50 protein-coding genes, 1 other RNA gene and 1 pseudogene (1 of these 52 running past the window's edge) are annotated in these 57,671 nt (G+C 31.9%); 33 read left to right on the plus strand and 19 right to left on the minus strand.

Annotated features, from left to right (window positions below; all coding sequences use genetic code 11):
- Positions 1-205: pseudogene (locus tag EM932_RS20960) on the plus strand (hypothetical protein); the annotation flags it as partial.
- 249 nt (positions 206-454) lie between these two features.
- On the opposite strand, the gene EM932_RS16595 reads toward EM932_RS20960, so the two are convergent.
- The 6 genes from EM932_RS16595 to EM932_RS16620 form a co-directional block, all read right to left on the minus strand.
- On the minus strand, positions 455-1,468 hold the full coding sequence (locus EM932_RS16595; RefSeq protein WP_135878328.1) for a hypothetical protein: 1,014 nt from the start codon (positions 1,466-1,468) through the stop codon (positions 455-457).
- 390 nt (positions 1,469-1,858) lie between these two features.
- A complete protein-coding gene (locus EM932_RS16600; RefSeq protein ID WP_135878329.1) occupies positions 1,859-2,878 on the minus strand; it encodes a hypothetical protein in 1,020 nt (339 codons plus the stop codon).
- 88 nt (positions 2,879-2,966) lie between these two features.
- Positions 2,967-5,492 carry a TonB-dependent receptor gene (locus tag EM932_RS16605; protein ID WP_211344306.1) on the minus strand — a complete coding sequence of 842 codons (2,526 nt, stop codon included), beginning with the start codon at positions 5,490-5,492 and terminating at the stop codon, positions 2,967-2,969.
- Positions 5,493-6,422: a FecR family protein gene (locus EM932_RS16610; protein WP_170179830.1), complete on the minus strand. Its 930-nt coding sequence runs from the start codon at positions 6,420-6,422 to the stop codon at positions 5,493-5,495.
- 48 nt (positions 6,423-6,470) lie between these two features.
- Positions 6,471-7,007: an RNA polymerase sigma factor gene (locus tag EM932_RS16615; RefSeq protein ID WP_135878332.1), complete on the minus strand. Its 537-nt coding sequence runs from the start codon at positions 7,005-7,007 to the stop codon at positions 6,471-6,473.
- Positions 7,008-7,172: 165 nt separating this feature from the next.
- On the minus strand, positions 7,173-8,723 hold the full coding sequence (locus EM932_RS16620) for an NAD(P)H-hydrate dehydratase (protein WP_135878333.1): 1,551 nt from the start codon (positions 8,721-8,723) through the stop codon (positions 7,173-7,175).
- A 397-nt stretch (positions 8,724-9,120) separates the two neighbouring features.
- On the opposite strand from EM932_RS16620, the gene thrA reads away from it, so the two are divergent.
- The 5 genes from thrA (at position 9,121) to EM932_RS16645 (ending at position 16,059) form a co-directional block, all read left to right on the plus strand.
- Positions 9,121-11,565 carry a bifunctional aspartate kinase/homoserine dehydrogenase I gene (gene thrA, locus EM932_RS16625; protein ID WP_135878334.1) on the plus strand — a complete coding sequence of 815 codons (2,445 nt, stop codon included), beginning with the start codon at positions 9,121-9,123 and terminating at the stop codon, positions 11,563-11,565.
- Positions 11,566-11,652: 87 nt separating this feature from the next.
- Complete coding sequence (locus EM932_RS16630; RefSeq protein ID WP_135878335.1) at positions 11,653-12,576, plus strand: homoserine kinase; 924 nt, start codon at positions 11,653-11,655, stop codon at positions 12,574-12,576.
- An 81-nt stretch (positions 12,577-12,657) separates the two neighbouring features.
- Positions 12,658-13,014 carry a four helix bundle protein gene (locus tag EM932_RS16635; protein ID WP_135878336.1) on the plus strand — a complete coding sequence of 119 codons (357 nt, stop codon included), beginning with the start codon at positions 12,658-12,660 and terminating at the stop codon, positions 13,012-13,014.
- A 54-nt stretch (positions 13,015-13,068) separates the two neighbouring features.
- On the plus strand, positions 13,069-14,361 hold the full coding sequence (thrC, locus tag EM932_RS16640; protein ID WP_135878337.1) for a threonine synthase: 1,293 nt from the start codon (positions 13,069-13,071) through the stop codon (positions 14,359-14,361).
- A 297-nt stretch (positions 14,362-14,658) separates the two neighbouring features.
- The gene (locus tag EM932_RS16645) at positions 14,659-16,059 is read left to right on the plus strand and encodes a Gfo/Idh/MocA family protein (protein ID WP_135878338.1); all 1,401 of its coding nucleotides are present in this window, start codon (positions 14,659-14,661) and stop codon (positions 16,057-16,059) included.
- Positions 16,060-16,173: 114 nt separating this feature from the next.
- Here the strand turns inward: EM932_RS16645 and EM932_RS16650 are convergent, their stop codons facing one another.
- Positions 16,174-16,530, minus strand: coding sequence for a DUF983 domain-containing protein (locus EM932_RS16650; RefSeq protein ID WP_135878339.1), 357 nt, complete (start codon positions 16,528-16,530; stop codon positions 16,174-16,176).
- Positions 16,531-16,632: 102 nt separating this feature from the next.
- On the opposite strand from EM932_RS16650, the gene EM932_RS16655 reads away from it, so the two are divergent.
- The 16 genes from EM932_RS16655 (at position 16,633) to EM932_RS16725 (ending at position 28,395) form a co-directional block, all read left to right on the plus strand.
- On the plus strand, positions 16,633-17,508 hold the full coding sequence (locus EM932_RS16655) for an AraC family transcriptional regulator (protein ID WP_135878340.1): 876 nt from the start codon (positions 16,633-16,635) through the stop codon (positions 17,506-17,508).
- Between the two features lie 360 nt (positions 17,509-17,868).
- Entirely contained in the window at positions 17,869-18,309 is a 441-nt protein-coding gene (locus EM932_RS16660; protein ID WP_135878341.1) for a thioredoxin family protein, read from the plus strand.
- 25 nt (positions 18,310-18,334) lie between these two features.
- Entirely contained in the window at positions 18,335-19,291 is a 957-nt protein-coding gene (locus EM932_RS16665; RefSeq protein WP_135878389.1) for an FAD:protein FMN transferase, read from the plus strand.
- Positions 19,288-19,500, plus strand: a complete 213-nt coding sequence (locus EM932_RS16670; protein ID WP_135878342.1) for a DUF4266 domain-containing protein — start codon at positions 19,288-19,290, stop codon at positions 19,498-19,500. The genes EM932_RS16665 and EM932_RS16670 overlap by 4 nt, the downstream gene beginning before the upstream one ends.
- A 25-nt stretch (positions 19,501-19,525) precedes the next feature.
- Positions 19,526-20,848, plus strand: coding sequence for a DUF3570 domain-containing protein (locus tag EM932_RS16675; RefSeq protein WP_135878343.1), 1,323 nt, complete (start codon positions 19,526-19,528; stop codon positions 20,846-20,848).
- A gap of 114 nt (positions 20,849-20,962) precedes the next feature.
- Positions 20,963-21,268 carry an ArsR/SmtB family transcription factor gene (locus tag EM932_RS16680; protein ID WP_135878344.1) on the plus strand — a complete coding sequence of 102 codons (306 nt, stop codon included), beginning with the start codon at positions 20,963-20,965 and terminating at the stop codon, positions 21,266-21,268.
- A gap of 51 nt (positions 21,269-21,319) precedes the next feature.
- A complete protein-coding gene (locus EM932_RS16685) occupies positions 21,320-21,556 on the plus strand; it encodes a thioredoxin family protein (RefSeq protein WP_135878345.1) in 237 nt (78 codons plus the stop codon).
- A gap of 14 nt (positions 21,557-21,570) precedes the next feature.
- Complete coding sequence (locus tag EM932_RS20965) at positions 21,571-21,735, plus strand: hypothetical protein (protein ID WP_170179831.1); 165 nt, start codon at positions 21,571-21,573, stop codon at positions 21,733-21,735.
- A complete protein-coding gene (locus EM932_RS16690; RefSeq protein WP_135878346.1) occupies positions 21,728-22,705 on the plus strand; it encodes a permease in 978 nt (325 codons plus the stop codon). The genes EM932_RS20965 and EM932_RS16690 overlap by 8 nt, the downstream gene beginning before the upstream one ends.
- A gap of 18 nt (positions 22,706-22,723) precedes the next feature.
- Positions 22,724-23,161 (plus strand): nitrophenyl compound nitroreductase subunit ArsF family protein, encoded by a 438-nt coding sequence (locus tag EM932_RS16695; RefSeq protein WP_135878347.1) that lies wholly within the window; start codon positions 22,724-22,726, stop codon positions 23,159-23,161.
- The gene (locus EM932_RS16700; RefSeq protein WP_135878348.1) at positions 23,162-23,872 is read left to right on the plus strand and encodes an aromatic aminobenezylarsenical efflux permease ArsG family transporter; all 711 of its coding nucleotides are present in this window, start codon (positions 23,162-23,164) and stop codon (positions 23,870-23,872) included.
- A gap of 386 nt (positions 23,873-24,258) precedes the next feature.
- Entirely contained in the window at positions 24,259-25,341 is a 1,083-nt protein-coding gene (gene gcvT / locus EM932_RS16705) for a glycine cleavage system aminomethyltransferase GcvT (RefSeq protein WP_135878349.1), read from the plus strand.
- Between the two features lie 20 nt (positions 25,342-25,361).
- Positions 25,362-26,204: a sugar nucleotide-binding protein gene (locus EM932_RS16710; protein WP_135878350.1), complete on the plus strand. Its 843-nt coding sequence runs from the start codon at positions 25,362-25,364 to the stop codon at positions 26,202-26,204.
- Positions 26,205-26,264: 60 nt separating this feature from the next.
- Complete coding sequence (locus EM932_RS16715; RefSeq protein ID WP_135878351.1) at positions 26,265-26,558, plus strand: 4a-hydroxytetrahydrobiopterin dehydratase; 294 nt, start codon at positions 26,265-26,267, stop codon at positions 26,556-26,558.
- A 99-nt stretch (positions 26,559-26,657) separates the two neighbouring features.
- Positions 26,658-27,377, plus strand: coding sequence for a YebC/PmpR family DNA-binding transcriptional regulator (locus tag EM932_RS16720; protein WP_135878352.1), 720 nt, complete (start codon positions 26,658-26,660; stop codon positions 27,375-27,377).
- 25 nt (positions 27,378-27,402) lie between these two features.
- Positions 27,403-28,395 carry a Gfo/Idh/MocA family protein gene (locus tag EM932_RS16725; protein WP_135878353.1) on the plus strand — a complete coding sequence of 331 codons (993 nt, stop codon included), beginning with the start codon at positions 27,403-27,405 and terminating at the stop codon, positions 28,393-28,395.
- A gap of 531 nt (positions 28,396-28,926) precedes the next feature.
- Here the strand turns inward: EM932_RS16725 and EM932_RS16730 are convergent.
- Positions 28,927-29,655, minus strand: coding sequence for an NYN domain-containing protein (locus tag EM932_RS16730; protein ID WP_135878354.1), 729 nt, complete (start codon positions 29,653-29,655; stop codon positions 28,927-28,929).
- Between the two features lie 134 nt (positions 29,656-29,789).
- On the opposite strand from EM932_RS16730, the gene EM932_RS16735 reads away from it, so the two are divergent.
- On the plus strand, positions 29,790-32,384 hold the full coding sequence (locus EM932_RS16735; RefSeq protein ID WP_246041122.1) for a zinc-dependent metalloprotease: 2,595 nt from the start codon (positions 29,790-29,792) through the stop codon (positions 32,382-32,384).
- 225 nt (positions 32,385-32,609) lie between these two features.
- Here EM932_RS16735 and EM932_RS16740 read toward each other — a convergent pair whose 3' ends face one another.
- The 6 genes from EM932_RS16740 to EM932_RS16765 all read right to left on the minus strand — a co-directional run bounded on the left by EM932_RS16740 (position 32,610) and on the right by EM932_RS16765 (position 38,049).
- The gene (locus EM932_RS16740) at positions 32,610-33,158 is read right to left on the minus strand and encodes a 1-acyl-sn-glycerol-3-phosphate acyltransferase (protein ID WP_135878355.1); all 549 of its coding nucleotides are present in this window, start codon (positions 33,156-33,158) and stop codon (positions 32,610-32,612) included.
- 1 nt (position 33,159) lies between these two features.
- Positions 33,160-34,242 carry an iron-containing alcohol dehydrogenase family protein gene (locus EM932_RS16745; protein WP_135878356.1) on the minus strand — a complete coding sequence of 361 codons (1,083 nt, stop codon included), beginning with the start codon at positions 34,240-34,242 and terminating at the stop codon, positions 33,160-33,162.
- A gap of 48 nt (positions 34,243-34,290) precedes the next feature.
- Positions 34,291-34,908 (minus strand): CatA-like O-acetyltransferase, encoded by a 618-nt coding sequence (locus EM932_RS16750; RefSeq protein ID WP_135878357.1) that lies wholly within the window; start codon positions 34,906-34,908, stop codon positions 34,291-34,293.
- Positions 34,909-35,613 carry an HAD family hydrolase gene (locus tag EM932_RS16755; protein WP_135878358.1) on the minus strand — a complete coding sequence of 235 codons (705 nt, stop codon included), beginning with the start codon at positions 35,611-35,613 and terminating at the stop codon, positions 34,909-34,911.
- A 44-nt stretch (positions 35,614-35,657) separates the two neighbouring features.
- Positions 35,658-36,386 (minus strand): 3-deoxy-manno-octulosonate cytidylyltransferase, encoded by a 729-nt coding sequence (gene kdsB, locus EM932_RS16760; protein ID WP_135878359.1) that lies wholly within the window; start codon positions 36,384-36,386, stop codon positions 35,658-35,660.
- A 235-nt stretch (positions 36,387-36,621) separates the two neighbouring features.
- Positions 36,622-38,049 carry an ATP-dependent DNA helicase gene (locus EM932_RS16765; RefSeq protein WP_135878360.1) on the minus strand — a complete coding sequence of 476 codons (1,428 nt, stop codon included), beginning with the start codon at positions 38,047-38,049 and terminating at the stop codon, positions 36,622-36,624.
- Positions 38,050-38,169: 120 nt separating this feature from the next.
- On the opposite strand from EM932_RS16765, the gene EM932_RS16770 reads away from it, so the two are divergent.
- The 5 genes from EM932_RS16770 (at position 38,170) to EM932_RS16790 (ending at position 41,707) form a co-directional block, all read left to right on the plus strand.
- Positions 38,170-38,907 (plus strand): hypothetical protein, encoded by a 738-nt coding sequence (locus tag EM932_RS16770; protein WP_211344307.1) that lies wholly within the window; start codon positions 38,170-38,172, stop codon positions 38,905-38,907.
- Complete coding sequence (locus EM932_RS16775; protein WP_135878361.1) at positions 38,891-39,712, plus strand: DUF3822 family protein; 822 nt, start codon at positions 38,891-38,893, stop codon at positions 39,710-39,712. The genes EM932_RS16770 and EM932_RS16775 overlap by 17 nt, the downstream gene beginning before the upstream one ends.
- Positions 39,712-40,251 (plus strand): 16S rRNA (guanine(966)-N(2))-methyltransferase RsmD, encoded by a 540-nt coding sequence (gene rsmD, locus EM932_RS16780; protein WP_135878362.1) that lies wholly within the window; start codon positions 39,712-39,714, stop codon positions 40,249-40,251. The genes EM932_RS16775 and rsmD overlap by 1 nt, the downstream gene beginning before the upstream one ends.
- A 166-nt stretch (positions 40,252-40,417) precedes the next feature.
- Entirely contained in the window at positions 40,418-40,930 is a 513-nt protein-coding gene (locus tag EM932_RS16785; protein ID WP_135878363.1) for a nuclear transport factor 2 family protein, read from the plus strand.
- A 30-nt stretch (positions 40,931-40,960) separates the two neighbouring features.
- Positions 40,961-41,707, plus strand: a complete 747-nt coding sequence (locus EM932_RS16790; RefSeq protein ID WP_135878364.1) for a hypothetical protein — start codon at positions 40,961-40,963, stop codon at positions 41,705-41,707.
- A gap of 71 nt (positions 41,708-41,778) precedes the next feature.
- Here the strand turns inward: EM932_RS16790 and rnpB are convergent.
- Positions 41,779-42,129, minus strand: an RNA gene (gene rnpB / locus EM932_RS16795) — RNase P RNA component class A.
- 227 nt (positions 42,130-42,356) lie between these two features.
- On the opposite strand from rnpB, the gene dnaX reads away from it, so the two are divergent.
- Genes dnaX through miaE form a run of 3 tightly spaced genes read left to right on the plus strand, consistent with a single transcriptional unit; the run spans position 42,357 to position 45,254 of the window.
- Positions 42,357-44,090: a DNA polymerase III subunit gamma/tau gene (dnaX, locus tag EM932_RS16800; protein WP_135878365.1), complete on the plus strand. Its 1,734-nt coding sequence runs from the start codon at positions 42,357-42,359 to the stop codon at positions 44,088-44,090.
- A 10-nt stretch (positions 44,091-44,100) separates the two neighbouring features.
- Positions 44,101-44,670, plus strand: coding sequence for a hypothetical protein (locus tag EM932_RS16805; RefSeq protein ID WP_135878366.1), 570 nt, complete (start codon positions 44,101-44,103; stop codon positions 44,668-44,670).
- A 2-nt stretch (positions 44,671-44,672) separates the two neighbouring features.
- The gene (miaE, locus tag EM932_RS16810) at positions 44,673-45,254 is read left to right on the plus strand and encodes a tRNA-(ms[2]io[6]A)-hydroxylase (protein ID WP_135878367.1); all 582 of its coding nucleotides are present in this window, start codon (positions 44,673-44,675) and stop codon (positions 45,252-45,254) included.
- Here the strand turns inward: miaE and EM932_RS16815 are convergent.
- From EM932_RS16815 to EM932_RS16830, 4 genes are all read right to left on the minus strand, one after another.
- The gene (locus EM932_RS16815) at positions 45,251-45,778 is read right to left on the minus strand and encodes a porin family protein (RefSeq protein WP_135878368.1); all 528 of its coding nucleotides are present in this window, start codon (positions 45,776-45,778) and stop codon (positions 45,251-45,253) included. The two genes, miaE and EM932_RS16815, sit on opposite strands and share 4 nt — an antisense overlap.
- A gap of 101 nt (positions 45,779-45,879) precedes the next feature.
- On the minus strand, positions 45,880-46,785 hold the full coding sequence (locus EM932_RS16820) for a Ppx/GppA phosphatase family protein (RefSeq protein WP_135878369.1): 906 nt from the start codon (positions 46,783-46,785) through the stop codon (positions 45,880-45,882).
- A gap of 1 nt (position 46,786) precedes the next feature.
- Positions 46,787-48,853 carry a polyphosphate kinase 1 gene (gene ppk1, locus EM932_RS16825; protein ID WP_135878370.1) on the minus strand — a complete coding sequence of 689 codons (2,067 nt, stop codon included), beginning with the start codon at positions 48,851-48,853 and terminating at the stop codon, positions 46,787-46,789.
- A 178-nt stretch (positions 48,854-49,031) separates the two neighbouring features.
- The gene (locus EM932_RS16830) at positions 49,032-49,517 is read right to left on the minus strand and encodes a SixA phosphatase family protein (RefSeq protein ID WP_135878371.1); all 486 of its coding nucleotides are present in this window, start codon (positions 49,515-49,517) and stop codon (positions 49,032-49,034) included.
- 545 nt (positions 49,518-50,062) lie between these two features.
- On the opposite strand from EM932_RS16830, the gene EM932_RS16835 reads away from it, so the two are divergent.
- Together EM932_RS16835 and EM932_RS16840 are read left to right on the plus strand one after the other, a co-directional pair.
- Positions 50,063-50,530 (plus strand): hypothetical protein, encoded by a 468-nt coding sequence (locus EM932_RS16835; RefSeq protein ID WP_135878372.1) that lies wholly within the window; start codon positions 50,063-50,065, stop codon positions 50,528-50,530.
- Between the two features lie 79 nt (positions 50,531-50,609).
- On the plus strand, positions 50,610-57,671 hold the 5' portion of the coding sequence (locus EM932_RS16840; RefSeq protein WP_211344308.1) for a gliding motility-associated C-terminal domain-containing protein. 21 nt of this gene lie beyond the right edge of the window; 7,062 of the gene's 7,083 nt are visible here — the first part of the coding sequence; it begins with the start codon at positions 50,610-50,612; the stop codon falls past the right edge of the window.

Here is a 57,671-nt window from a genome sequence, read left to right on the forward strand (position 1 = left end):
ATTACAAGGAAAAAGTATTAAACTTCAAAACCACCATAAGCCCCAACGAACAAAGTGGGCAGCTTGGGTTGTTGGACGGATCGGTGGATGGAAAGGCTATGACTCACAAGGACCGCCTGGCGTGATTGCTTTAAAACGAGGTTTGGATAGATTATCATATATAATAGAAGGAACTAAACTCATAAAAGATGTGGGTACACCGTAGCTGCCAGAAGGCAGGGAACCTCATCATGATGAGATGTCTCGAAAGTTTATCTTGAGTACTTCGACTACGCTCAGCATAAACTAAAGTCGAAAGGCTCATGCTTCGCTCTGTCGACATGACAAACACTTATATTTCAAATAATTAACTTGGTTCTTTAGAATATTATTTACTTAAGAAACTCACGTTAATTAGGATTTTAACTTAAAGAATTTTTAAGTTCTTTATTGAATTTGTTATAACCTTATTACTTTACCATTCATCATTCTTACAATAATCTGCTGAGTTAGTCAAAGTATCTTCAAGTTCTTTATTAGACGTTACTATAATTTCATCACCATTTAAGGTAATTAAAGTAAGCGGGTAGTCAATTGTTAAGTAATGATTATCTACAGGATTAAAGGTTTGAAATAATTCGCTATCACTAGTTACTGTAACAGGTATAATCTCTTCTGTTTGAATATTAACTTTATTAAAAACAAATGGATATTTAAAATTGATACAATCATTAAGCTGCTCAGGCCTATCTAAAATACAGTCATCAAAATAATTAACCATTTGGTTTTTCCCAATTGCACGAGAACTTGTTCCTTGTGGTGAAGTAAACGTAACATAGTTAGCTCTAAGGTTATCAAGGCTAAACTGAGAATTATTAACTTTATTATACAATAATAAGGCCTCTTCTACTGCGTTGATGCCTTTATTAAGTGATATAATAAATGACGTGCTATTTATCAATCCATCAATATAATACTTTACAGTTCCTGAGCAATTGTAATTAATATCAGATACTTTTACAGGTTCAATCTCTGGAGAGGCTTTTGTATCTCCTTCAAAACTACAATCTTTAAAATATTTAGTAATATCTTTTCTGTTTAAATATATGTCACCAAAAAAGGTAGAAGGTGCTATATATAATATAGAAAAGTCATCTTTTGTAAATCGTATTTCAGTGTCAATATAAGCTTGTTCAAGTACCTCCGACATTAATTCGTCGTTCCATGATAATGTATTAAAATTAACGTCTCCATAATAGTCTCCTTTGCTATTTAATAAACCTCCTGCGACTAAAACATTCTCACAATCAAAATTAATGAGATTATAATCATTTTTATATAATGCATTTAAACTTATGTACGAAGCTAAATTTGGTGAAATTTTGACTTCATCTGATATGGTTTGAGTTGTCTCGTCATTAGACGAACAAGATTGTATAGTTCCTAAAAGAAATGTTACTATAAATAATGTTTTAAAAATGTGTTTCATACTATTAATCATATTTTTTGGGTTTTGTTATTATGAAAACGATTGTAGATCATAAAACCCTCCTCTTTATTAAAATAATTCTGCGGATAGCCCAATAAATACAGGTTCTCCAAGACTTGCTGTGCCTAGGCTCATTGAATTATTTGTGTTAAAAAGCAAAAGAGGCTGTCTGAAAAGTGGTTAATCTTGTCATTCAGAGCAACGCGAAAAATCTTATTTCACTCATAATCAGAGCCATATATTTTAAAGAGATTCTTCATTCCATTCAGAATGACACTTTTTAGACAGCCTCTTTTAAATAAATAACAATAAGTAATCAAGGTAATATTTTTACAATAATCGGGATTTTGATTTAAAGAATTTTTAGTTTTTTATTACAATTTTATTACCTTACCAGTCGTCATTAGTACAATAATCTGCTGAGTTAGTCAAAGCCTTTTCAAGATCTTTATTAGATGTTACTACAATCTCATCTCCATTTAAGGTAATTAAAGTAAGCGGGTAGTTAAACGTTACGTTTTCAAACTGACCAAAGAAATCCTGATTTAATTCACTGTCGTTATTTATAGTTATAGGAACAATTTCATCTGTTTGAAGGTTAATCTTATTCATTACGAATGGATATTTAAAATTTATACAATCATTATCATTAATATCCCTGTCTAACATACAATCTTCAAAATAATTCATTATTTCTTCCTTTCCTATAGCACGAGAATCAGTACCTTCTGGCGATGTAAAATTAACCTGAGAAACTTTAAGTTCTTCTATACTATATGTTGAATTATTAGCTAAATTATATGCTGACAAAGCCTCTTGCACTGCATCAACACCACCGTTAAGAGGTATAGCATCTTCAGTTATATAAACATCTGGGAAAAAATTTTGTCCTATAAAATACTTCGCATTTCCTGAACAATTATAGTTAATTTCAGATACTGTAACAGGCTCTGGATGGAAGAAAGTCGTATTCCCTTCAAAACTACAATCTTCAAAATAGTCAATTACATTATCTCTTGTATTTAAAATACCTGGTCCATTAGTTCCAAAATCAGCTATAATTTCGATATGAAAATCATCTTTAGTAAATCGTATTTGAGTTTCAGAGAAAATGCCTTTCAAAGCATCCAACATTAATTCATCGTTCCAGAAAGATGTATTAAAAGTATGCTCTGCTGCATCTCCCTGACTATTTATAAAATCACCAGCAATAAGTACATTTTCACAATCAAAATTAATGAGACTATAATCATTCCTTGAAGTTGTAGTTTTAATTATTTTAGTTACTAAATCCGATGAAATTCTATCTTCTCGCGATATTGTTTCGATAGTTGTTTCTTCTGACGAACAAGATTGTAAAACCCCTAAAAGGCATACTACAATAAATAATATTTTAAAAAAATGGCTCATACTATTAACTATATTTTAAGGGTCTATTACTACGAAAATGATTGTAAATAATAAAAACCTATATATTATTTTAAATTACCATACTCCCTTAAAAATCAATATTTAATGATACATTAGGAGTAAATTCTAATCCGTATTTATTTAAAACCTCTATGTTTTCTCTGTCTTCAGTTAAGGTATAATAGCGGTTTAGAATATTTTTCCTGTTTGCTATATTAATTAAACCTATTGTTAATTTATAATCTATCTTTTTTGAAATATCAAAATGATAACTTAAAGAAGTATCAAACCTTAAATAATCTTCTAACCGTTCTGTATTTGGCTCATTATAATTAATGGCATTAAACTCACCCTCTATAATTGGTAAGTCTTTGTTTATCGAAGTATAAGGCTTCCCAGAGCTATACTCCATACCAAAAGACAAATTAAATGATTTATGCTTAATATTTACTCCAGAAATGAGACTATGCCTAATATCATTATTATTATAAAAACGAGATGGATTAAGATCTTTAAACTTATATTTATTTGTACTATAATTATAACTTACCCAAGTATTAAAAAAATGGTTTTTATAATTATAATGAAACATATAGCCTTTAACGTCATACGATCCAAAAAGGTTATCAAACTGATTAAGGTTTTGAAAACCCTGATTATTAGTAGTAATGCCTTCTACAATTTTAGAATAAATACTAGCATTTAGCATATGTTTTCGTTTCTTAAAACCAAAAGACAATTCTAATTGCTTACTTTTTTGTAAAGGGGCAATAGTATTATTTGCAAGAAACCATCGTCGTTTTTCGATTCCTAGAAAATTATTTTCCAGATTAATAACCTGAGAAATATTTTGTGTTTTTCTCTCTCCTCTAACCTGAATATCTACCTCTGGTATTGGCATATAAGTTATATGAAACCGAGGTTCAAACTGAAATGATTTTAAAAATTCATAATAGACATTTCTTAAATTCCATCCTGTTTTTATTTTTTTCTTAGTGTAATTTAGCGTTCCAAACACGCCATAAATATTACTTTGTTGATTTTTATAGCTTTTAAAAAACTCATTAAAATTATTAATTCTATTCGTTACAGTTAAATGCTCCTGACAAATTCCAGCTTCATATATAAATCCTTTATTTTTTGGCGTTGAACTGTATTTTAAAGTCGTTTCATAATTTCTAACTCTATTACTTTGAAAACTTGAAATATCTCTAGACAACAAAAAATTGCCACCTTGCAGACTGTAGTTAGAATAATTAATAATAGTTTCTAGTTGAGATTTATTAGAAAAAATATGTCGCCAATTAAATCCTAAAGCGGCATTTTCCTGTTTCAACTTACTCTCTTTTCTGGTATTGTTTAACGCAATAGTTTCTTCATAAGATAAATTATTTGCTAAAAGCAATACGTTTAGCCCGATAGAGTTAGATTTATTTACTGCTAACTTATATTGCAATTGTGAATCATGAAAGTCGAAGGTGTTTTTAGTTTCTATAACATTATTATTTGAAACATTAAGCGATGATTCAGAAATGTTTGAAGATTGAAAAGCCTTTTTGGCATAATTCAAATACGTTGGTGAATCCCAAACGTCTGTCAACGATTTTCTTGTTGAGAGCAATAATTCTGATTTTTCATTGATAGGTATCTTAACATAACCATCTGCACTTAAAAAATTAACCCCTATCCCACCTGTTATTTTTTTTGAAAACTTTTTTTCATGCTCCAAACTAATAACACTGCTTGTGCTATTTCCATATTCTGCAGGCGTTGCATTATCATATAAGGTAATTGTAGAAAGCAAATTTTCATTAAATGCAGAAATTAACCCAAAAAAATGACTGTTTTGGTAGATTTTAATATCGTTCCACACAAATAAATTCTGGTCTTGAGTACTTCCTTTAACAATTAAATCTGAAATTGACTCACTATTACTGCTAACTTGAGGTAGGTTTTCCAAATTTTTAATAACATCATGTGATGTTAATCCAGCCAATGTTCCAACTTCTTTAGTTTTAATGAAAAAAGTGCCGTCTGTATGCTTGTAGGTTCCTGTAGAAAAGAAAGGGTAAATAAAAAATGCTTCTAAGCCCTGAATTTGCTTAGTCATATATATTTTATTAGTTTTTAATTTGCTAATATCTATATTTTTTTTACCATAAATAAGATGTGAGATTTGCATTGTTTTAGGGATAGCATCATTAAAAAATACTTGCCCTTCTTTACTAGTAACCCAAGTTTTATTATTATTTACATCTGTTATTAGCACATGTTCTAAAGGAGTCTTATCTTCACTGTCATAAAAATACAGCACATCTTTTTTTATTGGTTTAACTACTATTTTATTTTGTGTAGCAATGGTAAAAGAAAGCATAAAATTTCTTTCTAAATACCTTAAATGTGCCTTTAAAGATGTGTTTTCATTATAAAAACAATTGGTACATATCTTGTTTTTAAGTAATGAAGATTCATAGTTAAAAGACACTTTAAAAAATACTTCAATTTTTTTTAGATGCGTTTCAAGTAAAATAGTGTTTTTTTGAGCAAAACAGAATGTTGAAAAAAACAAGCATATCATGAATACACTTATTCGAGGCATTTTTTTTGGGGTCATCTACTTTTTATTCAAATAAATACTTTTTCCTTTTTTAACATACTTTAAATCCAATGATTCACATAAAATGTTTAAAACAGTTTCCAGCGCATCATCATAATGATAACTTCCAGTATATTTTAAGTCTTTATTTAAATTATTATTCATATTAAATTCTACATCGTATTGAATACTTATATCTGAAACGACATCATTTATTGATGTGTTTTCGAAAACTGACATCTTTTCTATCCAATGAGGTTTTGCAGCAACACTAGTAGTTGTCTGTATATGTTTATCTAGCGCTTTCGAATTAAAAAAATTATTTGCTGATAAGATAGTCTCTTTTCCATTATACATAACAGATACTCTACCTTCATAACAATAAACTTCAAAAGAGGTATGACGTTGTTTTACATTAAACTTAGTTCCTAAAACCGTCACAGTTCCTTGTGGTGTTTTAACTGTAAATGTTTCTCCTTTAGCAACTTCAAAATAGGCTTCTCCTTTTAAATCTATTGCTCTTGATTTTTCCCACTTCTTATTATAGGCTATGTCTGATTTTGCATTTAACCAAACTTTAGAAGCATCGGGAAGTGAAATTTGCGTAAATTCTCCAGCAAGTGTATGATGTTCGAGATTGTTTTTAATATTAAACAAAACCACTGAAACAAATAGCACTACTGTCGCTGCTACATACATAGGCAACCATTTTTTCTGCCATGGTATAACACGCTTTTTATTAACTGAAGGTTTCAAACGAGCATGATCTAGTTTTTCTAAAGCACCATCCTTATCATAATCTACAGACTTAACATTTTCAAAAAGCTCTATAATGTCTTTGTATTCTGAATAGGTTTCAGATGACTCTATAAAAGCTTCTTTTTCTTCTTCTGAAGAAAACTCAAAATTTAAAAACTTCTTTATATTATTAGGTTTATTTTCTTCCATAACAATGGTCATTAAATATGTAACGTTTCAAATTAAAAAAAACCTCTTTTAAAAACGTTTTTTATTAATTTGCAACTCGTTTTGTAGAAACTCTAAAGCATTAAAAATTCTTTTTTCTACAGATTTTACAGAAACATCCATTATTTCTGCAATCTCTTTATATTTCTTTTTATCTATTCTATTTAGCAAAAAAGGAACCCTATACTTTTCTGGCATAGAATCAAGAACTCCATTTAGTTTTTGATGAAACTCTTTTTCCTCAAAAATATATTCTGGTGTTTGCTTTTCAGTAGTGTTAATAATATTTTTTTTATAGTTCTGTGCATGACCAATACTTCTAAAACTATCGATTATTTTATTTCTAGAAATTGTATATAAATAGGCTCTTACATTTTTTAAAGGCACATTTTTACAATTTTGCCATAATGTTAAAAAGGCTTCCTGTATGATATCTTCTGCTAATTGCTTATCTCCGTAATGATACACTAAGTAGTTAAAAACTTCTTTGGAATGCTTCCTAAAAGCGATATTATAATTACGTTCTTCACAAATAGAATCTTTAGATGAGTAATCATCACAATTCATTAATCTTAAATATTTTCAGGGTTCAAAATTTAATAGTAATTTACTATTAAACGTTTTAAATTAGAAAAACCCTCAATTTTTATACGTTTTTTTATTTGTGAAGTACAGTTTAAAAAAAGAACAGCTTAAACCCCTTAAGAATAGGGACACTAAGCTGTTTTTAAATTACTCTTGTTTTTGTTCTTCTGCTTCTGCTGGTTGCTCAGGCTGCTTAAACAAATCAATAAAAGCCTCGCCTAGATAGTCAATAACATGGCTAGCAATTAAACTTTGATAACCAAAGTTTTCAACGGCAATATCTGCTGATCTTCCATGTAAATACGTTCCAAATATTGTAGCTTCTAACGGGGTGTAACCTTGCGAAATCAATCCAGTAATAATTCCAGTTAATACATCACCGCTTCCTGCTGTAGATAATCCGGGATTTCCTGTCGTGTTTACATAAAGCTTATTATCAAACACGGTAATGGTATTGGCTCCTTTTATAATAACTATGCATGTATGTTTTTTCGAAAATGCTTTTACTTTTTTTAATTTATCAAAATCATCTTTCCAGGTTCCAATTAAACGCTCCAATTCTTTTGGGTGAGGTGTTAAAATGGTTTGTTCTGGCAGTAATTTTAATAAAGCCTTCTTTTTTGATAACATATTGATTCCATCTGCATCAATAACCAAAGGCGCCTTGTTTTTCTTCAAAAAAGCTTCAAAAGCATTTATAGTTTTTGGGTTAGTTCCTACTCCTATTCCAAAACCTACAACTGTAGGTTCTATATCAAATTTAATGTCTGTGATTATTTCTTCATCAGTATCTGTTATAACCATGGCTTCTGAGAAAGATGCCTGCAAAGGTATATATCCACATTTTGGAGTATATGTAGTAATTAAACCAGCCCCAGCAGATAAAGCAGCTTTACTAGCTAATGCCACAGCTCCTATTTTACCATAACTTCCTCCAATTATAAGACTATGACCAAATTGCCCTTTATGTGAAAATTTTTCTCTTGGTTTATAAAGAGGTAGTACTTCATGTTTTCCTATTAATTCTGCCTCTGTATTTGTAGTTAATAAAAACTCTTGATCAAGACCAATATCTAAGACTTCCCATTGTACAGTATGTTTGGCAGTTTCTGGTAAAAAGAAAACCAATTTAGGCGAAGCGAAACTTAGCGTATAACCAGCCCAAACGGCACGATCCTCGTCCTCTAAAACCTTATCTGTACTTAATCCTGAAGGAATATCAATAGATAAAGTAAATGCTTTTGTACTTCTAAAATGCATAAACAATGCCTTAACCCAATCGTCTACAGGTCTGTTTAATCCAATACCAAAAACAGCATCAACAATAATATCATCTGGATTAATTTCAGGAAAATCCTCAGTACAGCTTAAAAGTGTAGGCCAATCTTTAGTAACATTTTTAATTCTGTCATAATTAATTAAAAAATCCTTTGATCGTTTATCACTACAATTAATAATATAGGTTTTAACATTATAACCATCTAGAATTAGATGTCTGGCAAGCACCAATCCATCACCTCCATTATTTCCAATACCACAAAATATATGAATAGGCACTTGTGCCCCCTGCATACGCATATGTATCCAGTTAAATATTTGCATCCCTGCACGCTCCATCAAATCTGTTGATGATATTTTTTGACGTTCTGAAGTTAGCTTATCTCCTTCGTAAATCTGTTCTTTAGAAAATAGTTTCATTTACTCTTTTTTATTAATGATCTCTTGATTACTTTTTATATTTAAGTAAAAAGCCCAGATGAGTTCAATTATTAATTTTTCAACTCTCTATTACTTTCGTCGTTTTTATTTTAAGAAAATAGCTTCTATATAAGAATACTACAAATAAAGCAACTTTTGTTTTTTTATTAGGCTAAAAGTAATACTTTTGAGCAGTATTATATGAATATAATGAATCATTTAAACCAAAATATAGATATATATTTCTCTTCTCTAATAGAAGAGACTACTATTTTTGGTACAACTACAATTATTACAACCCTTTGGGGTTGCTAACTATATATTCTTCAGGCTATCATTGTAATTTTTACAATTACAACATCAAAATATTTTTTCAATTATCAATTCATTAAAAAAAATGAAAGTTTTAAAATTTGGGGGAACTTCAGTAGGTTCTGCAAAAAACATAAATAATGTCATAGACATTTTAACTAGGTATTCACAAAAAGATTCCATTATATGCGTTGTATCTGCCGTTGGTGGTATTACAGATAAGCTGCTTTTAGCTGGTAAGCAGGCTCAAAATAAAGACACTAGTTTTAAAGACACCTTTAATATTATAAAAGATATTCATTTAAATATTTTAAATGAATTAAATCCACATAATGCTAGTTCAATTATAACATATACAGAAACCAGATTAGAAGAATTAAAAAATTTACTGGATGGTATCTATCTAATAAATGAGTTATCTCCAAAAACATCGGATAAACTGGTGAGTTTTGGAGAATTGTTATCATCCTATATAATTTCTGAAACTATGAAAAATCGTAGTTTATCTGCAGATCGTAAGAATTCTCAGGAATTAATCACAACAAATTCAAATTTCACAAAGGCAGAAGTTGAATATAGTCTTACTAATAAAAATATAGTAGATTATTTTAAAGCAGCAATACAGAAAATTACTATTCTTCCTGGGTTTGTATCAAAATCTATCGCAGGAGAACAAACAACTTTGGGGCGTGGTGGTTCAGACTTTACTGCAGCTATTATTGCTGCTGCATTAAAAGTAGAACAATTAGAGATTTGGACAGACGTTAGTGGCATGTATACTACCAACCCAAAATTGGTAAAACAAGCCTACCCTATCGAAAAAATCTCATATCAGGAGGCTATGGAATTATCACACTTTGGTGCTAAAGTTTTATATCCACCAACAGTGCAACCTGTCTTAGATCTAGAAATCCCAATTCATATAAAAAATACATTAGAACCAAATGCTGTTGGAACTATTATTTCTAATGAGAAAACAAATGCTGTATCACCTGTAAAAGGAATCAGTAATATTGGAAATATTGCGTTATTAACTCTAGAAGGTAGTGGTATGGTTGGTATTCCTGGTTTTTCTAAAAGGTTATTTGAAACCTTATCTCAGGAAAAAATTAATATCATCTTAATTACTCAAGCATCGTCTGAGCATTCTATTTGTTTAGGTATTGAAGAAAAAGATGCTGAAATGGCTAAACAAGCTATTGATGCTGCTTTTGAAAACGAAATTGCTTTAAATAAAATAAACCCAATAATAGTTGAAACTAATCTTTCTATTGTTGCGCTTGTTGGCGACAACATGAAAAATCATCAAGGCATTAGTGGCAAAATGTTCAGTACTTTAGGTAAAAACAATATTAACATCCGTGCTATTGCACAAGGAGCATCCGAGAAGAATATTTCAGCCGTAATATCAGAAAACGATGTAAAAAAGGCTTTAAATACCTTGCACGAGCAATTCTTTGAAATTGAAACGAAACAACTAAATGTATTTATTACAGGCGTTGGAAATGTTGGAGAAAAGTTAGTAGATCAAATACAGCAACAAAACGACTATTTAAAGGAAAATTTAAAAATCAATATACGCATTGCCGGATTATCAAACTCCAGAACAATGATTTTTAATGATGCTGGTATAGACTTGAAAAACTGGAAAGATAAACTCGCTTCTGGAGAAAAAGCTACTTTAGAAGGCTTTTTTGAAAAAACAAAGTCTCTTAATTTACGTAATAGCATCTTTGTTGATGTGACAGCAAATAAAGACGTTGCAAATTTATATGCCGACTATTTACGCCAAAGTATTGGTGTTGTAGCTTGTAATAAAATTGCATGCTCTAGCGATTATGAAAATTACAGTTTATTAAAACGACTATCCCTTAAATATAGTGCACCATATTTATTTGAAACCAATGTAGGTGCTGGTCTGCCCGTTATTGACACACTAAATAATTTAATTGCTTCTGGTGATAAAATCACATCCATTCAAGCTGTTTTATCTGGAAGTTTAAATTTTGTATTCAATAATTTTAATGATACAACTAAATTTTATGATGTTGTTAAACAAGCGGCTGCAGAAGGCTATACAGAGCCAGACCCAAGAATAGATTTAAGTGGTGTTGATGTGGCTAGAAAAATATTGATTTTAGCTCGAGAAAGTGGTATGGAAATGAATTTGGAAGATATTTCGAATACACCTTTCTTATCGGAATCAGGGTTGAAAAGCGGTTCAGTCGATGATTTTTATAAAACATTAATTGACGATGAAACACATTATCAAAGTTTATACGCTTCCGCGAAAGCGAAAAACTGTCAATTAAAATATGTGGCACAATTAAACAATGGTAAAGCAAATGTTGGTTTACAAGAAATACCAAAAGGTCATCCTTTTTACAATCTACAAGGTAAGGATAATATTGTGATGTTTTACACACAACGTTACCCAGAACAGCCTATGATTATTAAAGGTGCTGGTGCTGGTGCAGAGGTAACAGCTTCAGGGTTATTTGCCGATATTATTAGAATTGGGAATAATTAAAAAAAGACAAGAGAATAAAGAAAAGAGAATAATGACTTAGTAGTTGAAGTCTATTTTCTTTTCTCTATTTTCTTTTTTCTATAAATTATGAAAAACGAAATAAAAATATTTTCGCCTGCAACAGTTGCCAATGTAGCCTGTGGATTTGATGTGCTAGGGTTCTGCTTAGACAGTATTGGCGATGAGATGGTCATTAGAAAAATTGATAAAAAAGGGATTTATATCACCAAAATTGAAGGGTTTGATTTACCATTTGAAACTGAGTTAAATGTTGCCGGTGTTTCTGCTTTAGCTATGTATGAAGCGGTAAAACCAGAATGCGGTTTTGAAATTGAAATTTACAAAAACATAAAACCTGGGAGCGGTATTGGTAGTAGTGCTGCTAGTGCTGTTGGTAGCGTTTTTGGAATGAATGAACTTTTAGGAAGACCTTATAACAAAACCGAATTAACGCAATTTGCCATTAAAGGAGAAGCTTTAGCCAGCAAATGTGAGCATGCAGACAACCTTGCTCCTGCCATTTTTGGAGGCTTTACATTGGTGAAAAGTATTTCCCCTTTAGAGATTCTGGAAATTCCTTCCCCAGAAGATTTATATGCAACAATTATTCATCCGCAGATAGAAGTAAAAACGTCTGAAGCTAGAGCAATTCTTCCTAAAGAAGTGCCTCTGCAAGACGCTATTAGCCAATGGGCAAATTTTGGAAGTTTAATTCATGGCCTACATACAAGTGATTATAATGTAATACAAAAATCGCTGCACGATGTTATTGTAGAGCCTTATAGAAGTCAATTAATCCCTTATTATAAAGAAGTAAAAGAAGCTTCGCTAGATCATGGGGCTTTGGGTGCTGGAATATCAGGTTCTGGCCCTTCTATTTTTACATTAAGTAAAGGATTAGAAAACGCTAAAAGTGTAAAAGACGCTATGAATAAAGTGTACTCAGAAACGGGAATAACATTTGAAATTCATGTAACAAAAATTAATACGGAGGGAATAAAGATTTATTGACTGAAGACTGAAGACTGAAGACTGAAGACTGAAGACTGAAGACTGAAGACTGAAGACTGAAATTTAATATATTTTAATTATATGAATAAATTCAAATTTGAAAAGCTAATTATTTGGCAAAAGGCAATGGATTTTGGAGAAGATATCGATAAAATTACTAATAGTTTTCCAGACAAAGAAAAGTTTAACTTATCATCTCAAATAAGAAGAGCAGCAGATTCAATAGCATTAAATATTTCTGAAGAATCTATCGGTCAGTCTAACCCAGAACAAAAAAAATTTATTGGTTACTCCATTCGTTCTTTAGCAGAAGTTGTTACCTGCCTCTTTAAAGCCAAAAGTAGAAAATACATTTCTGAAAATGATTTTACAGGTTTTTACAATGATGCTTTTGGCCTAATGAACATGATGCACGCATTTAGAAAAAATATTAACTAAAACTCCCACAAACTGAATTCGGTCTTCCGTCTTCCGTCTGTGGTCTATTAAAAAATGAATTACTACTCACTAAACAAACAAGCACCTAACACCTCTTTTAAAGACGCTGTAATAAAAGGATTAGCACCAGATAAAGGACTCTATTTTCCTGAAAGTATTACGCCTTTAAGTGGTGACTTCTATAAAAATATAGATCAATTATCACATTCGGAGATTGCATTTCAGGCAATTAAACAATTTGTAGATCCAGAAATTCCAGAAGACGTTTTAAAAACAATTATTGAAGAAACATTATCTTTTAAGTTTCCTGTGGTTCAATTAAATGATAATATCTCAACTTTAGAATTATTTCATGGTCCAACCATGGCATTTAAAGATGTAGGTGCACGCTTTATGGCGCGTTGTTTAGGCTATTTTAATAAAGATAACAATAATGAGGTTACTGTTCTAGTAGCTACTTCTGGAGATACAGGTGGCGCCGTAGCTAATGGTTTTTTAGGTGTTAAAGGCGTCAATGTGGTTATACTCTACCCTAGCGGAAAAGTAAGTGATATTCAAGAAAAACAGTTAACTACTCTCGGTCAAAACATCACAGCTTTAGAAATCAACGGTACATTTGATGATTGCCAAGCTATGGTAAAAAGGGCGTTTTTAGATGAAACTTTAACTAGTAACATGCAGTTAACTTCTGCCAACTCAATAAACGTAGCACGTTGGTTACCGCAGTTATTTTATTTTATGTTTGCATACAAGCAATTACATAAAAAATTCGATGATATCGTATTTTCTGTACCAAGTGGAAACTTCGGAAATGTTTGTGCTGGCATGATGGCGCAGCAACTAGGCCTACCAATTAATCATTTTATTGCATCAAATAACGTAAACAATGTGGTTACTGAATATTTAAAAACACAGCTATACACTCCTAAACCATCAGTACAGACTATAAGTAATGCTATGGATGTAGGAGATCCTAGTAACTTTATTCGTATTCAAGAAATCTATAAAAACAAATTTGAGACCTTAAAGGACAACATATCTTCTTTTAGTTTTTCTGATGATGATACCAGAGAAGCTATGAAAGAAATCTATACGCAATATAACTATGTAACAGATCCACATGGTGCTGTTGGTTATTTAGGGTCTAAAGCCTATTTAAAAGAGAATCCCGGTGCACACTGTGTGTTTTTAGAAACGGCACATCCTACCAAGTTTTTAGATGTAGTTGAAGCCGTTATAAAAGAGGAACAACCATTACCAGAACAAATTCAATCGGTTATGGGCAAAGAAAAAGTTGCTATAGAAATTTCTACTTACGACGATTTAAAAGCTTTTTTATTGAAATAAAACAACCTTTATTTCTTTAATGCCACGGTCTTATCGTGGCATTTTTTGTTTGTTACACGTCATTTGAGTTTATAAAAAATTTAATCTAGCTTCGTTTTAAAGTTGTATTTAATTATTAAGGTTATTTCAAATGAGAATTGGTATTAATTAAATAGCCTATAATCTTTATTGATTTTATAGAAAAAAATAACTAATTTGGTTTACTTTACTGAATTAGTTTAGACGAAGCTGCCCTATTTTCTATTAAATGGTATAAATATTTTTGAAAAAAATGCATCATTATAATTGATTAGTTTTATGAAAAAAAAGTTAGATAGGAGAAAAGCAATTAAAAATATGATATTAGGAGCTGGAGCGATCCCTCTTCTATCAAATTCAGCATATGGTTTTAGAGATACCTATGATGCTAAAAATACAATTGCTGCTAAAAACTACGGAAACAGTGATATTAAAAAACCTATAACAGCAATAACTTTAGGTGCTGGGTCTAGAGGGAATGTTTATGGAAATTATGGTGCTCAATTTTCAAACGAATTAGATATTGTTGGAGTTGCAGAACCTATTCCAATTAGAAATGAACGTTATGCAATGAAACACAATATTCCTGATGAAAACAGATTCGTAACATGGGAACATGTATTTCAGAAACCAAAATTTGCTGATGCCGTAATAATCACCACTCCAGATGATTTACACTACGCTCCTTGCATGAAAGCTCTGGAAATGGGATATGATGTGCTTTTAGAGAAACCAATAGCTCCAACCGAACAAGAATGCAGAAATATTCTTGCATTAGCAAAAAAGACAAATAGAATCGTAGCAGTGTGCCATGTACTACGCTATGCGCCTTATTTTATTAAGCTTAAAGAAATGATTGATTCTGGTACAGTAGGAGAACTTATCAGCATTCAACATTTAGAACCTATACAGCATATACATATGTCTCATTCATATGTTAGAGGGAACTGGCACAATTCGAAAAAAACGACACCAATTATACTTGCAAAATCTTGCCATGATTTAGATATTCTCAGATGGATGATCGGTAAAAAGTGTAAAAGTATTTCTGCCTTTGGCAGTGTGAAATGGTTTAAAGAATCTAACGCTCCCGTGGGAAGCACAAATAGATGCACTGATGGCTGTGCTGTAGAATCTATATGTCCGTATTCAGCCTTAAAAATTTATCATAGAGATCGTGATTATACTTATGTATTTGATTTTCCTGAGGATGAATCCACACATAGTGACTTTATTTTAGAGCAGTTAAAAACCACGAACTATGGTCGTTGTGTATATAAAATGGAAAATGATCAACCAGACCATTATGTTGCTTCTATGGAATTTGAAAACGATATTACTGTTAATTTTTCTATGGAAGCATTTACTTCATATCACGGAAGAAGGACTCGAATTATGGGCTCTCATGGTGATATTGTAGGAGATATGAATCAATTTATTCATACAGATTTTTTAAGTAATAAAGTTACCAAGTGGGATGTTAGTGTTGAAAATGTAGATAATTACAGTGGTCATGGCGGTGGAGACTGGGCTCTTGTATCCGACTGGATTAAAGCAGTAAAAGCACAAGATTCAAGTTTATTAACCTCTACAATTGATGCCTCAATAGAGAGTCATATTATGGGGTTTATGGCAGAAAAAAGTAGAGAAACGAAACAGACAGTATCTATCAATTTATAACGTAAATCAAAATACACACTTTTACTATCAATATATTAAGCCTTATTTTCTATTTTCACAAAATATTGTATTAAGGTATATTTTAATACGATCAAAAAGAATATAGAGATTGTATTAAGCTTCAGCCTTTTTATAAAATAGATAAATCCAAATGGTTCTCGATAATCTAAAGTTTATGGTGCTGAACAAAATAGCAGATATTATAATTCCAAAAAAGGACGCTAAAAGGGATAAACCAAGAAAGAAATAAGAAATTATAAAAACGCCTATAAATTCCGCTACGGCTATAGCATAACTTACAAACATAGCGCCAAAGAAAAAACCAGGTTCTCTTTCAAATTTAAAGTTACAAGTTTTACACCTATCATTTATTTTTGGAATTCTAAACAACAACAAATTGCCATTTGAACTAAAAATGTCATTTTTTTTACATTGGGGACATTTACCTTTTAAAATTGAAATTGGTTTCATTTTTTACAATTGAGAATTATTCTGCAAATTTACTGTGGCACCTAAAAATAGAGTTCATAAATAATGCGCCATTTTTTGTACTTTTAAGACATAATCAACATTATGAAATCTATTCCAATTTTAAACATTCAGCAATTTGAGCAAGATGTACCCATGTCTGACTTCTACAGTAACGACCTAAAAAGTCATTTGGAAAGGAATAAAGGTTTTTTCAATAAGCCGCATAGGCATGATTTTTTTCTATGTGTTTTATTCTCCAAAGGGTCTGGTATTCATGAAATAGATTTTAACACCTACACTGTAAAGCCTGGCAGCGTGTATTTTTTAAGACCAGGCCAAACACATTATTGGAAATTTGATACCAATCCAGAAGGATACATTTTTTTTCATACTCAGAACTTCTATGAACTTCATTTTTCAAAAAGTAAACTAGAACAATTCCCTTATTATTATTCATACAAAAATATACCTACACTCCATTTAAATTCAAATGAAATTGTATATTTAGAATCAACATTTAAGAACATTAACAACGAGTATTACAAAAGCTTAACCTATAAAAAACAAAAAATAGCAAGTCTTATAAACACCGTTTATATAGATTTAGCAAGACTCTACAATATATTTGAACCCATAAAAGATATAACATCAGCTACATACATAGAAACATTAAGGCATTTAGAAAAGATCGTTGATACATATTACAAAACAGAAAAATCGGCTACATTTTATGCTAATGAACTAAATATTACTTCCAAACATTTGAATAGAATTGTAAAAGCTACATTAGGAAAAACGACCACCGATTTAATCACAGAACGGGTCATCCTTGAATCTAAACGTTTAATTGTTCATTCTAAAAACTCTTTATCTACTATTTCAGAAATATTAGGATACCAAGATTATGCATATTTCTCTAAAGTATTTAAGCAAAAAACAAATAGTACGCCTTTAGATTTTAAAAAAAGTTATCAATAATGTTTTATTGTAATACTTTTTCTCTCATATAAAGTACAATGTGTATTAGACCTAATACTAAATAAAACATATAGGCGTTAAATGTTAGATAATGTAACGTCGGTTCGATTTAATTTTTTTATGAAAAACAATATTAAATCAATGATTTTCAAGTGTTTGTCATTTCGACAGAGCGAAGCATGAGCGAGGAAAAATCTCATAATGATGGGATTCCTCCTCAATAGCTACGCTATATACGTTCAAGTAAAATATATTTTACTCTCCGTAGCGTTCGGAATGACATAGTTTCTTTATTAAAACAATTAAACAACTGATTGTTAAGTTTTAATATATTGAGCTCACGTTAATGTAAATACATAAATGAAAACAGGCATATTAACATTAATAGTTGTATTTATAACTTTAAATACAATATTCGCACAAGATTGGCAGACAAATTTTGAAAAGGCGAAAGACATTGCAACCAAAGAAAATAAACCTATTGTATTGGTTTTTCAAGGTTCCGATTGGTGTGCGCCTTGCATTAAATTAGACCGAGAAATTTGGAGTACAGATGCATTTAAAAGCTATGCAAAAAATAATTATGTCATGTTGCAGGCCGATTTTCCAAGGAAAAAGAAACATGCTTTAACAGAACTTCAAACCAAAGCAAATACTAAATTAGCAGAAACTTATAATAAAAATGGTATTTTCCCATTTGTTGTTGTTTTAGATAATCATGGCAAAGTATTAGGCCAAACAAGTTATAAAAAGACTACACCTACTAGTTATATTGAAGAATTAAATAGTTTTATTAAATAAATTGAAACAATTATTACCTGCATTTATGCTGTTATTTACAATAGTAAGTATAGCACAACAGCCATTCAAACGAACACTTAAATTAATGGGGAGTCGTTTTGATATTACTGTAGTTGCCAAAGATTCTATTGAGGCAAATACGCATATTGATACAGCTATAGCAGAAATTGACAGAATAGAAAAATTAATTTCTTCATGGGACAAAAACTCTCAGACATACAAAATAAATAAATATGCAGGCATTAAGCCAGTTAAAGTAGATACAGAGCTTTTTAATTTGATAGAGAGAGCCATAGAGATTTCAAAATTAACAGATGGTGCTTTTGATATTAGTTATGCTTCAATGGACAGGATTTGGAAATTTGATGGCAGTATGACTAAAATGCCTTCTAAGGAAGATATTAAGGCTTCGGTAGTTAAAGTAGGAATTAATAATATTATTTTAGACAAGTTCAATAGTACCGTATTTCTCAAAATTAAAGGAATGAAGATTGGTTTTGGAGCCATTGGAAAAGGATATGCTGCAGATAAAGCAAAAGATTTACTAATCTCAAAAGGAGTCCCTTCAGGTATCATTAATGCTTCGGGAGATATGAATACTTGGGGCAGGCAACCAAACGGTAATATGTGGAAAGTCGCTATAACGAACCCACTTAATAAAAATAAAGTATTTGCCTTGTTACCAATAACAAATGGTGCGGTTGTAACTTCCGGAAACTATGAGAAATTCGTCTCTTTTAATGGTAAGAGATATAGTCATATAATTGATCCACGAACAGGATATCCTTCAAGTGGTATTATAAGCGTTACTGTTTTCGCACCTAAAGCAGAACTAGCAGATGCGCTCGCCACTTCTGTATTTGTAATGGGTATAGAGACAGGGTTAGACCGCATTAATCAATTGCCAAAAATAGAATGTATAATTATTGATGATAAGGGAAATATCTTAAAATCAAATAATATAGAAATAGAAAAATTATGATAAAGAGGTTTATACTTGTAATATTTGTTGTTTGCTTTTTAAGCAGCTGTGTTGTCGTAAAAGAGTATGAAAAGGTAAATATTAATGATCCTGATATGGCTCTAACCGATATGAAATGCGATCGTAATATAACTACAATGCATTCTTATAGAGAAGCTGCTGTGGGTGCAAACGGAGGAAAAACCGGAGGAGGCTGTGGCTGTAATTAATTTAAACATCGGATCACAAAAATTTATGAATATATTAAAACTCCTTTTATCAACTAGTATTTTACTGGTACCTTTTATAAGTATTGCTCAGCAAGATCAAGACTCAAATAAAGCCTATAAAAAGCGTGTACTCGAAACTACAGAAGTTGATTTTTTGACTAGTTATTATAGTCAGGATGGTGATAATGCCGCTGTTAGTGGTGGTATTGGTACTGAAGAATTAACAGATATTACAGGAACATTTGTGGTTTCCATTCCCATGAACGATGATGATATCTTAACTATAGATACTGGAATATCTGCATACACATCTGCGTCTTCTAGCAATGTAGATCCTTTTGATGATGGACCAGCAGATCCCTTTCAAGCATCATCGGGTGCATCTAGCAGTGATTTATGGGCAAATCTTACCGGAAGTTATAGTCATAGTTCTGATGATCGTAATGACATTTGGTCCGCAAAAGTTTCTATATCTACAGAGTATGACTATTTTTCTATTGGATTCGGAGGTTCGTACACCAAACTATTCAATGAGAAAAACACTGAATTAAGCATAAACACCAACGTATTTATCGATACTTGGAATGCCATCTACCCTACCGAATTAAGACCATTCACCAATGGCGGGAACGGTTTAAACGATAACCTCTTTACAAATAATACAATTACAGGAAATTCAAATTACAATCCAATTTTTAGTAAATTTGATAATGAGGGACGTCAAACATATGCTCTGGGATTTAGTTTTTCACAAATCTTACATAAAAACATACAAAGTTCATTAGCTCTAGATTTAGTTCAACAACAAGGCTTATTATCTACCCCTTTTCAAAGAGTGTATTTTGCAGATATAGCAGATTCATTTATAAATAACTTTCAGCTTGCTGATGCTATAGAACAATTACCAGATAATAGATTCAAAATTGCCATTGGAGGCAGACTAAACTGGTATTTAAACGAAACTTTTACACTAAGAACATTTTACCGGTACTATTTTGATGATTGGGGGATCACTTCTCATACGGCAAGTATTGAAGTTCCAATAAAGATAACAGATAAGTTTACTTTATACCCTTCTTATCGCTTTTATAATCAAACAGCAGCAGATTATTTTGCCCCATATGAAATGGCATTATCATCTAATGAATTCTACACGTCCGATTATGATTTATCTGAATATTCAGCAAATCAGTTAGGTTTTGGAATTTCTTATACTGATATTTTTACCAAAGCACATATTTGGAAATTAGGATTGAAAAGTATTGATTTAAAATTTTATCAATATGACAGAGATACCAATTTTAATTCTAATATAATTACTGCTGGATTTAAGTTTATAATGGATTAATTAGCGAAAAAGACAAGAGAAATAAGCAGTTTCATCTCATTGACAAAAAATAGAAAAATGTAACATTAGTTGCATTTCATTTTAAAAACCTATCGTATATTTGCGATAAACATTATGAAAAGAAGTTTAGAACATATAGAATATAAGGAAGATACCGAAGCTTTGGCGAAATTTGCTAAAGCTTTGGCACATCCTACACGAATTGCCATTTTAAAATATCTTGAAAATCAATCGTGTTGTTTCACTGGGGATTTGGTTGATGTATTACCCATATCTCAATCAACAGTATCTCAACATTTAAAAGAATTAAAAAATGCAGGTTTGATACAAGGAGAATTAAAACCACCCAAAATAAAATACTGTATTAATCAAGATAATTGGAAAACTGCAAAAACGTTATTTCAGCAATTTTTTGATTGATATTTTTTTAATAATCAAATCGTTTATTGGCGATAAACAAATATAAATATTATGACCAAAATAATTAAAATTTTAGGGACAGGTTGTCCTAAGTGTCAATCAATGACAAGGATTGTTCAAGATGTAGTTTCAGAAAACAATATCGATGCTACAATTGAAAAAGTCGAGGACATCATAGAAATTATGAAGTTCAACGTAATGACCACACCAGTTTTAGTAATAGATGACGCGATTACAATAAAGGGCAGAGTCCCTTCAAAAGATGAAGTATTGGCGTTTTTAAACTAATACAAAAGCCTACTATGAATTATCATATCAAAGCTTTATCCATTTCAAATCAAGATGCAGTTGTTCACTTAAAGCAATCAAATACAGATTTTGGCACAGCTTCAAAGACTGTTGAAACTTTGAAAAATCCTGCCCTTTGTTTCATTTCGGGTACTATTAACACGATTAAAAATGTTTGATTGGGTACAAAACATAGCAGATTGGTTGGTCTATGATGTTCTTAATTTAAACAAAAAACAGCATTTAGCAGAAGCCTTAAACTTCTTTATTTATGACACCACAAAGATTCTAATCCTACTTTTTGTTGTCATCTTTTTTATGGGAATCGTTAATAGTTACTTTCCCATAGATAAAGTAAAAAATTATCTATCAAGAAATAAATTATACGGATTGGAATACCTTATGGCAAGTCTTTTTGGTGTAGTAACACCCTTTTGTTCTTGTTCATCAGTTCCTTTGTTTATTGGTTTTGTAAGAGGTGGAATTCCTTTAGGTGTCACCTTCTCTTTTTTGATTACTTCACCTTTGGTCAATGAAGTTGCAATTGGACTTTTTGCCGGCTTATTTGGTTTCAAAACTACAATCATTTATGTGGTAAGTGGTATATTATTAGGTACAATATCAGGTATCATACTTCAAAATCTAAAATTAGAATGCTATCTAACACCTTGGGTAAAAGAGGTATTAGCAAACGCCCAAAGAGAACAAGATATATTTCAGGCAGAAAATCAAACCTTTAAGCAACGTTTATCAATTATTTGGACAGAAACCCTAAAAATCCTTAAAGGCATCATTCCTTATGTTTTAGTAGGCATCGCAATTGGCGGATTAATGCATGGATATATTCCAGAAGGTTTTTTTGAAAAATATATGGACAAGGACAATCTTTTTGCTGTTCCTATTGCAACCATTTTGGCTATTCCTATGTACTCGAACGCATCAGGCATACTTCCAGTAGTTCAGGTATTGGTAGCTAAAGGGATTCCGTTAGGAACTGCAATCGCCTTTATGATGGGAGTTGTTGGTTTATCGTTACCAGAAGCTATGCTCTTAAAAAAAGTAATGACTTTAAAACTCATTGCCATATTTTTTGCTGTCGTTACACTTTGCATCATCATTTCAGGATATTTATTTAACATCATATTATAAACCAAAAATCAATAAAAAATGAAACCAGTTAAATTTTTCACAGTTTTAGTTATAAGTCTAATACTGACAGCTTGTAATAGTCAAGATAAAAACAAAGCAACTTCTTTAGATAAATCCATTTCAAAAATTGAAATTCTGGATTTTCACTCAACACACAGATGTATGACGTGCAATGCAATTGAAGCAAATACAAAATACACATTGAACACTTATTTTGCAACGGAATTGAAAGAAGATAAAATTACGCTTCAGGTTATCAATGTAGATGAAAAGGAAAACGAGAAAATTGCTGAAAAATTTGAGGCATCTGGAACATCCCTATTCTTGAATGTGATAAAAAACGGAAAGGAAACCCAAATAAATTTAACTGATTTTGCCTTTATGGAGGGGAATGACCAAGAAGCCTTTTCAAAAGAACTGAAATCTAAAATAGACACGGAATTAAAAACACTCTAAATGGATTTTTTGCAGTCGCTTTTAGAGAATTATGAAATCCCAATATTATCGGCATTTATACTCGGATTAATGACAGCCATTAGTCCGTGTCCTTTGGCGACCAACATAACTGCAACAGCTTTTATTTCTAAAAATATTTCCAGTAAACGGAAAGTGTTTTTAAGCGGATTGCTTTACTCTTTAGGAAGAGGGTTCAGCTATACCTCAATAGGTTTGGTGTTATATCTTGGTGCAAGTAAATTCCACATTGCTCGATTTTTCAATCAGAATGGAGAGAAATATTTAGGACCTTTATTGATAGTTATAGGCTTAATAATGCTAAATGTAATTAAGCTTAATTTTTTAGGCAAATCGAATTTTCAAGAAAAACTTTCCGCAAAATTTAAAGATAAAGGGCTGCTAGGTTCCTTTTTGATAGGAGTAATTTTTGCTTTGGCATTTTGCCCATATAGTGGAGCATTATTTTTTGGTATGTTAATACCAATGACTATTGCATCAGCAAACGGTCTTTATTTACCTATTGTTTTTGCATTCGGAACAGGGTTACCTGTAATTCTTTTCACCTATTTATTGGCATTTACCACAGGAAAAGTAGGCGTTTTCTACAACAGAATTACCAAAATCGAAAAAGTAATGCGAACTGTTGCTGCTGTCACTTTTATTATGACTGGATTATACTATGTTTTCATTTTCACGGGAATATTGGAATAGCGATTTAGGTGCCAACCTGAACCGTTTTTATCTTGAGTTAAGTATCTTGCTTACTGAAAAGTTAGTACACAAAATTCGCTACTTTATTACATATACAAAACCGGTTCAGACTGTTTCAAAACCTTAGCTGTTAAGTTCTAAACTGAAAATTTAGAGTTTATTTGCAAGACCGTTACCTACTATAACCATATTTAAGGACAAGACCTTTTGAAAAAAATAAAGCCCAATAAAAATTAAAAATTTCTTCATTTTAAAAGCTATAGTTACGAATAACGCATTTAAGCACTAACAAAATGTCAATACTTTACATTTTTAACAAAAATTTGATAATAAAAATCAAGTAAAATTTATGTAGTTTTGCTCGACAATATTTCAATCACTATAAAATGAAAAACACTGCATTAACATTAACTCACGAAGCACTTGGAGCTAAAATGGTCCCTTTTGCAGGCTATAATATGCCTGTACAATACGAAGGTGTGAATATAGAGCATGAAACGGTAAGACAAGCTGTTGGCGTGTTTGATGTATCGCATATGGGTGAGTTTTTAATTGAAGGAGAACATGCATTGGATTTAATACAAAAGGTATCTAGTAATGATGCCTCTAAATTAACCATAGGCAAAGCACAATACAGCTGTTTACCAAATGATAATGGTGGAATTGTAGACGATTTAATCATTTATAAAATAAAAGAAGACGCGTATCTATTGGTTGTTAACGCAAGTAATATTGAAAAGGACTGGAACTGGATTCAGTCTAAAAATGATACTGGTGCTACCATGCGCAATTTAAGTGAAGACTATTCGTTACTTGCCATTCAAGGTCCAAAAGCCATAGAAGCCATGCAATCAATTACCAGTCATGATTTATCCGCAATAAAATTCTACAATTTCGTAGTTGGAGATTTTGCGGGGATAGAACATGTCATTATATCAGCCACAGGATACACAGGAAGTGGCGGTTTTGAAATTTACTGTAAGAATAGTGAAGTAAAACAAATTTGGGACAAAGTATTCGAAGCCGGTGCAGATTACGGTATCAAACCTATAGGGTTAGCCGCTCGTGATACCTTACGTTTAGAAATGGGTTATTGCCTTTACGGAAATGATATCGACGATACCACCTCTCCTATTGAAGCTGGTTTAGGTTGGATAACAAAATTCACAAAAGAGTTTACTAATTCTGAAGCTTTAAAAGCAGAAAAAGAACGAGGTGCTGAACGTAAATTAATTGCTTTCGAATTAGATAAACGTGGTATTCCAAGACAAGGCTATGATATTGTTGATGGTAATGGAAATAAAATAGGTCATGTAACTTCGGGCACCATGTCTCCATCGCTAGGCAAAGGTATTGGCTTAGGTTATGTACCAACCGTTTTTACAGATGTTAATAGTAAAATTAACATTCAGATACGTAAAAATGCTGTTCCCGCAACTGTAATCAAACTACCGTTTTATAAAAGCTAAAAGAAAAGCATGTTCTATAAATGAAGAGGCAGGAGAAAGAAAGCAAACATAGAATTTTAATATTAGGAGCCAGTGGTTTTTTAGGTGGTGCCATATATAAAGAACTCTGCTCCTATTTTAAAACATTTGGAACCTACAATACTTCAAATAAACAGTATGAAAAAAACAAACATCTTTTTCAATATAATATTGAAGAAGAAGATGTTTATGAAATATTAGAAATAGTTAAGCCTACCATTATTATTTCGGCACTTCGCGGTGACTTTTCTGCACAATTAGTAGCACATCAACATCTGGCAGAATATGTGTTTACAAATAAAATAAAACTCATTTTTATATCCTCGGCGAATGTTTTTGATGCCTATAGTAAATACCCAAGTTACGAGACCGATAAAACCTTAAGCAATAGCATTTATGGACATTTCAAAATTAAAATTGAAAACATGCTATTACGTATGCCCAAAAAACAAGTAGCTATTTTAAGATTGCCAATGGTTTTTGGAGCACAATCTCCCAGAATATTGGAAATACAAGAACATATAAAAGAAAAAGAACCTATAGAAGTATTTCCAAACCTAATCATGAATGTAACGAACGATTTAAAAGTAACACAACAAATTCATTATATTATCAATAGAAATAAGTCTGGTATTTTTCATTTGGGAAGTAGTGATTTAGTGCATCATGACGATTTTATAAAAGAAACCGTTGATGCCTTCGAATTGAATAACAAAAAAGTAACTTATAAAAATGTTTATACGACTAACGACAATAGATATTTAGCCGTACTACCAAAGTATAACCTATTACCAAAACATTTACAACTTGTAAGTCAACAAATCCTATCAGAATTAAAATTATAATTGATTTTAATCTCTGAAATCTTTAAATTAGTAAAATTACATGGACATAAACATATACTTATGAGTAAACTTTCAGAACAAGATATAGAAAAACGATTATTACACTTTCCAGATTGGGATTATTATGATAATGCCATTCACGCCGAATTTGAATTCGAAAACTTTAAAGACTGCTTTAGCGCCATGAGTCGAATTGCTTTTGAGTGTGAAGCATTAAACCACCATCCAGATTGGTCTAATACATATAACATACTTACCATTTCACTATCAACCCATGATGCCAAAGGAGTGACCAACAAAGATTTTAAATTAGCTGAAGCTATAGAATCTATTGTTGAACCAGATGAAGAATAATTTGTTTTTCACAACTAGCTTTTTAACTTTGCGAATCTAAATTATTTATATACAAAACAAGTTCCCGTCTTCAAGGGAATGAAAATAAAAAATTATATTATGGGAAGAGCTTTTGAATTTAGAAAAGCAAGGAAAATGAAACGCTGGTCTGCAATGAGCAAAGCCTTTACACGTATTGGTAAAGACATTGTTATGGCAGTAAAAGAAGGTGGCCCAGACCCAGCTAGTAATTCCCGTTTAAGAGCCGTTATACAAAATGCAAAGGCAGTTAATATGCCTAAAGACAATGTAGAACGTGCTATAAAAAAAGCAAGTGATAAAAGCCAAGGTGATTATAAAGAAGTTATTTTTGAAGGATATGCACCTCATGGAATCGCCATTTTAGTTGAAACTGCTACCGATAACAATACACGTACCGTTGCCAATGTTCGTAGCTATTTTAATAAATGTGATGGTAGCTTAGGAACATCTGGATCGGTCGTTTTTATGTTTGATCATACCTGTAATTTTAGAATCAATGCCGAAGGTCTAGATCCTGAAGAAATCGAATTGGAGTTTATAGATTTTGGTGCAGAAGAAGTTTTCGCTGATGAAGATGGTATATTAATTTATGCGCCTTTTGAAAGTTTTGGAGCCATTCAAGCGGAATTAGAAACTCGAGAAATTGAAATTTTGTCTTCTGGTTTTGAGCGTATTCCACAAGTAACAAAACTACTTAACGAGGAACAAGCAGCAGATGTTGAAAAACTTTTAGAAAAGCTTGAAGAAGATGATGATGTGCAGAACGTATATCATACCATGGAAGAAAATGCTGAGTAAATTTTCAACTATTCAATAAAACCACATGTACAATTCTCAAGACTCTAACAAAACAATTAAATGGGGAATTATTGGCTGTGGAAACGTAACAGAAGTTAAAAGTGGCCCTGCATACAAAGCAACAGAAGGTTTTAAATTAACAGCTGTTATGCGGCGTGATTTTGCTAAAGCTAAGGATTACGCACAAAGACATAATGTAGAAAAGGTATATGAAAATGCCGATGATTTAATTAATGATGTTGAAATCGATGCTGTTTACATAGCAACACCTCCTGATACACATAAACTTTATGCCCTAAAAGTTGCAAGCGCAGGAAAAATTTGTTGTATAGAAAAACCTATGGCTCCCTCCTATGAAGACAGCTTGGAAATATACAATGCCTTCAAGAGTAAAAATTTACCTTTATTTATTGCTTATTACAGAAGATCATTACCTCGATTTAATCAAGTAAAAAATTGGTTAGAAAACAAGTATGTAGGAGACGTTAGGCATATAGATTGGCATTTAAGTAAACCTGCTAGCGATTTGGATAAATCAAAATCATACAATTGGAGAACAGATTCAAAAATAGCAATGGGTGGTTACTTTGATGATTTAGCAAGTCATGGACTCGATTTGTTTACTTACCTACTAGGTGATATAAAAAATGCACATGGTTTAAGCGCCAATCAACAAAACTTTTACACTTCAAAAGATGCTGTAACAGCCTGCTGGATACATAAAAATGATATTACCGGAGCTGGTAGTTGGAATTTTGGTTGCAAGGATCATTGTGATAAAGTTCAAATTTTTGGAAGTAAAGGAACCATTCAATTTTCTGTTTTCCATGACAATCCAATCATATTAAACAGTGATACAAAGAGTGAAGAGTTGGTTATAGAAAACCCAAAACACATACAACTTCATCATGTAGAAGGCATGAGAGATATGCTTATCAAAAAAAACTATATCCATCCTTCTCTTGGAAGTTCTGCGCTTCACACGAGTTGGGTTATGGACAAAATCTTAGGGGAATAATTCCTGCGATTTATGCTGAACTTGTTTCAGTAAGGCAGGAATCTCGTTATTATTTACGACAAACTTACAAACGTGAGTCCGATATAAACTTCAATAGACAAATAGCGGTTATGTCATGACAGAGCGAGGCATGAGCGACGAGACATCTCAGAAGGATGAGATTCCTCCTCGTACCTCCTTCGGAATGACATAGTTTCATTACTAAAATATTTAAATACATGACTATTATACCATTTCTTGTTTGGAATTACTGTAAAATAAAATAATATTTTTTGCTTTATACAAAATATAAAAATAAAGCATAGCCTAGTTACAGTTTCTTTTTCTATTGAAGTAGAAGGCGAAAAAGGGTGTTTTATTACGGTTATTTCAAATGAGAATTGGTATTAGCTTGCGATATATCGAAATCACGTTACAAATGATTTAACATTACATATCCAAAAATGGATTCCTTCTAGAGTTTATCTTGAGCGAAAACGAAAGGCAGGAATAACAAAACAGCTTTAAAACAAAAATATCGACAGAGTGGATTTACTTATTCCTAACATAAATTAATTTAAACCGTCCATTACTTTGATCACGTTGTTCCATTTCAAAATTGTCTAACGATTTAAAAAGAGGTGTTAATTTATCAAAACCAAAGTTTCTGGAATCAAAATTAGGCTGCTTTTTTAGTATTAAAGAGCCAACATCACCAAGAAATGCCCAGCCATCATCATCGGCAGCATCTGATACTGAATTTTTAAGAAGCCTTATAACCTTAGGGGTGATATTATATAAATTATCTTTTTTAGATTTACCTTCTTTATCACCTTTTTCAAGATCCTTTTTAAGAATCTCCAGATAAATAAACTTATCGCAAGCAACAATAAACGGATTAGGTGTTTTCTTCTCTCCCATCCCATAAACTTGCATACCAGCTTCTCGTAATCGTGTTGCTAATTTGGTAAAATCACTATCAGAGGACACCAAACAAAAGCCATTTACTTTCTCAGAGTATAAAATATCCATCGCATCTATGATCATAGCTGAGTCTGTAGCATTCTTCCCTGTAGTATAACCATACTGCTGAATGGGTGTAATAGCATTTTCAAGGAGTATGCTTTTCCACTTAGAAAGGTGTGGCTTAGTCCAATCTCCGTAAATTCTTTTTATTGTTGGTGTACCGTATTTTGCTATTTCTTCCATCATTTCAGAAATATACTTTGATGGAATATTATCTCCATCAATTAATACGGCAATCTTAGTGTCTTTTATCATAATGCTTAAAGATAGTAATATATTATCTACTATATCTTTTTAAAATATAGAACATTAGGTTTCTTTTAACATTTTATATAGATATAAGCAGCTCTTTATTTTTAATTTTATCGCGATCAATTACAAATAATAATATGACACTTAGAAATTTAAAGGCAACAAAGCTTATTTGTTTTGTTTTAATGCTGATGCTTTTTTCTGTATCTGAAAATGCTCAAGCTCAAAAAAGAAAAAAAGGAAAGAAAAAGAATCAAGTAGAAGTTGTTGCAAAACCTGAAAAGAAAAAAGCAAAAACAATTACTGACCTCGTTAAATCCAGTAAAAAAATTGACGGCTTATTTCCTATTTATCAGGATACCATAACAGGAACTATACAAATGATTATTTCTGATGATCAACTAAACAAAGAGTACATCTATTTCAGCCAAATTGCTGACGGTGTAATGGATGCAGGAAGAATCATTAGAGGATCTTATAGAGGTTCTAAAGTGTTTAAAATTGAAAAATATTTTGATAAAATTGAATTTATAACACAAAACACATCGTTTTACTTTGACCCGGAAAGTGCGCTTTCAAAATCTAAAGACGCTAATATTAGTAACGGAAACATGGCAAGTATAAAAATTGAAAGCCATGACAAAAAAGAGGGGCTTTACCTAATAAAGGCTGATAAACTATTTTTAGCTGAGACCCTGTCTCAAATTAAGCGACCAAATTTCCCAGGAAGGCCTCCCACAGCTTTTAAATTAGGTAGTTTAAATAAAACAAAGACTAAAATAAAAGCGATTCGTAATTATGATAATAACACAGATCTAGCGGTAGAATATGTATATTCATCCCCTTCTGTTTTAAATAGAGGGTCAAATGCTTTGGCGGATGGAAGAAATGTAAGTATCAAAGTATTTCATAGCTTAATAGCTATGCCAGAAAACGATTATGAAGTTAGATATGATGATCCTAGAGTTGGCTATTTCACTACCAAAGTAGATGATCAAACGTCAACTAGCTCAACACCATATCGGGATTTAGTACACCGTTGGAACTTAAAAAAGAAAGATCCAAATGCAGCTATTTCTGAGCCTGTTGAACCTATTACATGGTGGATAGAGAATTCGACGCCTGTAGAATGGCGAGAAACCATAGAAAAAGCAGTGTTGCAATGGAATGTAGCTTTTAAAAAAGCCGGATTTAAAAATGCTATGGCTGTTAAAATTCAACCGGATGATGCCGATTGGGATGCCGGAGATATAAACTATAACGTATTGCGTTGGACGTCGTCTCCTCAACCTCCTTTTGGTGGTTATGGACCAAGCTTTGTGAATCCAAAAACTGGACAGATATTAGGAGCAGATATCATGCTAGAATATGTACATTTTACCAACAGAGTGATGTATGACAAATTATTTGATCTGACTTCATTGCATGATACTTTTGAGAATTCAAAGACTGAAGAAGATGACAACATGTATTGCTCTTTAGGTCATATTATGCATGAAAATACGCTTTTTGGAAATACGGTGTTAAAAGCTACAAATGCGACAGATTTAGAAATGAAACGCATGAAAAAAGAAGCTATGACGGCTTTAATTATGCACGAAGTTGGGCATACACTGGGATTAAATCATAACATGAAAGCAAGTCAATTATTCTCTCCAGAACAATTAGCTGACGCCGATTTTATTAAAGGTAAATGCCTAACAGGCTCTGTGATGGATTATGCGGCTATTAACATAACAAAAGACAGAACAAAACAAGGTCAATACTATGATACGGCTGTTGGTCCTTATGATGTTTGGGCTATCCAATTTGGATATACACCTTTTAAAACTAAGCTTGAAAGAACAGAATTATTAGATCAATCTACCAAACCAGAGCTTATTTTTGGCAATGACGCTGATGATATGCGCTCTCCAGGTAAAGCTATTGACCCAAGAGTTATGGTTGGAGATATGTCTAACGACCAAATTAGATATTCTATTGATCGTTTTGAAACAATTAATACTATGATGGCTGGTATAAAAAATAAGTTTACTAAGTCTGGCCAATCTTATCAAGAATTAAGGCAAGCCTATTATATCTTAAGTGGACAAAGAGGAAGTGCTGCTAATGTGATCTCAAGATTTATTGGAGGGGTTTATGTAGATAGGGCTATGGCCAAACAAAAAGGGGAAAAACAACCCTATACACCAGTAAGTTTAACAGATCAAAAAAGAGCCATGGCTGCTTTAAGTAAATATGTGTTTGCCCCTGATGCTTTTAATGCTCCTAATGACTTATATAATTATTTAGCAATGCAAAGAAGAGGGTACGATTTTAGAACCCCAGAGGATCCTAAAATTCATAGACAGGTATTAGGGTATCAAAAAAATGTACTAAATCATATATTACACCCTAATACACTGCAAAGAATTACTGATTCAGAATTATATGGCAACACCTATAGTTTATCTACTTTTATGAATGATTTAAACCGTGCTATTTTCAAAGCCGATATTTATTATAATATAAACTCTTTTAGGCAAAATTTACAACTGGAATATACTAATATGCTTATAGATATGCTTACAGGGAAACAAAATAGCAGATATACCAATAATGCAAAGTCTATGGCTCTATATAATTTAAAAAACATTAAAACCATGGCTTCTAACACAGGAAATATATCATCTAGAGCCCATAAACAACATTTGAGAACACTTATTGACAACGCTTTAAAAGAAGTTAAGTAGCTTAAAATTGTTAGCTTAACTATAAGTTACATCACAATTCAGGTCAAATACAGTCGAGACCAATTGCTATAAAAAAAGCTACCACATAAATAATGAGGTAGCTTTTGTTTCTATGGAGCAGAAATGTTTCTTTTTAGGAACAAATGAATTGTTTACTTTATGTTTCATTTCTACAATAAATAGTTTTCAAATTCTGTGCCACTTTCAATATAAATTCAAAAAATATCAAGAATATTCGACTATCTTTCCTTTTATACCTATAAAATAATCACGCATGAACTTAAAATCAGCTTCCAAATTATCTGTAGGGTAAAAAGGTTCTGAAATTTTATTTTGTTTATTTTCAAAATCAAGTGTAATCATTATAATGGGCAATTTGGCTTTTTTAGCTATGTAATAAAACCCTGTACGCCATTTATCAACCTTTTTACGTGTTCCTTCTGGCGCTAAAGTCATCCTGAATTCTTCTTTTTCCTCAAATAATTTAGCAATTATATCTACTTTTTTTTCTTTAGTATGCCTATCTATTGGAATGCCTCCTAATGCTCTAAAAAACCATCCTATTGGAAATACAAACAATTCTTTTTTACCAATAAAATTTGTTTTTATGTCTAATACAGAACGTAGCAAAACAGCAATATAAAAGTCATGCCAACTTGTGTGTGGTGCGGTTATTATAATTGCTTTTTTTATTAAGGTTTTAGATATTTGGGTATTACCAACGACTTTCCATCCTAATAATTTAAAATAAAGAAGATTGGCTAGCCATTGCATACTACATTTTTTGATAAAGGGCTCTTAATTTTTCTCGAGTTATTGTTTTTTGCCAGTTTCCCCCCAAGGCATTTTCCCAAAGTGGTTCTAAACTTAGTGAGATATCAATCATTGTATTAAATTCCTCATCCGACAAATTAGCACAAATACCAACGGGTAACTCAATATTGTGTTTTTGCTTCATTTCCTTAAAAAGCTTTACGCCTTCTGGATAAAACTCTTCTAACTGATCAAAAACGATACAGTTACCAATGCCATGTTTTGTACCTAATAAATAAGACAAGCCATAACTCATTGCATGAGCAACACCTACCTGGGAATAAACAATACTCATACCGCCATGCCAAGAAGCCATCATTAATTTTTCTTGAGATTCAATCTCTGCAAGATCACCATTTAAAAAGATTTCTTTACATAAGTCTAAGGCCATATCACCATAACTTTTGCTAAAAGCATTTAAATAAGTGCCATTTAATGACTCTATACAATGAATATAGCAATCCATTCCTGTATAAAACCATTGATCTACTGGAATATCTTTTGTAAGTTCGGAGTCTAATACAACTTGATCAAATGGAGTAAAATCCGAATTTATACCTAGCTTTTTATGCGGTCCGGTAAGGACAGTTGTTCTAGAAACTTCGGCTCCTGTGCCTGATATAGTTGGAATACCAACATGATATATCCCTTCATTTTTAACTAAATCCCAGCCTTGATAATCTTTAGCCTCGCCTTCATTAGTTAGCATAATAGCAACAGCCTTTGCTAGATCTAAAAGTGTCCCACCTCCTATTCCGATAATTCCAGACGGACGTTCCTTTGTTAATAAAATAATTTCTTCAACCAACTCATCTACTTGAGACGTTTTTGGTTCTTCTTTTGAAGAAATAAAAATAATCTTATCTTCATATGATAACTGTATTCTTGAAGTTAACCAAGAATTGTTTTTGAAAACATCATCTACCAAATAAATAAAAGGCGCATTGATGTTTAAACGTTTTGGGGTCAAAATTTCGTTTAACTGATTGAAACTACCTCTGCCAAAAATAACTCTTGGCACCATTGGAAAGTTTTTATAATTCATTTAACAGGTTTTTTTTACAAAAAGTAAAAATAGTATTTATTTTAAATTTTATTCGTTTAAATATTCTTGAAACTTTTCTGAAAACAAACCAACATGATAGCCATCAACTAATGCATGGTTTACGTTAACAGAAACATTCATAATTAATTCGTCATTGATTTGAGTTACTTTGCTAAATGCAATTTTTGGTACAGAATCCAATACTCCAGAAACAGGTTCTTTATGTCCTGAAAAATGAAGCCAGGGCATGGCAGAACAGTGTATACAGTTTAATCCGTTTTGAGGCGGATATAGTGCTGTAGAATTTTCAATTCTTTCTTTTTCTTTTGCTATATTTTTTGCAAAAATATTCAAATCATCGTTATATTCAACAAATGAAAAGCCAAATGTTTTATTAGACCTCATAATTGTAGTTGATGCGTGAATAACATTATAATCTACTACGTTTTCATCTTCTATTCTATACCTGAAATTATCAACCACATTTATAGCTTTCATACAATCATGTAAATACTTTGCAAAAAAACTTTTGTTATTTCCTTTTGAAAACCTATATGCTTTAGTAACATTAAAAGGAATTATTACAGCAAAATAGGGGTCTTTTAGTCCACTAAAATGCTCGTAATGCTGCTTTCTATTCCAAGTATTTATATCTATAATTTTCAACTACTCAAATAATTTTATAACATCTCGCAAACTACTTATCGTTTTATAAGTCTTTCCGTTCGTATCTTTTTCAGTAACTTCTTCATGTGCCCAAGTAGTATGAAAGGGTACATGAACTGCGTGAGCTCCGATATTCACCAATGGTAATACATCAGATTTTAAAGAGTTACCTATCATTAAAAATTCTGATGGTTTAACCTCTAAATGATTTAATAATTTAGAATAGTTAATTTCTTGTTTATCACTTAATACTTCTATATGGTGAAAATAGCTTGTAAGGCCAGACTTTTCTAATTTGCGTTCTTGATCTAACAAATCACCCTTTGTAGCAAGTATTAAACGATATTTTTTCGATAATACTTTTAACACTTCCTCAACACCATCAAGCAATTCTACGGGCTTTTCAAGCATCCTTTTTCCAATATTTAAAATCTCTTCTATTGTTTTATGGGACACATTATAGTTAGATAATTCTAAAGCAGATTGAACCATAGACAACACAAAAGCTTTAACCCCATATCCATATATAGGTAAATTGCGTATTTCCATTTTAAATAATTCCTGATCTATTTTATTTGGGGTTTCATAGTCTGATAATAATTTCCCAAATGCTTCTTCTGCCTCACGAAAATAAGTTTCATTAACCCAAAGGGTATCATCTGCATCAAAGCCGATCACTTTTATGTTATCGTATTCTTTTATCAATTAATTTTCTTTTAATTAAGTTACTGAAGCAAGTTCAACACTAACTATTTCCATAATTTTTTGGCACGTTCCAAATCTTCAGGTGTATCAATTTCAACACCTTCAATATCTGTTTCTATCATTTTAATTCGTTTTCCATATTCTAAATAACGAATACACTCTATTTTTTCTGAAGCTTCTAATGGCAACATAGGTAACTTATAAAAATCAAGTATAGCTTCTTTTCTAAAAGCATAAACGCCTTTATGCTTATAGTATTTCACACCTACATTTTTTTCTCTTGGATAAGGAATTGGGCTTCGAGAATAATAAAGTGCAAAATTTGATTGGTCTACAATCACCTTTACAGTATTTGGATTATTAATCTCATCCAGATCTGTGATATGAACCATTAAGGACGCTAGATCAATTTTTTTATCATGATCTTCTTTAAAAACTTCAATCAATTTCGCTAGCGACTCTCTATCTGTAAATGGTTCGTCTCCTTGAACATTAATAACAATATCTATATCCATAAATTCGACAGCTTCTGCTATTCTATCGCTACCACAATCATGTTCTTTCTTACTCATTATGGCTTTTCCTCCATTACTTACAATTTCGTCATAAATAATTTTGTTATCCGTAACAACAAAGACGCCATCAAACAAATTAGTAGCTACAGTGGCTTCGTATGTACGCAATATGACCGTTTTTCCCCCTAGGTCTTGCATAAGTTTTCCTGGAAATCGCGATGCACTGTAACGCGCAGGAATCATTGAAATTATTTTCATAATAATTAAGCTCAGTATCTAATTCAAAAATAGAATAATTATCATTAGGTTTTGCTTTTATATTACTGAAACTTTCTTGGCAACATAAAAATTACAAACAATACCTCCCGTTATTGACCGTTAAAAATTGCTATCCCACAAAGTCACTTAAGTATAGAATAAAGAAAGTTTCTATTAAAACTGAATACTACCAACTAACCACTGACCACTGATCACTGATTACTGACCACTAAAATTAATCTTCTTCAAAAAATTCATTTTTAAAACCAATAAGATATAGTTTTTCTTTGGCCCTGGTTACTGCGGTATACAACCAACGTAAATATTCTTTATCAACACCATTTGGCAAATAAGGCTGTTCAACGAAAACGGTGCTCCATTGTCCACCTTGCGATTTATGACAGGTAATGGCATAAGAAAACTTTACTTGAAGTGCATTAAAGTGTTTATTACCCTTTACTTTTAAAAATTTTTTATACTTACTAGATTCATTTTCATAATCTTTCATGACCTCTTGGTATAACTTATTGGAATCTTCGTAAGGTAAAGATGGTGTTTCAGCTTCGATAGTATCTAAAAGTAAAACCGTTTCAAAAGGTCTCATTTTTGGATAATCTACCATACGTATTTTAACTTCTGCAAAACGGAAACCGTAAAGCTCCTGAATACTAAAAATTTCAAGCACTTCTATGATATCACCATTTGCAATAAAACCAGCTTCTGTAGTTGGCTTAATCCAAAAGTAATTATTCTTAACAACCATTAAATAATCGCCAGCAGAGAGTTCACTTTCATTAAATAATATTCTATTACGTATTTGTTGATTATACAAATTAGCTCGTTTATTACTTCTCACTATAATGGCCGTTTCTTCCTTGCCTAAATCGCTATAAGCATCGTTAATGGCATCCATGATCTCATACCCATCTATTAACCTTATAATATCCTTAAAGCCTGCTAAATCAAATTTAAAACTATCATGAACGCTATGTGATAAGGCTTCACGTAATACCGTCGCATTGGCAAGAATACCAGAATCCTGCCCTTGCCTCACAACTTCGTCTAATTCCATTCTGGTAACGTCCTTGTTATAATTTAGACTAAGAGTGTCTTCATTTAAAGCAGGACTAATATCTAACTTAACTGGAGGTAATTGAGCTGTATCACCAATTAAAAGTAATTTACAATGATGACCAGAATACACATATTGAATTAAATCATCAAGTAACGAGCCATTTTCAAAAAGTTTTGAATCACCTGGCGTATCTGGTATCATAGATGCTTCATCAACTATAAAAACGGTGTTTTTATGCTTATTGGGTTGTAACACAAATCTAACACCTCCACCCTTTTCTTTCTTAGGAAAGTATATTTTTTTATGAATGGTAAATGCTTCTTTTCCCGAATAATTAGAAATAACTTTAGCAGCTCTACCAGTTGGAGCCATTAAAACAGCACTTTTTTTAGCTTTCCATAAATTAGTCACAATAATCCCTACAATTGTAGTCTTTCCTGTACCTGCGTAACCTTTTAACACATAAAGTAGATTTGGTGCTTTGTTAAAAATAAACTCTGAAAGCTGTTGCAGAACAATATTTTGCTTTAACGTAGGTTTAAACGGGAACTGCTGGTTTATAAGGGAATAAAATTCGGATGACGTCATCTAAAGTTTCGACAAATTAAAAATTATTCAAAGATAGAAATGATTTTTACTCTCTTAGGTTTTTACGGTTAAAAAAAAATTGTAGATTTGCGAAAAGACTTTTAATTAATAGAACATCTTATGTTGACATTTATTCTTATCGCAGTAGCAGTGATATTGCTTACAATTGGCTTGGTAAAGCTAGTTGACAAATTTATACCTTCAAAACTTAAACCTGTTTTAACAATTGTACTTTGGTTATTAATTGGTTATCTAGGCTATCAAACATATATGTCCATTTATGAGCCTATTCAATTTAACAAACTTAAAAACAAACGTTATAAAGAAGTTATTACAAGTTTAATAGAAATTAGAGATGCTCAAATTGCTCATAAACAAGTAACAGGTAAGTTTTCTGGTAATTTCGAAAACTTAATTAAGTTTATAGACACCGCTCAATATACCATTACACAACGTAGAGATTCTTCTATTATAGATAAAGAGTTAACCAAATTATATGGAGTTGATACGTATAAAGAAATTGTTCTAATTGATACTTTAGGTTTTGTTTCTGTTAAAGATTCATTATTTAAATCTTCTGATCGTTACAAATCCATGATGAATGTCCCTGTAGGTAAAGAAGGAGCTAGATTTAAATTACAAGCTGGATATTTAGCACAAAACGATATACAGATACCTGTTTTTGAAGCTTCTGTTAAAAAAGATGTTATTTTATTCGACCAAAACAAGGATCTTCTTATGCAAGAAAACCAAATTGTTTCAGTTGATGGCGTAAATGGAGATCAATTAGTAGTAGGTTCTATGGACGAAGTTAAAACTGTCGGGAATTGGCCGACAAATTATGACGCAGCTAAATAAAAACACTAATAAACTAACTAATCTAGAATTGTCCATTCAAATAAGTTTGAGTGGACTTTCTTTTTCTATACTGCAGAAAGATTCCAATAATATTTCTGTCTTAAAACACTTCGATTTTAACAAAAGACTAACGCCTTTAGAGCTTTTAGATCATTGTAAAAATATCTTCAACACAGAATCACATTTACAGGAATCATTTAATAATATCTGTGTGATTCATGATAATGAATTATCCACACTAGTGCCTAAGCCATTATTTGAAGAAGACAGTTTAGCTGATTATTTAAAATTTAATTCTAAAATTCTTAAATCGGATTTTATTACCTACGATGATATTGTATTAAATGATAGTGTAAATGTCTATGTTCCATATATAAATATTAATAATTTTATATATGACAAATTTGGGGCTTTTACTTTTAAACATGTTTCTACTATCCTAATTGAAGAAATTTTACAGATTGAGAAAAACACCAATACCCCTAGAGCATATTTAAACATTAGCAAAAATCATTTTGAAATAGTAATTATAGAAAAAGGTAAGTTATTACTATACAATACATTTGAATACACTACAAAAGAAGACTTTATATATTATGTTTTATTTACTGCAGAGCAATTAAATTTAAATCCTGAAACGTTAAATTTAATTTTTATTGGTGACATAAAAGAAAGCGATGATGTATATCAAATTGCATATAAGTATATAAGAAATATAGGTTTTGGTGATCGAAATGATAACTATACATATAATGAAAATCCAAAGTATAATCATTCAGATTTCACTTTAATAAAAAGTTTTTAATGCGTATTATTTCTGGTATTTATAAAAGTAGAAAAATTGTTGCACCTAAAAATTTACCGGTGAGACCAACAACGGATATGGCTAAAGAATCCTTATTCAATATTTTAAATAATCTGTTTTATTTTGATGAGATCTCTGTTTTAGATTTGTTTGCTGGCACTGGTAATATAAGTTATGAATTTGTATCAAGAGGTACCCAAAACATTACTTGTGTAGATCAAGATTATGGCTGTATTAAGTTTATAAATCAAACTGCTGAAGCTTTTGAAATGCCTATAAATACTATAAAAAGTGACGTTTTTAAATTTTTAGAAAAGTCTAGTTTACAAACTGATGTTATATTTGCAGACCCTCCTTATAATTTTTCAGAAGAACAATTTTCTAAAATACCGGAATTGGTTTTTAAAAACAACATGTTATTAGAAAACGGTATTCTAATTATTGAACACTCCAAACACACAGATTTATCTAATCTAAATCATTATAATTATTCTAAAAGTTATGGTGGTAATATATTTAGTTTTTTTGAAATAGCCTAAACCAGCGCATTCCCTTTTTTGTTAATTCCTTTTTTTTCAGTACTTTAGATTCTATTCTTTAAAATCCCAGACTCTACACCCTACTATATTAAGAGTCTAAAAGCATATCTTTTCCCACAGTTGCTTATGGCTTAATTTGAGTACTAACTTTAAAACCATAAACGAAATGAAAAAACTTCTTTTACTACTATTTACAGTGATTATTTTTATTGCCTGCGAAAAAAAACCACAGCGTTACTTTGCTGAATCTACTGAAATTGAAACGTTAAAAGCCGGCATTAAAGCCTATGAAACCGGTGACTGGGACACATGGAAAAGCCATTTTGCAGATACTGCAAAAATATTTGTTAATTCTATTAAACCTTTAACAAAAGAAGAAAGACTAAAAGACTTAAAGGCTATGACTAACGCTATGTCGACCTACGGTTTTAATCATGATAAAGAATATGTAGAAATGGTATTAGATAAAGATGATGAAACCTGGGTTTATTATTGGGCTTTACACAAAGGTACATTTGCAGCAAATAATAAAGAATTATTGATACCAGTACATTTAGCTGTACGATTCGATAAAGGACAAATTATAGAAGAACATATTTACTTTGATGGTACGGCAATGAACCAAGAATTTGCTGCCATAGCAACTGCGAAAGCCAAAGCTGAAGCTGAAAAAGAATAAAAATTGACTAACTAACCAAATATTAAATTTATGAAAATACTAAAAACAACTTTAACTCTAGCATTCATTTTATGTTTAACATATAACCTATCTCAAGCACAACAAATGTTCTTGGTACACCAAGACAATGTAAAACCGTCAAAAATGATGGAATATGAGAAAATTGCTAAAGAATTCCATGCTGCCTCTGTAGAGCATAATTTACAAACCGAATGGGTAACGGCAGTATCTAATGATTTTAGATATTTTTATATCACTCCTATTGAAAACTTTGCTGAATTAGATAAACGTCCAATGGCAGATATGGCAAAGGCAATGGGAGATAAATTTGGAGAAATGTTTGAACGTTATGATAAATGCTACAATTCGCATGGCTCTTACATTGTGGTACATGATGAAGAACTTAGCTATATGCCAGACGGCTCCAAAGAAGCAATAGAAGGAAAAAACTACCGCAAATGGTTTTATATGTACTATGCACCCAAAAATGCCAAAAAGGTAAAAGAAGGCATGAAAGCCGTAAAAGAACTATTTGCAAGCAAAGGATCCACAAGTTATTACCGTATATATAGAAATGGATTTGGAGCCATGGAAAACTATTATCTGGTATCTGTTGCTGCTAAAGATGAAGTAGATGGAGCAACACAAGCCAAGGCTAATGAAGACGTTTTAGGTCCGGATCGTTGGGAAACGTTTAGTAAAGTATTAAACCATATATCCAGAATGGAAGAATATAGCGGAGAAATGAGACCAGATTTATCCTATTCTCCCAAATAATCTAATATATTTATTACTAACCAATTATTTTTAATGTTAAACCCTTCTTAATTATAAGAAGGGTTTATTTGTATTCAAGTAAATCTATAAGCCGAATTCTGTTCATCCTGACCTTGTTTCAGAATCTCCTAAAACAAACACAAGAATACCTTATCATTTATCTGAGTATATTGTTACCAATATACTTTAGCTGCCTACCCTCCAGCATCGAGCGTGCAGCCCTCAAACACTGGTTTACATGACATTGCACCACATAGAGTTTACCTGATTTCACTACAGCATAACCTGTACATACTTTCTGTTGCACTTTTCCTAGCCTCACGACTGGTGGTAATTAACCACTATGTTGCACTATGGTGTTCGGACTTTCCTCCCATGTGTTGAAACAAATTCAGCACAAGAGCGATAAGGCAATCTACTTATGCGCAAAATTACAATAAAGAAGTTTTAAATATCAAAAAATAAACAGAACTATTCATTTACTTTAAAATACTTTTGTTTTGTAGACTTATTTTTGAAATTTGTTAATAACTCGTTTTAAATTTTATACGCTTTATCTTTAATTTTAAGTTGAATTTTTAACTTTGTTAAACATTAAAATCAGCATCAAATAAATGCTAGGTATTAAAACAAGTTAAATACAGGTAAATTGGAACACTTTGTAGTATCAGCCAGAAAATACAGACCACAAACATTTAAAGATGTTGTGGGGCAACAGGCTATTACAAATACTTTGTTGAATGCAATAGACAATAACCATTTAGCTCAAGCTTTACTCTTTACAGGACCTCGTGGTGTAGGTAAAACAACTTGTGCGCGTATTCTCGCTAAAATGATTAATAGTGATGGTACCGAAACAAATGATGAAGATTTTGCATTTAATATTTTTGAACTAGATGCAGCTTCAAACAATTCTGTTGATGATATTAGGAGTTTAACAGACCAGGTTCGTATACCACCTCAGGTTGGAAAATACAAAGTTTACATTATTGATGAGGTACATATGCTCTCTCAAGCTGCTTTTAATGCGTTTCTTAAAACGTTGGAAGAACCGCCCAAACACTGTATTTTTATTTTAGCAACTACTGAAAAACATAAAATAATTCCAACTATTTTATCGCGTTGTCAGATTTTCGATTTTAAACGCATTACCGTAAAAGATGCTAAAGAATATTTAAAATTTATTGCAGAAGAACAAGGTGTAACTGCAGATGATGACGCGCTACATATTATAGCTCAAAAAGCAGATGGTGCTATGCGAGACGCCTTATCTATTTTTGATAGAGTAGTAAGTTTTTCGGGTAAAAACCTGACCAGGCAAGCAGTTACGGAGAATTTAAATGTACTTGACTACGAAACCTATTTTACAAGTACAGATTTAATTTTAGAAAATAAGATTCCAGAATTGTTACTACAATTCAATAATACACTGTCCAAAGGGTTTGATGGACATCATTATATCTCTGGATTAGCATCTCATTTTAGAGATCTATTAGTAAGTAAAACTCCTGAAACCATTGAATTGCTAGAAGTGGGAGAGCAAACCAAGGCTAAATACTTAGAACAATCTAAAAAAGCTTCGCAAGAGTTCCTCCTCCAAGGCATAAACCTAGCAAACGATTGTGATCTCAAATACAAAACCAGTAAAAATCAGCGCTTACTTATCGAGTTATGTTTAATGCAGCTTGCCTCTATCACTTTTGATGGAGAAAAAAAAAATAGCAGACATTACATAATTCCAGCTTCTTACTTTAAAAAGAAAGGCATTACTCCTATTCCAGTAGAAATGCCAAAACAAGAACAAAACAATTCAGTTACCGACAATTCAAAAGAAGATAATGCTAAAACAGAATTAGCATACTCTAATAAGGTAAAAGCTTTTCAGGTTAATGAACCTCCAACAATTATTTTAAAAAAAGAAACCAAACGCACCTCTGGTCTTTCTTTAAATAGCATAAGAGCTAAAAAAGAACATCTTATTAAACAAATGGATGTTGTTATAGAAGAAGAAGATTTACCTAAGGAAAGTTTTACTGAGAAGGAACTTGTAAATGCTTGGAATACCTATATCGAAATAATAAGAGATAAAGGGAAACATAATTTGGCTTCAATACTCTCTATAGATGCTCCAAAAGTTAAAGAAACAACAGTTTATTTAGAGTTTCCAAACGCTACAAATAAGGTTGAAGTAGAACGTAACCAATATGATCTTTTGTCTTATATTAGAAAGTCTTTAAACAACTATGACATTAGCTTATCAATTAGTATAAACGAAGTCATGGAAAAAAAATATGCTTATACTACTGCAGAGAAGTTTGAAAAATTAAAAGAGAAAAATCCTAATATTGACATATTAAGAAAAACTTTCGATTTAGATATATAAATAACTTAAAATGAGAATATTACTTTTTATTATTTTAACTTCTATTATAACCTTAACAAGTTGCAATGGTAGAGAAAGGAAATACAAAACTAACGCGGAAGTTTTAAAAGAAAATAAACTTTTAGAATTCTTTACTGAAGAAATAAAGTTTGTTCCAGAAACATATACTGAAATTAAAACAGATACTATTTTAAGCAATGGATTTAAGATCAAAATGAGCTATCATTCTTTAGAAAATGATTTTGTTTTAGAATCTAGAAAATTGAAAAATGACTCTATAGCCAAAATTCATCACAAAAATTTTGAAGCCCAACTTCTTGTATCAAAAGACAATGTTATTATCAACAAAAGCTTAATTAGCAAAAGACTTTTTTATGAGTTTGAGAACTCTTCATTTTGGGCAAGTGCCGTTATGCAATTCATATGGGTAGATCAAGAGGCCTCTAATAAAAACACACTTTGCTTAAATACTTCTTTTTGTGTTCCAAATACAGATAAATGCAAAGATTTCACTCTTAAAATTGATGAATTTGGAACCATTCAAATTGAAGAAATAAATATTTTTTCTAATACTATTTAATAATGCTAGGACTTAAACTTCCAACAGATCCACGATGGGTAAACATTGTAGAAAAAAATATTGAAGAAATACTTACAGACCATGCTTTTTGTGAACAAAAAGCAACAAGTACAGCCATTTCACTTATTGTAAGCTTTCCAGAATACACTGAATTGGTACAAGAAATGACAGCTTTGGTAAAAGAAGAAATGAGCCATTTTAAAATGGTTCATGATAAAATTATTGAACGAGGATGGGTTCTTGGGCGTGATAGACGCGACGATTATGTAATTCAGCTTGTAAGATTCTTCCCTAAAGGAGGTAGCAGAACTACGCAACTAGTACATCGTTTGCTTTATGCTGCATTAATTGAAGCAAGAAGCTGTGAACGTTTCAGATTACTTTCAGAAGCGCTTCAAGACAAAGAATTGGCTACCTTTTACAGGAATTTAATGGTTAGCGAAGCAAATCATTACACTATGTTTTTAGGTTTTGCCCGTAAATATGGAAATAAAAAAGAAGTTGATGCCAAATGGCAACAACTTCTTGAATATGAAGCGGAAATTATGTCTAATCTAGGCAATACAGAAGCTATACACGGTTAAAACTTATAACCTATACCTATTTGTATATTCGAGTTTTTGGCTTCAACTAATAAATCGTCGTCAAAAATATTAGAGAAACCATATGTATATCGTACATCTGCAAATATTGCATAATTGATTTTATATTCTATACCGGCAACACCAGAATAAGCAAAGTTCTTAACACCATCTTCTTCTTTGTGTACTTTAAGTCCAACCTGTGGTCCAGCTCCTATATGAATTTTTTCACTTAATCTAAACTTTAAGAAAATTGGTGCTTGTATATAATCCAAATGTAAAGGTTCTGCTTTTGCTCCTTCAGCAGAAAATTGTATTTCTGGCATTACAGAGATTATTTTAGACAGACCGATGTTCGCAAAAAAACCAATATATATACTATTCCTGTGTTTGTTAATTACACCAGTAGTATTATCGAAATCTAAGTTTGAAATATTAAGACCTCCTCTAACACCATATTTTACATCTTGAGAAAAGCCATAAATTGAAAAACTAAATAGGATTGCTAATAGTAAAATTTTTTTCATAATAAATTAGGTTTGGGATATAATTTTAAGCAATTATACTGGGTACGAATATATATTATAAAATTAAAAAATGACAACTATAAAAGGTGAAGTGCACAATTTTACTGTGTATTGCTAGAAACGGTATCATAATAAATACTTTTAATTATACCATCAGCCAAACCAATTTTTGGCACATAAATGTTTTTTGCTCCACTCCATTTCATTGAAGAAAGATAAATTCGCATAGCAGGAATAATAACATCTGCCCTATCTTGATTTAAGTCTAATTCTGTAATACGCTCTTCGTAAGAATAGCTTTGTAATGTCTTATAGTATGAAGATAAATAGAAATAAGTAAGTGGTTTACCGATAGCTTTACCAGATATTTTAAAGATTTTATTAATATTTCCTCCAGAACCAATAACTTCAATTTTGTGGTAAGATTTTGCATGCCTACCAATCCACGCTTCTAACTCTATCCATGATTCTTTTTTAACAATATCATTAAGAAGTCTAACTGTACCTATTTTAAAAGACTTTGATGCAATTTGTTTTCCTCTGTGTATTACTGTAAATTCTGTACTACCTCCACCTACATCAACATATAGATAGGTTTTGTTATTATCAATATACTTATGTAGATCGGTTGCTGCTATAATGGCGGCTTCTTCCTTACCTTTAATGACATCTATACTTATTCCTGATTCTTTTAAAACTAAATCGACCACTTCTTTACCATTTTTTGATTCTCGCATTGCAGAAGTAGCACAGGCTTTATATTTTACTACCTTATGAGATTTCATCAACAATTTAAATGCAACCATTGTATCAACAATGCGTTGCGTGTTTTCCTTAGAAATTTTATTTTCTATAAACACATCTCCTCCTAAACGTATGGGTACACGAACTAATGAATTTTTCTTGAATTGCACAGGTTTTCCCTTTTGTTCAATTATATTTGAAATAAGTAACCTTACAGCATTAGAACCAATATCTATAGCTGCGAATTTCTTTATATTTAGCATACTACCCCTCCAACTTTTTTAAATAATAATCATACATAGCAAATTGAGACCTTACCTTTTCGTTATCATTTATTCTATAATTATTCTCTTGTGACTCTCCTAATAATCTTGCTTTAACATTATCGCTCCAGCTAATATTAAACGTCTCAATAATTTCTTGTTTAATATCTTCATCATAAATAGGACAGCTCACTTCTACTCTATTATCAATATTTCTTGTCATCCAATCTGCAGAAGAAATATAAATTTTGGAGTTGCCATTATTACCAAATATATACACTCTGGAATGTTCTAAAAACTTATCTACAACACTAATAACTTCAATATTCTCACTCATCCCTTTTATTCCAGGAATTAAACAACAAATCCCCCTAACTATCATTTGAATTTTCACACCTGCTCTACTTGCTTCGTAAAGCTTATCAATCATTTTATAACTGGAAATACTGTTCATTTTTAATCTTATACAACCCAGATCTCCATTTTTAGCACTTTCAATTTCAGCGTCTATTAGCTTAAAAATTGCTTTTTGAGTGTAATGAGGTGATGTTATTAAATGTTTATAAGTGAAAATTTTATAATTGGTCTCAAAGAAACTAAAAATTTTATTAACATCTTTTAAAATACGCTGGTCTGAGGTAAACAAGGTATAATCTGTATAAATTTTTGCAGTAGATTCGTTAAAATTCCCTGTACTTATAAACCCATATCGTTTTAGCTTTTTTCCTTCTTCACGTTCTATAACACACATTTTACTGTGTACTTTTAAACCCGCCACTCCGAACACTAAATTAACACCTTCATCTTCCATCTGCTGTGCATAATCAATATTTGCTTGTTCATCAAATCTGGCTCGTAACTCTATAGATACTGTAACAGACTTACCATTTACAGCTGCATTAATAAGTGAACTCGCTATATGGGAGATTTGAGCTAAACGATAAATAGTAATCTTTATCGTTTTCACATTCGGATCTAAAGCTGCCTCTCGTAAAAACTTAACAACATAGGAAAAAGTTTGATAAGGCGCCTGAAGCAAATAATCTTTTTGCTTAATAGCTTCAAAAATACTAGCTTCTAAACTAAGCCCTTTAATAGGTAAAGCTTCAATTTTATCGTAAAGCAGGTCGTTTCTTCCTAAGCTAGGAAACCCCATGTAATCTCTTCTGTTATGATATCTACCTCCGGGAATAATGCTATCTGTATCATCAATTCCCATTTTAGTCATTAAATACTCTAAAGTTTCTTTATCTATTGTTTTATCATATACGAAACGAACAGGTTCCCCAATTTGTCTGTGTTTAACACTATCTGATATTTTCTCTATGAAACTTTTACTTAAATCACTCTCAAAATCCAATTCCCCATCACGAGTAATTTTAATCATATGAGCAGAAATGCTCTTATAATCGAAAATATTGAAAATATCACTTAAGCAATGACGAAGTAAATCATCAATCATTATAAGGTAACTCTTTTCTCCTTCTTTTGGCAATTCAACAAACCTATTAAAGGTTTTTGGTATTTCTATTAAAGCAAACTGTCTTTCATCATTAGACATTACCATCCTAACCGCTAAATAGGCTCCACTATCTTTTAAATTAGGTAGAACGATAGAATCGTTCAAAATAATGGTCACTAAAGCAGAGCTAACATGTGTTAAAAAGTATTTCTTTATAAAGTCATGCTGCGCTTTATCAATTTGAGTTTCATCAATGATGTAAATGTTTTCGTCCTCTAACCTTTGATGAATGGTACTTAATATTTCTAAACTTTTGCTCTGCTGCTTAATTACAATTTGTGTTATAATTTCCAATAACTCTTTGGCTTTAATCCCTCCCAAGGCATTCTTTCCACCTTTTCCAGCATCCACTATACGCTTAACCGTGGCATATCTAACCTTAAAAAATTCATCTAGGTTATTAGAAAAAATACCTAGAAACCTCAAACGTTCAATTAATGGTACATTTTTTTCATCCGATGCTTCTTGTAAAACCCGAGCATTAAACTGCAACCAACTTATTTCTCTGTTTACGTAATTATTATCTTGTAATTCTGGTTTCGTCATTTAAAATAATTAATGGTTTAGAATAGATACGCAAATATATTCTATTTAAGCTTAATATTATTAGTAAAAAACATTACGAAATGGTAAGATTTTTTAAACGGTAAATCGTTACATTGCTACTAAAAATGCTTTAAAGGAATGCACTTGTACACTTGCCCCAAAAGTTATATAAACAATACTATTTTAAATCTCTAGGAAATAAAGTTTGTATGGTCTTCCCTTGATTTAAACTTTTCCAATTTACAATATCAAATTCTATAACAACCACTCCACTAGTAGGAACATTATCTATTCTACTGCTACCATAAGTATTTACAAAAGCTGTAATAGCATGATTATGTCCAAAAATCATGAGGGCATCAACAGAATCATCACATGATTTAATAACTTCAATAAGATGACTTCCAGAAAAATCATATAAATCATGATTTAAGCGAACAATACTTTCATCAATATTTAGATTAGATGTAAAAATATTCGCTGTTGTTTTTGCACGCATAGCATCGCTTGACAAAACTAAATCAACCTTTAAACCGCTTCCTTTTAAGTTCTCTGAAACTAAATTAGCGTCTTTAAAACCTCTTTCATTAAGCGGTCTTTCATGATCTATTACATTGTGTTTCCACGAAGATTTAGCATGTCTTACTATAATTAATTTTTTCATAAAAATTGATTAAGTGAGAATTTTCATCAATGGAAATAGTTTTTTCATCGATGAAACTCAATTTATTTACTCTTCAAAATTAGTTAAAATTAGTATACATAGAGCTGTTATTATGTGTTAAAACAATTAAAGCTTAAGGTGTATTAATAGTAGAAAAACACTCAGAAACCGATAAAAAACTTATTATACCGATCAAAGGATTCTCAAAAGCTTTTAAACGAATTTATAAGTGATTTACCATTTATTTTTGAACAGATTGTTGCATATGTGTTCTTTTGTAGCACCTACTTAAACATTATAAAGTTATGAACCTGAATCCAATATCATATAAAATTACAACATTGTTAAACAATGTTTTTCCCTCACAGTTTTTTCCCTCGAAAACTTTTTTATTAATAATTAACGCTAATACCTGAATGTGACTATTTCGACACTTTGGTGTTTATTATATATAGTTTAAAACAAAATAATTTTACTAAATCATGAAAAATAAATTGATTTTAACTCTTTACTCTTTTCTATTATTGTGCTGCTTTTCATTATGTATGAACGCACAACAGGATGCATTTGATTTAAATATAATTAATTATAGCGATAAACCAGATGCTAATATTGAACATTTACATCTTCTATCTCTCACTAATAATTCAAATAAAGTGATGAATTATAATATTTCAAGTCAAGAGATAATCTGTAAAACTGAGTATGACGATGTTGTTAGGAATAAAATTGGTCATGTAGATAGTAATAAAGACGTTTCAGTTAATGAAAAAATCTCCTCTAGCTTAACTGTTGAAATCTATAATAAAACATTAAGCAAAAAGATTGATCAAATGATTTTAAACCCAAATGAATCGATTGAGTTTTATGTTAAAATCACACGTCACAACAATACAGAAATGGGAACATCGAAATGTTTTAAAATAGCTACACACCTATTGGATAATGAAACAATCGGAAAATATGTCATAATAAGAGCTTTTATTCCGAACCCAAACATTTTAAGACACTAAAATTTATAAAAAATATTAATTAGTTAATTAAAGGCTTATGAAAATCTTTACTAAACATATAAACTATCACAAAATAATATTGATAGTTTTCCTATTGATAAGTGCTTTTACCCAAGCCCAATTAAAAAAGGCTTTTGCCCCTCGTTTTAATGAGGCTGTAAATGGAGATTTCACTATTATCGCAAATAATATGATTTCTACGACGGCTACTGGTAATTATAATGGAGGAAACGATAATGACCAATTTTCTAACCTTGTATATGTTGATATTGATACTGACGATACGACATTCAATTCAAGTAGTGCTAATTTTGTTAATCCCGCTCCCACCACAAGTTGTTTAACAATAAAAAAAGTATTATTGTATTGGGCTGCTGCAGATCAAGAACCAAATGAGTTAGATCCAAATTCTGAAAATCAACCTGATTGGAATTATAATGATATAAAACTTATGCTTCCATCGGAAACAGCATATACTACATATACCGCAGATGAAGTAATATATAGAGGTCGAGAAGATCATATTGGAGCGCCTCACAATGGACATTTTAGTAACGATCCATATATCTGTGTAAAAGACATTACAAGTTCTGTAGTCAACTTAATTGACAATAGTATAAGTCCTTATGGTAGCTATCAAGTTGCAAATGTTGAAGGGAAAATAGGTAGTTTAAATGATCATAACAATAATTTACCTACTGGTGTCTCTGGTGGGTGGCAAATAGTATTTGTATATGAAAGCCCTTTATTACCATTAAAGAATATTTCAATTTTTGATGGATATGGGCATGTTGTAAATGGACAGGGTAGCTATAATATTGATTTTAATGGTTTTCAAACAGTACCAACTGGTGACGTAAATGCTAATATTCTTATTGGGGCTTTAGAAGGAGATCTAGGACTAGATGGAGATAGATTACAAATTGAAAACGTATCTAATACTTTTGTGGACTTATCGACATCACCAACAAGTCCAATTAGAGATACTAATAACTTTTTTAATAGTAAAATTACAATTGATAATGCAAATTTCACAGATAGAATCCCTGCTAGTACAAATACTTTAGGTTTTGATGCTGCGATTTTTCAATTATCAAACCCTGATAATACAATTATTAATAATAATCAAACTTCCGCGACATTTAGATTAGCATCTAACAAGGAAACATATGGATTGTTTTTATTGGGTTTATCTATAGATGTTTGGTCTCCAAATTTAGGTCCTATTCATTTAACACTAGATACACCTACAACTTCTCTAAATCCAAGTGCAAGTTTTGGAGCTAGTTTTACTGTTGAAAACAAAGGAAATGACGATGCCAAAAGTTTAGAAATTTCTACAACACTTCCTCCACAGGTAACATTAATAGAACCTATAAGCCCTGCGCTTCCCACCGGAATTACTTATAACTATAATACAGGAACTAACTTATTAGAGTTTTTTGTTGCTGATGGTGTTGCTAATGCTGGAGCTGCAGCTGTAAATGTTGATTTTGATTTAGAAATTAGAGATGAGTGTTATTTTTTAGAAACCAGTTGCGACCTTCAATTTAACTTACAATTAGAAGCTTCCTACACTGGGACTCAAGATCCTAGTCCTCAATCTGTAGTAAGTTCTGCAAATCTAGATGATTGTGGAGTGGGAATATTAGACCCAATAGTTATTGACGTAATACAGCCTACTATATCTTGGCAAACACCTATTAATGGCTTAGATACAACTATTGAATGTAGTGACGTTGCAGGTTTAACTACTGCACAAGCTTTAGAACCAGTTACAAACAAATGTAACTTAACATTAACAAAAACACCTGGAGCATTTGTTCCTAATCCAACTTGTCCTAGTAGTGGGACATATACTAATACGTGGAATTTCACTGATGCTTGTGGTGTTACTATTGGTGATTATGTACAAGTTATTACTATTGTTGATACAATGGATCCTTTAGTTTCTGGAACAATTTTAGAATCTACAGTTGAGGGATGCTCTGCAGCTGATGCCACTGCCCCTGTCAGTACGGTGGCGGCACTTGAAGCTTTAGGCCTTACTATAGAGGATTGTACTGATGATGCCAACCTTCAGGTGACGAGTTCTGATAGCGCTACTGGTACATGCCCGGTTATTGTTACCAGAACGTACACTATTACGGATGCTTGTGGTAACTCAACTACAGCTTCTCAAATTATTAATGTTACTCCTGTAGCAATTTCTTTTACAAACCCTACAGATAACAATGTACAATCTTGTGATTTTGTTGATCAAACAGAGGTAAATACAGCATTTGACAATTGGGTGATCGCTCAATCTGCTGCTATTGCTCCTGTCAATGGTTGTACGCCTGTTCTTTCTAATAATAGTAGCTTAGTTACTGCGCCAGTCTTATGTGATGGTGGCACAACAACGGTTACGTGGACGATTACGGATCTTTGTGAAACCATCAACATTACTGCTGATTTTAATTTAACAGCACCGACTGCAATCTCGTTTACGAATCCTGTAGATAACAATGTTCAATCTTGTGATTTTGTTGATCAAAATGAGGTAAATACAGCATTTGATAATTGGGTGATCGCTCAATCTGCTGCTATTGCTCCCGTCAATGGTTGTACGCCTGTTCTTTCTAATAATAGTAACTTAGTTACTGCGCCAGTCTTATGTGATGGTGGCACAACAACGGTTACTTGGACGATCACGGACCTTTGTCAAATTATTAATATTACTGCTGATTTTAATTTGACTGTGCCAACTGCAATCTCGTTTACGAACCCTGCAGATAGCAACGTTCAATCTTGTGATTTTGATGATCAAAATGAGGTAAATACGGCATTTGACAATTGGGTGATCGCTCAATCTGCTGCCATTAGTCCTACCAATGGTTGTACGCCTGTTCTTTCTAATAACAGTAACTTAGTGTCTGCTCCTCTATTATGTGATGGTGGTACAGCAACGGTTACTTGGACGATTACTGACCTTTGTCAGACCATTAATACTATTACTGCTGATTTTAATTTAACAGCACCAACAGATATCTCATTTACCAATCCTGCTAATGATTCTTCAATAGCTGCAGAATTTGATGATCCAGATTCTACTGTCGCTCAAGCTAATCTTGATGCTGATATTGCTGCATGGGTTGCTGCTCAAACGGCTATTATTGATGGAAGTATTACTAACGGATGTGATCCTGTTGTTACAAGTGATTTTACAAATCAATCTATTACATTTTGTAATTCAGGTTCAATAACAATTACTTGGACAATTACAGATCTTTGTCAAACTATTAATGTATCAGCTAATTATACATTTACTCAACCAGATGGAATCAGTTTCACTAATCCATCTGGAAACACAGCTAATTCTTGTGATTTTGACAATGATGATCCTGCGGTCGCTCAAGCTAATCTTGATGCTGACATTGCTGCTTGGGTTACTGCTCAAACTGCTGTAATTACAGGTAGTCTATCTGGAGGATCACCAGCTGTAAGCAATGATTTCACGAATCAATCTATTGACTTATGTACTGGTGGCAGTCTTACGGTTACTTGGACTATTGATGATATTTGTGAAACTATAACGCCTACAGCTACGTATTCATTAACTACGCCTACAGTTGTTACATATACAAATCCTGCAGATAACAACGTACAATCTTGTGATTTTGCTGATCAAACAGAGGTAAATACAGCATTTGACAATTGGGTGATCGCTCAATCTGCTGCTATTACTATTTCTAATGGCTGTTCACCCGTCCTTTCTAATAACAGTGCTTCAGTGTCCGCTCCTCTATTATGTGATGGCGGCACGACGACAGTTACGTGGACGATCACGGACCTTTGTCAAACTATTAATATTACTGCTGATTTTAATTTAACAGCACCGACTGTAATCTCGCTTACAAATCCTGCAGATAACAACGTACAATCTTGTGATTTTGTTGATCAAAATGAGGTAAATACAGCATTTGACAATTGGGTGATCGCTCAATCTGCTGCTATTGCTCCCGTCAATGGTTGTACGCCTGTTCTTTCTAATAATAGTAACTTAGTTACTGCGCCAGTCTTATGTGATGGTGGCACAACAACGGTTACTTGGACGATCACGGACCTTTGTCAAACTATTAATATTACTGCTGATTTTAATTTGACTGTGCCAACTGCAATCTCGTTTACGAACCCTGCAGATAGCAACGTTCAATCTTGTGATTTTGATGATCAAAATGAGGTAAATACGGCATTTGACAATTGGGTGATCGCTCAATCTGCTGCCATTAGTCCTACCAATGGTTGTACGCCTGTTCTTTCTAATAACAGTAACTTAGTGTCTGCTCCTCTATTATGTGATGGTGGTACAGCAACGGTTACTTGGACGATTACTGACCTTTGTCAGACCATTAATACTATTACTGCTGATTTTAATTTAACAGCACCAACAGATATCTCATTTACCAATCCTGCTAATGATTCTTCAATAGCTGCAGAATTTGATGATCCAGATTCTACTGTCGCTCAAGCTAATCTTGATGCTGATATTGCTGCATGGGTTGCTGCTCAAACGGCTATTATTGATGGAAGTATTACTAACGGATGTGATCCTGTTGTTACAAGTGATTTTACAAATCAATCTATTACATTTTGTAATTCAGGTTCAATAACAATTACTTGGACAATTACAGATCTTTGTCAAACTATTAATGTATCAGCTAATTATACATTTACTCAACCAGATGGAATCAGTTTCACTAATCCATCTGGAAACACAGCTAATTCTTGTGATTTTGACAATGATGATCCTGCGGTCGCTCAAGCTAATCTTGATGCTGACATTGCTGCTTGGGTTACTGCTCAAACTGCTGTAATTACAGGTAGTCTATCTGGAGGATCACCTACTGTAAGCAATGATTTCACGAATCAATCTATCGATTTATGTACTGGTGGCAGTATTACAGTCACATGGACCATTGATGATATTTGTGAAACTTTAACGCCTACAGCAACTTATAATTTAACTACGCCAACGGCAATTACATACACAAACCCTTCAGATGACTCTTCTGATGCATGTGAATTTGGTACAACAGACCTTGTTGTTTCTCAAGCTAATTTAGATTCAGATATAGCTGCATGGGTTTCTGGTCAAACTGCTGCTATTAATAGTAGTATACTTGGAGGGTGTTCTCCAATAGTGACTAGTAATTTTCTTAATCAATCTATTGACTTTTGTACTGGAGGAGCAATTACCATTACTTGGACTATAGAAGATTTATGTGAAACAACAACCCAAACCGCAACCTATACATTTACACCACCAACATCCGCTGTTTTTGATCAAACCACATTGCCTGCTGATTTAACAGTAGAATGTGATTTGTTAACTCCAGCAGAAATACTTACAGCCACAAATTCTTGCGGTAATATCAATGTCGTTTTTACTGAAGTAAGAACCGATGGTGATTGTCCAAATAGATATTCCCTTTTAAGAACTTGGACGGCAACTAATATTTGTGGGATTGCTACAACACATACTCAAACTGTTACAGTTACAGATAATACACCCCCTGTACTTACATTACCAGCTAATCAAACCGCAGAATGTAGTGACGATTTGTCTCCAATAGCTTTTGGTTCAGCTACAGCTACAGATAACTGTGATGCAAATCCATCCATAACCTCTATTGATGTTACAGCTGAAGGATCATGTCCTGGTACTTTTAAAATTATTCGTACGTGGACAGCTGAAGATGCATGCGGAAACAAAATAAGTGCTGATCAAGAAATATCTGTATCTGATACTACTGCTCCAGAATTTGTTCAAACAACACTTCCTGGAAATATAGCAATAGAATGTATTAGTGATATTCCAGTTCCAGAAGATTTAGATGCTACAGATAATTGTGGAGATGCTTCTGTTGATGTTGTAGATGAAAGAATTGATGGAAGTTCTGATAACAACTTTACTATTAGACGTAGTTATATAGCTATTGACGAATGCGGCAGAACAAATACTCATGTTCAAACAATTATAGTTGAGGACAAAACGCCTCCTGTTTTTGAACAAGCAACACTTCCCCTACCTAGTATAACTGTAGAATGTGATGCAATACCAAATCCAGAAGAGTTAAAAGCTACAGATAATTGTGGAGGTGATGTTTCTATTAATGTTGTAGATGAAACATCTATTGGTCTTTGCCCAAATAATTATACAATTACTCGTACATGGACAGCTACAGATGAAAGTGGTTTAAAAACGACTTACACACAAGTGATAACAGTTCAAGATACTAAAGCTCCTGTCCCTGAATCAACTTTTGAAGAGGTTTTAAACGTTAGTTGTACCGATATACCAGACGCACCAGAATTAACTTTTACAGACAACTGTTCAACCAATATTACAGTTGCATTCAATGAAACAAACTCATATGAGGAAAATGTATTTGCTGATTATGAAATTGTTAGAACCTGGATAGTAAGAGATGAATGTAATAATGAAGAGACTTACACTCAAACACTTCAAGTAGCACTTGACGAAATTATTACAGATTTATCTGCACCAGATTGGTGTTATGATGAAGGTGCCATTAATATGAATAATTTGTTGCCTAGTGACCTCAATACAAATGGTACTTGGGAATTATTGGAAGGTGATCCTGTTGCAACATTAAATGGCAGCATATTTGATCCCTCAAACCTTGAATTAAGCGCAGACTTCTTACCAGAAAGTGGTGGAATTGATTACAGGTTCAGATATACAACTACAGATAATGGCTGTATAAGCATTACTGAAGTTATTATGAATGTACATGCAGATTGCGTGGTATTACCTTGTGGCGAGAATGATATAACGATTTCAAAAGCTGTCACTCCTAATGGTGATGATAGAAATGACTTTTTCTATATCTCGGGGATTGAATTATGTGGATTTACTGCTGAAGTAAAAATATTTAATCGTTGGGGTGCTTTAGTCTTCGAATCTAATGCCTACCCACTTATAAAAGGAGTGGATAGATATAATAAGCCTCCATCAGGCAGTTGGGAAGGTACTGCCCATAAATCATCCATTGGAAATGCTGGTAAAGTACCAAATGGAACATATTATTATATAATAACCTTAAAAGATAGTGGATTGAATCCTATTACAGGACCT

Source organism: Flavivirga rizhaonensis (assembly GCF_004791695.1).
Lineage (GTDB): Bacteria > Bacteroidota > Bacteroidia > Flavobacteriales > Flavobacteriaceae > Flavivirga > Flavivirga rizhaonensis.

What these genes read in the sequence shown, in the direction of transcription:
- EM932_RS16595 (WP_135878328.1), bottom strand. Translation starts at nt 1,468, where the DNA reads ATGAAACACATTTTTAAAACATTATTTATAGTAACATTTCTTTTAGGA.
- EM932_RS16600 (WP_135878329.1), bottom strand. Translation starts at nt 2,878, where the DNA reads ATGAGCCATTTTTTTAAAATATTATTTATTGTAGTATGCCTTTTAGGG.
- EM932_RS16605 (WP_211344306.1), bottom strand. Translation starts at nt 5,492, where the DNA reads ATGACCCCAAAAAAAATGCCTCGAATAAGTGTATTCATGATATGCTTG.
- EM932_RS16610 (WP_170179830.1), bottom strand. Translation starts at nt 6,422, where the DNA reads ATGGAAGAAAATAAACCTAATAATATAAAGAAGTTTTTAAATTTTGAG.
- EM932_RS16615 (WP_135878332.1), bottom strand. Translation starts at nt 7,007, where the DNA reads ATGAATTGTGATGATTACTCATCTAAAGATTCTATTTGTGAAGAACGT.
- EM932_RS16620 (WP_135878333.1), bottom strand. Translation starts at nt 8,723, where the DNA reads ATGAAACTATTTTCTAAAGAACAGATTTACGAAGGAGATAAGCTAACT.
- thrA (WP_135878334.1), top strand. Translation starts at nt 9,121, where the DNA reads ATGAAAGTTTTAAAATTTGGGGGAACTTCAGTAGGTTCTGCAAAAAAC.
- EM932_RS16630 (WP_135878335.1), top strand. Translation starts at nt 11,653, where the DNA reads ATGAAAAACGAAATAAAAATATTTTCGCCTGCAACAGTTGCCAATGTA.
- EM932_RS16635 (WP_135878336.1), top strand. Translation starts at nt 12,658, where the DNA reads ATGAATAAATTCAAATTTGAAAAGCTAATTATTTGGCAAAAGGCAATG.
- thrC (WP_135878337.1), top strand. Translation starts at nt 13,069, where the DNA reads ATGAATTACTACTCACTAAACAAACAAGCACCTAACACCTCTTTTAAA.
- EM932_RS16645 (WP_135878338.1), top strand. Translation starts at nt 14,659, where the DNA reads ATGAAAAAAAAGTTAGATAGGAGAAAAGCAATTAAAAATATGATATTA.
- EM932_RS16650 (WP_135878339.1), bottom strand. Translation starts at nt 16,530, where the DNA reads ATGAAACCAATTTCAATTTTAAAAGGTAAATGTCCCCAATGTAAAAAA.
- EM932_RS16655 (WP_135878340.1), top strand. Translation starts at nt 16,633, where the DNA reads ATGAAATCTATTCCAATTTTAAACATTCAGCAATTTGAGCAAGATGTA.
- EM932_RS16660 (WP_135878341.1), top strand. Translation starts at nt 17,869, where the DNA reads ATGAAAACAGGCATATTAACATTAATAGTTGTATTTATAACTTTAAAT.
- EM932_RS16665 (WP_135878389.1), top strand. Translation starts at nt 18,335, where the DNA reads ATGCTGTTATTTACAATAGTAAGTATAGCACAACAGCCATTCAAACGA.
- EM932_RS16670 (WP_135878342.1), top strand. Translation starts at nt 19,288, where the DNA reads ATGATAAAGAGGTTTATACTTGTAATATTTGTTGTTTGCTTTTTAAGC.
- EM932_RS16675 (WP_135878343.1), top strand. Translation starts at nt 19,526, where the DNA reads ATGAATATATTAAAACTCCTTTTATCAACTAGTATTTTACTGGTACCT.
- EM932_RS16680 (WP_135878344.1), top strand. Translation starts at nt 20,963, where the DNA reads ATGAAAAGAAGTTTAGAACATATAGAATATAAGGAAGATACCGAAGCT.
- EM932_RS16685 (WP_135878345.1), top strand. Translation starts at nt 21,320, where the DNA reads ATGACCAAAATAATTAAAATTTTAGGGACAGGTTGTCCTAAGTGTCAA.
- EM932_RS20965 (WP_170179831.1), top strand. Translation starts at nt 21,571, where the DNA reads ATGAATTATCATATCAAAGCTTTATCCATTTCAAATCAAGATGCAGTT.
- EM932_RS16690 (WP_135878346.1), top strand. Translation starts at nt 21,728, where the DNA reads ATGTTTGATTGGGTACAAAACATAGCAGATTGGTTGGTCTATGATGTT.
- EM932_RS16695 (WP_135878347.1), top strand. Translation starts at nt 22,724, where the DNA reads ATGAAACCAGTTAAATTTTTCACAGTTTTAGTTATAAGTCTAATACTG.
- EM932_RS16700 (WP_135878348.1), top strand. Translation starts at nt 23,162, where the DNA reads ATGGATTTTTTGCAGTCGCTTTTAGAGAATTATGAAATCCCAATATTA.
- gcvT (WP_135878349.1), top strand. Translation starts at nt 24,259, where the DNA reads ATGAAAAACACTGCATTAACATTAACTCACGAAGCACTTGGAGCTAAA.
- EM932_RS16710 (WP_135878350.1), top strand. Translation starts at nt 25,362, where the DNA reads ATGAAGAGGCAGGAGAAAGAAAGCAAACATAGAATTTTAATATTAGGA.
- EM932_RS16715 (WP_135878351.1), top strand. Translation starts at nt 26,265, where the DNA reads ATGAGTAAACTTTCAGAACAAGATATAGAAAAACGATTATTACACTTT.
- EM932_RS16720 (WP_135878352.1), top strand. Translation starts at nt 26,658, where the DNA reads ATGGGAAGAGCTTTTGAATTTAGAAAAGCAAGGAAAATGAAACGCTGG.
- EM932_RS16725 (WP_135878353.1), top strand. Translation starts at nt 27,403, where the DNA reads ATGTACAATTCTCAAGACTCTAACAAAACAATTAAATGGGGAATTATT.
- EM932_RS16730 (WP_135878354.1), bottom strand. Translation starts at nt 29,655, where the DNA reads ATGATAAAAGACACTAAGATTGCCGTATTAATTGATGGAGATAATATT.
- EM932_RS16735 (WP_246041122.1), top strand. Translation starts at nt 29,790, where the DNA reads ATGACACTTAGAAATTTAAAGGCAACAAAGCTTATTTGTTTTGTTTTA.
- EM932_RS16740 (WP_135878355.1), bottom strand. Translation starts at nt 33,158, where the DNA reads ATGCAATGGCTAGCCAATCTTCTTTATTTTAAATTATTAGGATGGAAA.
- EM932_RS16745 (WP_135878356.1), bottom strand. Translation starts at nt 34,242, where the DNA reads ATGAATTATAAAAACTTTCCAATGGTGCCAAGAGTTATTTTTGGCAGA.
- kdsB (WP_135878359.1), bottom strand. Translation starts at nt 36,386, where the DNA reads ATGAAAATAATTTCAATGATTCCTGCGCGTTACAGTGCATCGCGATTT.
- EM932_RS16765 (WP_135878360.1), bottom strand. Translation starts at nt 38,049, where the DNA reads ATGACGTCATCCGAATTTTATTCCCTTATAAACCAGCAGTTCCCGTTT.
- EM932_RS16770 (WP_211344307.1), top strand. Translation starts at nt 38,170, where the DNA reads ATGTTGACATTTATTCTTATCGCAGTAGCAGTGATATTGCTTACAATT.
- EM932_RS16775 (WP_135878361.1), top strand. Translation starts at nt 38,891, where the DNA reads ATGACGCAGCTAAATAAAAACACTAATAAACTAACTAATCTAGAATTG.
- rsmD (WP_135878362.1), top strand. Translation starts at nt 39,712, where the DNA reads ATGCGTATTATTTCTGGTATTTATAAAAGTAGAAAAATTGTTGCACCT.
- EM932_RS16785 (WP_135878363.1), top strand. Translation starts at nt 40,418, where the DNA reads ATGAAAAAACTTCTTTTACTACTATTTACAGTGATTATTTTTATTGCC.
- EM932_RS16790 (WP_135878364.1), top strand. Translation starts at nt 40,961, where the DNA reads ATGAAAATACTAAAAACAACTTTAACTCTAGCATTCATTTTATGTTTA.
- EM932_RS16805 (WP_135878366.1), top strand. Translation starts at nt 44,101, where the DNA reads ATGAGAATATTACTTTTTATTATTTTAACTTCTATTATAACCTTAACA.
- miaE (WP_135878367.1), top strand. Translation starts at nt 44,673, where the DNA reads ATGCTAGGACTTAAACTTCCAACAGATCCACGATGGGTAAACATTGTA.
- EM932_RS16815 (WP_135878368.1), bottom strand. Translation starts at nt 45,778, where the DNA reads ATGAAAAAAATTTTACTATTAGCAATCCTATTTAGTTTTTCAATTTAT.
- EM932_RS16820 (WP_135878369.1), bottom strand. Translation starts at nt 46,785, where the DNA reads ATGCTAAATATAAAGAAATTCGCAGCTATAGATATTGGTTCTAATGCT.
- ppk1 (WP_135878370.1), bottom strand. Translation starts at nt 48,853, where the DNA reads ATGACGAAACCAGAATTACAAGATAATAATTACGTAAACAGAGAAATA.
- EM932_RS16830 (WP_135878371.1), bottom strand. Translation starts at nt 49,517, where the DNA reads ATGAAAAAATTAATTATAGTAAGACATGCTAAATCTTCGTGGAAACAC.
- EM932_RS16835 (WP_135878372.1), top strand. Translation starts at nt 50,063, where the DNA reads ATGAACGCACAACAGGATGCATTTGATTTAAATATAATTAATTATAGC.